Below are 57,671 nucleotides of genomic sequence, written 5' to 3' on the forward strand. Positions count from 1 at the left end.
CCTCACGTCCCCTCCCGCACGAAGCCACCCTCCTCACCGCCCCCGCCCTCGCCGCCGCCCCCCACCTGGCCGCCGCCATCCCCGCCGCCGCCCACCGCGTCCTCGACGCCCTCGTCCGCGACGGCGCCGCGCTCGGCTGGGTCGAGCCGCCGTCCGCCGCCGAGGTGGCCGCGCTCCTCGACGACGTATCCGCCGCCGCCCGCGCCGGCGACGCGGCGCTGCGTGCCGCGTATCTCGGCGACCGGCTGCTCGGCCTCGGCTACTGGCTCCGCTACGCCCGCCCCACCCACCGCCCCCACGCCGACCTGGAGAAGCTCGCGGTGGCCGCAGATGCGCACGGCCGCGGGGTGGGCCGGGCGCTGGCCGCCGCGCTGGTCGCTGACGCGCGGTCCGCCGGCATCGAGGTCCTGACCCTCGACGCCCGCGGCGACAACGACGCCGCCCTGCGCCTCTACGGCTCGCTGGGCTTCACGGAGTACGGCAGGCTCCCCGGTTTCGTGGCCGTCGGGGACCGCCGCTACGACAAGGTCTTCCACATGCTGGACCTCCGCCGTCCGCCGGAGAGCCGGGACGGCATCGCGCCCGGCCCTCCGACCAGCGACCACACCCGACCGGACCCCGGCGACCCGCGCCGCCCAAGATCCCGATAGCCCCTGCCCCGGGTGGGTGCGCGACAATGGGCCTATGAATACTCCGAGCAACGAGCGCCCCCCCGAGACCCCCCAGGTGGTGGTGGTCGGACCCGACGGCATGGCACGCGGGACCGTCGCGCCGGGCGACGGCGGCGCGGACGAGGAGGGCCGCGAGATCCCGCTGACCGACAAGGTCGAGCAGCCGGCGAAGGTCATGCGCATCGGCAGCATGATCAAGCAGTTGCTGGAGGAGGTGCGGGCCGCGCCCCTGGACGAGGCGAGCCGGGCCCGGCTGAAGGAGATCCACTCCAGTTCCGTGAAGGAGCTGGAGGACGGCCTCGCGCCCGACCTGATCGACGAGCTGGAGCGGCTGACGCTGCCGTTCACCGACGAGACCGTGCCCACGGAGGCGGAGCTGCGTATCGCGCAGGCGCAGTTGGTCGGCTGGCTCGAAGGGCTCTTCCACGGCATCCAGACGACGCTGTTCGCGCAGCAGATGGCCGCGCGGGCGCAGCTTGAGCAGATGCGCCGGGCGCTGCCCGCCGGCAGCCTCGGCGGCGAGGAGCCGGGCGAGATGGGCCCGGAGCACGGCCGCACCGGCGGCCCGTACCTCTGACGCGGATACCTCCGGGATCCCCACGGCACCGGGCCGGTTCGTCCTACGGTACGAACCGGCCCGCGGTCCTGCGGGGGGCGGGGACCCCTACTGCGCGTACCCCGTCGCGATGACCAGCTCCAGTTTGTCCTTCGACGGGTCGAAGTAGTCGTCGTACTCGTCGAAGTTCTGCTCCAGCACGGTGTCCTTGCCCCACAGCTCGTCGGGCTCCTCGTCCACCTCGTACGACCACTGCGCCGCGCGCAGGCACTCGCGCACCGACTGGTAGTCCTTGAAGGTGAAGTCCGGCACCCGGACCAGCTTCTCGTTCTGGGGGTCGGTCATCGGCTCCGTGCAGCGGGTCTTCTCGATCGTGCGGGACCGGTCCGGCGGGATCATGCCGCCCTCGCCCTTGCCGCCGTCGGTGCCCTCGCCGCCGCTGTCGTCCCCGTCGTCGGTCCCGGGGTCGGCGGTCGGGTCGGAGTCCGGGTCCTGCTGGGTCTGGCCGCCGGTCGGCTTGGCCTCCGGTTCGCCGTCGTCGCCGCCGTTGAGCACGAGGACGATGGCGGTGGCCGCGATCACCGCGATGGCGATGACGACGGTCAGTCCGATGACCGCGACGTTCCTGTTCCCCCTGGCGCCGCCCGCACCGCCCCCGCCGTGCCCGGCCTGCGGGCTGAGCGAGTACGGCTGGGGCGTCTGGTACCCCCCGTGCTGCTGCGACTGCTGCTGCTGGGGCGGGCCGAAGCCCTGCTGCTGCATCGGCTGGTACGGGGTGGGGGCGCCCGGGGGCGGCGACTGGTACGGGTTGACCGGCGGGAACACCGCCGAGCCGACGCCCGCGCCCGAGTCGCGCGCGTGCCCACCGGCGATGACGGACGGCATTGCGCCCGGCGGCGTCATACCGCCGGCCCGGCGCACCTCCTCGCGCATCTCCTCGGCGCCGGCGAACCTGTCGTCGGGGTTCTTCGCCAGCGCCCGCGCCACCAGTGCGTCGACCACCTGCGGCACCGTGACGTTGATCGACGACGGCGCCGGCGGCGGCTCCTGCACGTGCGCGTACGCGATGGCCAGCGGCGAGTCCGCGTCGAACGGCAGCCGGCCGGTGAGCAGCTCGAAGAGCATCACGCCGACCGAGTACAGGTCGGAGCGGGCGTCGACGCCGCGGCCCAGGGCCTGCTCGGGGGAGAGGTACTGCGGGGTGCCGACGACCATGCCCGTCTGCGTCATCGACGTGACGCCGGATTGCACGGCGCGGGCGATACCGAAGTCCATCACCTTGACCTGGTCGCGGCGCGTCATCATGACGTTCCCCGGCTTGATGTCGCGGTGCACCAGCCCCATCTCGTGGCTGGCGTCGAGCGCGGCCAGCACGTCCGAGACGATCCGCAGCGCCTTCTCCGTCGGCATCGCGCCGAACCGCGCCACGTCCTCGTCGAGCACCGAGCGCAGCGGGCGGCCCTCGACGTACTCCATGACGATGTACGGCACGGGCCCGCCGCCGTCGCCCCCGAAGCGGTCCTCGCCGGTGTCGAAGACGGAGACGACGTTCTGGTGCGACAGCCGGGCGACGGCCTGGGCCTCGCGGCGGAAGCGCTCGCGGAAGGAGTCCTCGCGGCCCAGCTCGGTGTGGAGCGTCTTCACCGCGACCTGGCGGTCGAGCACGGTGTCGTGGGCGAGGTGGACGGAGGCCATGCCGCCCGTGCCCAGCAGGTCGAGGAGCCGGTAGCGGCCGCCCCCGACGGATCGGCCGGTGTAGTCGTCCTGGCCGCCGTACTCGGTCATGCTGGATCTCCCCCGGGTGCCTGCTTGATGCTGAAAGTCTGCCTCAGGCTCAGGAGAGGTCAAGCGGGTTGCCCGTTCCGTGACCACCTGCCCCCTTGCGGCGTCCCTTTGCACCCCCTTTACCCACCGCGCACCGCCGCCCCGCCCGCCCCTCGCCCCGCGCACCCCTCCCCACCACCGGGCCTGTCCGGGATTTGCGTACGGACCCCCGGACCCGGTTGCATGTTCCGTTCAGCGGGATCCGGTGTGTCAGGGGCAGGAGGTAGCGTGCCCCGTAACCGGAACAGACGACGGAACACGACGAGACGACGCCGAGACCGAACCACCGCGAGGAACTGATGTCACAGACGGAGCCCCCCGAGGAGCCGTCGGCGAACGGGCCGGGCCGCGGCGGTATGGCTGACTCTCCGGAGAACTGGGGGGTCGGCGGGCTCGTCGGAGACGGGCGCTACCGGCTGACCCGCCGCCTCGGCCGCGGCGGTATGGCCGAGGTCTTCGCCGCGGAGGACGTGCGCCTCGGCCGCGAGGTCGCGGTCAAGCTGCTGCGCAGCGATCTGGCCGAGGACCCGGTCTCCAAGGCCCGCTTCACGCGCGAGGCGCAGTCGGTCGCGGGCCTGAACCACCACGCGGTCGTCGCGGTGTACGACTCGGGTGAGGACCAGGTCGCCGGCAGCACCGTGCCGTACATCGTCATGGAGCTGGTCGAGGGCCGGACGATCAAGGAGCTGCTGACCGGCGCCGAGATCCCGCCGCCCGACCAGGCGCTGCTGATCATCTCGGGTGTGCTGGAGGCGCTGGCCTACAGCCACCAGCACAGCATCGTCCACCGCGACATCAAGCCCGCGAACGTCATCATCACCACCACCGGCGCGGTGAAGGTGATGGACTTCGGCATCGCCCGCGCGCTGCACGGCGCGGCCTCCACCATGACCCAGACCGGCATGGTCATGGGCACGCCGCAGTATCTGTCGCCCGAGCAGGCGCTCGGCCGGGCCGTCGACACCCGCTCCGACCTCTACGCGGTCGGCTGCCTGCTGTACGAGCTGCTGACCGGCCGCCCGCCGTTCGTCGGCGAGACCCCGCTGGCCGTGGTCTACCAGCACGCGCAGGACAACGCCGTGCCGCCCTCCCAGATCAGCGCGGACGCGCCGCCGGAGCTGGACGGCCTGGTGATGCGCGCGCTGGCCAAGGAGCCCGAGGACCGCTTCCAGACCGCCGACGAGATGCTGGGCCTCCTGCAGTACGCGCTGCGCATGCTGCGCGACGTCGGCCCGCACACCGGCACGTGGGACACCGGCGCCGTCGCCGTCGGCGGTACGCCGCCGATGGGCACCCCGGCCGTCGGCGCCACCGCGGCCACCGCGGCGCTCGCCTCCGCGGGCGGCGACACCCCGCAGCGGCTGCTGCGGACCAGCGGTCCCGACGACGGCGGCTTCGAGCCCGGCCCGCGCCGGGCGGGCCGGGGACGCGGCAGGATGTGGGCGATCGCGGCGCTGGCGGTGATCGCCATAGTGCTGGGCGTGGCCTTCGCGCTGAGCGGCGGTGACGGCGACGACAAGAAGCAGGCGCCGCCGTCGCCGACGAAGCAGGAGCCGACTCCGACGAAGGACGAGGAGAAGGAGGAGGACTCGCCCTCGCCCACGGAGGAAGAGCCGACGTACCACGACGACGAGCCGACGTGGGAGGAGACCTCCGAGCCCCCGCCGAGCACCTCGCCGACGGACTCCCCGACCGGCACCGGCAGCCCCACCGGCTCGCCCAGCGAGCCGACCGACGACGTCGGCGGCAGCACGAGCGAGGGCAGCGGCGGCACGACCGACGGCGGCGGCAGCACGACGGGCGAGACCACCGGGGAGACGACCGGTGAGACCACGGGCGAGACCACCGGGGAGACGACGGGCGAGGTCGAGGGCGGCGAGATCGGGGGCGAGGTCGTCGAGGGCCAGGCGAACGGCGGCGCCGCCGGCACCGAGGGCTGAGGGGAGGGGGCCTACCCCTCCCGGTCCCGGTCGCCGCTTCCGCCCCGTTCCGCCTGCCGGCGGGCGACGTACGCCGCCGCCTGCGACCGGCGCTCCATGTTCAGCTTCGACAGCAGGCTGGACACGTAGTTCTTGATCGTCTTCTCCGCCAGGTGCAGCCGCTCGCCGATGGCCCGGTTCGTCAGCCCCTCGCCGATCAGGTCGAGGATCCGGCGCTCCTGGTCCGTCAGCCCGGCCAGCCGCTCGTCCTCCCGCCCGCGCCCGCCGTCGCGCAGCCGCTCCAGCACCCGCGCCGTCGCCACCGGGTCGAGCAGCGACTTGCCGGCGGCCACGTCGCGTACGGCGGTCAGCAGCTCGTTGCCGCGGATGGCCTTCAGCACGTACCCGGACGCGCCCGCCATGATCGCGTCGAAGAGGGCCTCGTCGTCGGCGAACGAGGTGAGCATGAGGCACTTGATGCTCTCGTCCCGGGAGCGGATCTCCCGGCAGACCTCGACGCCGCTGCCGTCGGGCAGCCGGACGTCCAGCACGGCCACGTCGGGCCGTACCGCGGGGATGCGGACGAGCGCGTCGGCGGCGGTGCCGGCCTCGCCGACGACCTCGATGTCCGGTTCGGCCTGAAGCATCTCGTGTACCCCCCGACGGACCACTTCGTGGTCATCGAGTAGGAATACGGTGATTTTCGCATCTATGGCCACTGTCCCAGTCTCACATACTGGGTCTTCCCGCGCTCAGGGCCGCCGGGATAACGTGCCAGTGTTCCGGCAGCCTGCGAGGCTGTGACCAGTGGACCTGATGCCGACGAGGCGAGCCGGCTCCTGCGTTACTAGGAAATCAAAGCAAAACCGCAGGTCAGGACCGCTTCGCGAAGCAGCGGACCACTGTGTAACGTGCCTGCCAGTGGGAAGGATGCCGGGCGCCTGTCACCCCCGACCCCCATCGGTGCACCCACCCCGTGCACGTATGGGAATCGGGTGAGCCGCCCTCCGCTGCCGCGGGGGACCGAAGGCCACCGGCGATCCCGGGGGCCGGAGAGACGTCAGGAGAGACCGTGACCGAGAGCACTGCCGCGCGCGACCCGCGCCGCAGCAGCAAGCGCACCAGCGGGAGCGACGGCGGGAGCGCCGCCGCGACGGCGGCGCCCGAGACGCCCGCGGCGCCCGCGAAGAAGGCAGCGGCCAGGAAGACGCCGGCCAAGAAGGCGACCGCGAACGCCAAGCCGCCCGCGAAGAAGGCCGCCGCCAAGAAGACCGCGGCGAAGAAGACCGCGGCGAAGAAGACGGCGCCCGCGAGGAAGACGGCCGAGGCCGCCGCCAAGCCGGCGAAGTCCGCCAACGCGGCACCCGCCGGGGCCGTGCCGCCCGGCGACGGCTCCGCCGACGCCCTCGAACTGGTCCAGCTCCTCACCCCCGAGGGCGAGCGCGTCGAGCACCCCGAGTACGCCGTCGACCCGAGCCCCGAGGAGCTGCGCGGCCTCTACCGCGACATGGTCCTCACCCGCCGCTTCGACGCCGAGGCCGTCACCCTCCAGCGCCAGGGCGAGCTGGGTCTGTGGCCCTCGCTGCTCGGCCAGGAGGCCGCCCAGGTCGGCTCCGGCCGGGCGACCCGCGAGGACGACTACGTCTTCCCCACGTACCGCGAGCACGGCGTCGCCTGGTGCCGCGGCGTGGACCCGACGCTCCTGCTCGGCATGTTCCGCGGCGTGAACAACGGCGGCTGGGACCCGAACAGCAACAACTTCCACCTCTACACGATCGTCATCGGCTCCCAGACGCTGCACGCCACCGGCTACGCCATGGGCGTCGCCAAGGACGGCGCCGACTCCGCCGTCGTGGCGTACTTCGGCGACGGTGCCTCCAGCCAGGGCGACGTCGCCGAGGCGTTCACCTTCGCCGCCGTCTACAACGCGCCGGTCGTCTTCTTCTGCCAGAACAACCAGTGGGCCATCTCCGAGCCCACCGAGCGCCAGAGCCGCGTCCCGCTCTACCGCCGCGCCGCCGGCTACGGCTTCCCCGGCGTCCGCGTCGACGGCAACGACGTGCTCGCCGTGCTCGCCGTCACCCGCAAGGCGCTGGAGCACGCCCGCTCCGGCCAGGGCCCGATGCTGGTCGAGGCGTACACGTACCGCATGGGCGCCCACACCACCTCCGACGACCCCACCCGCTACCGCCGCGACGACGAGCGCGCCGCCTGGGAGGCCAAGGACCCGATCCTGCGGCTGCGCACCCTGCTGGAGCGGGAACACCTCGCCGACGAGGCGTTCTTCGCCGAGCTCGACGAGGAGAGCGACGCGCTGGCCAAGCGGGTGCGCGAGGCCATCAGGACCATGGCGGACCCGGACCCGATGGCCATCTTCGAGAACATCTACGCCGACGGGCACGCCGTCGTGGACGAGGAGCGCACGCAGTACGCGGCGTACCAGGCGTCCTTCGCGGACGAGGCGGGCGCCGCCGCCGGGAAGGGGCACTGAGCATGGCGGTCGAGAAGATGGCACTGGCCAAGGCGATCAACGCATCGCTGCGCACGGCCATGGAGGACGACGCCAAGGTGCTCGTCATCGGCGAGGACGTCGGCAAGCTGGGCGGCGTCTTCCGCGTCACCGACGGGCTGCAGAAGGACTTCGGCGAGGACCGGGTCATCGACTCGCCGCTGGCCGAGTCCGGCATCGTCGGCACCGCGATCGGGCTGGCGCTGCGGGGCTACCGGCCGGTGGTGGAGATCCAGTTCGACGGGTTCGTCTTCCCCGCGTACGACCAGATCGTCACGCAGCTCGCGAAGATGCACGCGCGGGCGCTGGGCACGGTCAAGCTGCCGGTCGTCATCCGGATTCCCTACGGCGGCGGCATCGGCGCGGTCGAGCACCACAGCGAGTCGCCCGAGGCGCTGTTCGCGCACGTGGCGGGGCTGAAGTGCATCTCGCCCTCGACGCCCGCGGACGCGTACTGGATGCTCCAGCAGGCCATCCACAGCGACGACCCGGTGATCTTCTTCGAGCCCAAGCGGCGCTACTGGGACAAGGGCGAGGTCAACACCTCCGCGATCCCCGGCCCGCTGCACGAGGCGCGGATCGCCCGGGAGGGCACGGACCTCACGCTCGCCGCGTACGGGCCGATGGTGAAGACGTGTCTGGAGGTCGCCGCGGCGGCGGCGGAGGAGGGCACGTCGCTGGAGGTCGTGGACCTGCGGTCGATGTCGCCCATCGACTTCGACACCGTGCAGCGCTCGGTGGAGAAGACGGGCAGGCTGGTCGTCGTGCACGAGGCCCCGGTGTTCTACGGCTCCGGCGGGGAGATCGCCGCGCGCATCACGGAGCGGTGCTTCTACCATCTGGAGGCCCCGGTGCTGCGCGTCGGCGGGTTCCACGCGCCGTACCCGCCGGCGAGGCTGGAGGAGGAGTACCTCCCCAACCTCGACCGGGTGCTCGATGCCGTCGACCGCGCGCTTGCGTACTGAACAGGGAGCGTGTCCGTGACCATGAGCAACACCGCGCGCCTCCGCGAGTTCAGGCTGCCCGACGTGGGCGAGGGCCTGACGGAGGCGGAGATCCTCAAGTGGTACGTCCAGCCCGGCGACACCGTGCACGACGGCATGGTGGTGTGCGAGGTGGAGACGGCGAAGGCGGCGGTCGAGCTGCCGATCCCGTACGACGGGGTGGTGCAGGAGATCCGCTTCGCCGAGGGCGACACGGTCGACGTCGGAACGGCGATCATCGCCGTCGACACGGAACCCGGGGCCGGCCCCGGACCCGGGGGGACCGAGGCCCCGGCCGACCGGACCGCTCCCGCGGGCGGGGAGGCCGCGGTGCCTGAGACCGGAACGGAGGGCGCGGCCGGGACCTCGCATGACCCGCGCGCCGGCGGCTCCGGCGCGCCCGGCGGCGGGGCGGGCGCCAAGCGCGAGCCGGTGCTCGTGGGCTACGGCGTGGCGCAGAGCTCGACGAAGCGCCGTCCGCGCAAGCCGCAGCCCGCCGCCGAGACGGCAGCGGCCTCGGCGGCGATCCAGGCCGAGCTGAACGGCCGGGCCGCGCCACCGCAGGCGCCGCAGGCGCCCGCCGGTACCGGCGCCCCCGCTGCGTCCGGCGGCCCCGCCGCCGCAGCCGGCACCGCGGACGTGCCGGAAGCACGCGCCGCCGCGGCACCCGCCGCGCCCGCCGCTGGTGGTCGCGTGCTCGCCAAGCCGCCCGTGCGCAAGCTCGCCAGGGACCTCGGCGTCGACCTGACCGCCGTCGTGCCCACCGGCGACGGCGGCGTCATCACCCGCGACGACGTCCACGCCGCCGCGGCCCCGGCACCTGCCGCGCCCGCGCAGCCCGCACCGGCCGCCCGGCCCACCGCACAGCCGGCCCCCGCCGCCGAGCCGGCCTCCACCGCCCGCGAGACCCGCATCCCCATCAAGGGCGTCCGCAAGGCCACCGCGCAGGCGATGGTCACCAGCGCCTTCACCGCGCCGCACGTCACGGAGTTCGTCACCGTCGACGTCACCCGCACGATGAAGCTCGTACGGGAGCTGAAGGAGGACCCCGATCTCGCCGGGCTGCGGATCAACCCGCTGCTGCTCGTCGCCAAGGCCCTGCTGCTGGCGATCCGGCGCAACCCCGAGGTCAACTCCGCCTGGGACGAGGACCGTCAGGAGATCGTCCGCAGGCACTACGTGAACCTCGGCATCGCCGCCGCCACCCCGCGCGGTCTGATCGTGCCGAACATCAAGGACGCGCACGCCAGATCGCTCCCCGAGCTGGCCACCGAGCTGGCCGGCCTGGTGAGCACCGCCCGCGAGGGCAGGACGACGCCGGAGGCGATGCAGAACGGCTCGGTGACGATCACCAACGTCGGCGTCTTCGGCATCGACACCGGCACGCCGATCCTCAACCCCGGCGAACCGGCGATCCTCGCCTTCGGCGCGATCAGGCTGCAGCCGTGGGTGCACAACGGCAAGGTCAAGCCGCGGCACGTGACGACGCTCGCGCTCTCCTTCGACCACCGGCTGGTCGACGGGGAGCTGGGCTCGAAGGTGCTCGCGGACGTCGCGGCGGTCCTGGAACGGCCGAAGCGGCTGCTCACCTGGGGCTGACCCCGCGGTACGCCCACGCCCCCGGCCCCGTCAGACGGGCGCCGGGGGCGTTCGCGTGCGTACGTACCCGTGAACTCCCGTCCGTATCGCGGACGGCGGCGGCGTACGCATACGTGTGGTATCTATGCTGTGCGCATGCCCCCGAGCCCCGCCGCCCCCGCCAAGCCCGCGCCCGCCGCCGACCGCGTCTACACCCACGTCAAGCAAGGCGTGCTGGAACGGCGTTACGAGGGCGGCACGATGCTCACCGAGGGCGAGCTGGCCGACGCCGTCGGCGTCTCCCGGACACCCGTGCGCGAGGCGCTGCTGCGGCTGCAGGCCGAGGGACTGCTGGAGCTGTACCCGAAGAAGGGTGCGTTCGTCCTGCCCGTCTCGGCGCAGGAGATCGCCGACGTCGTCGAGACCCGGATGCTCGTCGAGGAGCACGCCGCCCGCCGGTCCGTACCCGCGCCCGCCGCGCTGCTCACCCGGCTCGAAGAGCTGCTGGAGGAGCAGCGCCGGCACGTCGAGGCCGACGACCGCGCCGCCGCGTCCGTCACCGACCGCTGCTTCCACGCCGAGATCGTCCGCAACGCGGGCAACGCCATCCTCGTCCGTCTCTACGACCAACTCCGCGACCGCCAGCTCCGCATGGGCGTCGCGCTCATGAACGCCCAGCCCGACCGCATGCACCGCTCGCTCGCCGAGCACGCCGACATCCTCCAGGCGCTGCGCAGCGGCAGCGCCGACACGGCCGCCGCCGCGGTGCACGGCCACGTCGCCTCCGTACGGGACCTGTTGCGCGGGGACCTGCGGTGACCGCCGTGCGCGCGGGGGGCGCCGCCAGTGCCCGCGGCCTGCCCGGCGACCCGCCCGGCGGACTTCAGGCCGCCGCCGTCTGGAGCCTCGGCGTCGCCGTCTACTTCGTCGCCGTCACGTACCGTACGAGCCTGGGCGTCGCCGGCATCGACGCCGCCGAGCGCTTCGACGTCGGCGCCTCCGCCCTGTCGGGCTTCTCCATACTCCAGCTCGTCGTCTACGCCGGGATGCAGATCCCCGTCGGCCTGCTCGTCGACCGGCTCGGCACCCGCCGGGTGCTGGCGATGGGCATCGTGCTGTACACGGCGGGGCAGTTCGGCTTCGCGCTCTCCGACACGTACGGCGCCGCCCTCGCCTCCCGCGCGCTCCTCGGCTGCGGCGACGCGATGACGTTCATCAGCATCCTGCGGCTGGGCGCGCGCTGGTTCCCCGCCCGCCGCGGGCCGCTGATAGCGCAGCTCGCGGGGCTCGTCGGAATGGCGGGCAACCTGGTCTCGACGCTCGTACTCGCCCGCATGCTCCAGGAGTTCGGCTGGACCCCGACCTTCGCGGGCAGCGCGGTGGCCGGCGCGGTCATGTTCGTCCTGGTCCTGCTCTTCCTGCGCGACCAGCCCCGCGACTACGTCTCGCCGCCCCCCGAGGACCACCACGACGGCGGCATCCGCGCGCAGATAACCGGCGCCTGGCGCGAGCCGGGCACCCGGCTGGGCTTCTGGGTGCACTTCACCACCCAGTTCCCGGCGATGGTCTTCCTGCTGCTGTGGGGGCTGCCGTTCCTCGTCGAGGCCCAGGGCGCGAGCCGCGCGGAGGCCGGCCAGCTCCTGACGGTGCTGGTGCTGTCCACCATGGCGGTCGGCCTCGTCTACGGCCACCTCGTCGCCCGGCACCACGCGGCGCGGCTGCCGCTGGCGCTGGGCACGGTGGCGGCGACGGCGCTGGTGTGGGGCACGGTGCTGAGCTGGCCGGGGGCGCACGCGCCGGGCTGGCTGCTGGTGGTGCTGTGCTGCGTGCTGGGCGCGTGCGGGCCCGCGTCGATGATCGGCTTCGACTTCGCCCGCCCGGCGAACCCGCCGGAGCGGCTGGGCACGGCGTCCGGCATCGTCAACATGGGCGGCTTCACCGCGTCGATCACCACCCTGCTGGCCGTGGGCCTGCTGCTGGACGCGACCGGCGACCGCTACGGCATCGCCTTCGCGAGCATCTTCGTCCTGCAGATCCTGGGCACGACGCAGATCCTGCGCCTGCGCGGGCGAGCCCACCGGCGTGAACGCGAACGCCTGGTCGCCAGCCGCGTCTCGGCCGTCCACGTACCCGCGTAAGGCGGGCCCGGCCGGTCGGTCACGGGTCCGCGGCTAGTCCGTCGCGACCTCCGTGGCCACTTCGGGGGTCTGGTTGGGCTGCGGGGCGGGCTTGGTCATCGGGCCGGGCTCGTGGAAGCCCGCCGGGCCCGAGGTCGCGTCGGGGATGGACTCCGGGGGAGCGCCGTTCTCGACCATGGAGCCGAGGCCCACCACCGCCGCCACGTCCGGGCGTTCGGCGATGTGGACGGGCAGCCCCACCGACGTGCGCAGCATCGTCTCCAGACCCGGCATCGTCGCGCTCTCGCCCGCCAGCACGATCCCGCGGTCCCCGATGTCCGCCACCAGATCCGGCGGGCAGCGCCGCAGCACCGAGCGGATCCCGTCCAGCACCGCCAGCATCGGCACGCCCGCGGCCTGTCCCACCGCCGCCGGGTCGACCTGGACCGTACGCGGACGGCCCGAGACCACGTCGCGGCCCAGCACCTCCAGCGTCGCCGCGCCCTGCGCGCCGGCGAGCGACAGCTCGCGGTGCACCTGGCTGACGGTGTGGCTGCGCAGCATCACCTCGTGGTTGATGCGCAGGTGCTCCACCAGCGCCCGGTCCACCGCCTGCCCGCCCACCGGCACCTTCTCGGCGGCGACCACGTTCCCCAGCGACAGCACCGCGATCTGGGTCATCGCCGCACCGCACACCACGATCATCGTGCCCTCCGCCGCCGGCACCGGCAGCCCGCAGCCCACCGCCGTGGCGATGAGGGTGTCGACGAGGACGACCCGCCTGGCGCCCAGCCCCGCCAGCGTGTCGATCATCGCCCGCTGCGTCAGCGGCTCGGCGTCGTGCGGGGTGCACGCCGCCGCCCGTAGCGAGGGGTGGAAGCGCCAGGATCTGCGGACCTTGGCGTGGATGAGGTGGCGCAGCATGCGCTGGGCCATCTCGATGTCGGTGATGCCGTTCGGCCCCACGGGCCGGGCGACCTGGATGTGGTCGGGGGTGCGTCCGGTCATCGCGTCGGCCTGCCCGCCGACGGCCACCAGGGCGCCGGTGCGGGTGTTGATGGCGACGGCGCTCGGCTCGTCCACGACGAGGCCGATGCCCTTGAGATAGACGCGGGTGCGGGAGGCCCCGATGTCGACGGCGACGCTGCAGCGGAGAAGCTGTTCCTGGCTGATGCTCACATGATCAGCCTGGGGTGGCCGGGCGCGGGTCGCCCGCCGGGCTGTGCCGGTCGGATGAGGGCTGCCCCCTTACGAGTGAGGCGGCAGCGTCACCCGGGCCCGTACGGGCGCTTGCGGGGCGCCGTCGTACGGACCGCGGGCCGTGCGGCGCGCCGTCAGTCCGTCACCGTGAAGTGCCGCAGGACCGACTCCGCCAGCTTCGCGTCGCCCTCCACCTTCACCCGGTCGGCCGCCGCGGCCGCCCGCAGCCGGCCCGTCGCCAGCCACAGGTACGTCTCCCAGTCCGTCGTCAGCGTGACCGTCGGCCCGAGCGAGACGCTGCCGTCGACGGACCCCCGGCCGTCCTCCCCGACCCGTACCGTCCGCATGAACTCCACCGGGCCCGTCACGTCCACGACCACGATCGACCCCGGCCGCGCCGCCGCGTCGTCGGCGACCACCTTCGGCAGCCGCGCCAGCAGCTCGTCGCGCGCGAGGTGCGCGCCGGGGGAGTCGATGTTCCCCGGCTTGCCGAGCGCGCGGCGGATGTCCTGCTCGTGCACCCATATGTCGAAGGCCCGGTAGTGCGTCAGCTCCGCGAGCGTCATCTCGCTGCCGAACGCCCCGCGCATCCTGGCGTCCGGTGCCCGCTTCTCGTCGCGGAGCTGGCGCCGGCGGCGGATCAGCGTGTATTCGAGGTCGGCCGTCATCTCCGGCGCGGTGTGGTGGCGCCGCGTGTCGACCTGCACCTCGACGTAGCGCGCCTTCTCGCCCGTGATGTGCATGAGGTCGGCCGGCAGGTTGTGGATCGGCCGGGGGTCGCCGAGTGCCTCGCACTCGGCGCCGATGATGTGGGAGACGACATCCCGTACGGACCACCCCGGCAGGCCGCTTCGACCGCTCCACTCCCCCTCGGAGAGCGGTGCCACGAGTTCGGAAATGGCCTCGGCCGAGTGGGCCCAGGCATCGATGGACGGCTGGAGGCTGGAGTGGACGGTCACACTACCCCTTACGGGATCGTTCGCGAGATGCACGGCAGGCCCTAAGTTACGCTGCGCGCGGGTGCCCCGGCAGTGCTTTCGGGCGACGATTATGCGGTAAGGCAGACGACTTGGGCTTCGAGGTGGTGGTAAGGTGCGCGCTTCTCTGATCCAGATTCGGGTGGATCCGGAGGAAACCGTGGAAAGCCGACGGGACCGTGCGGCGGCGCTCGTACGTGCCGAGGCGGGCTCCGCGCTGGTGGTGCTCCCGGAGCTGTGGCACGTGGGCGCGTTCGCCTTCGACGACTTCGCGGCCGCGGCGGAGCCCCTCGACGGGCCCACGGCGGCGGCGATGGCGGCGGCGGCCCGGGACGCGGGCGTGTGGCTGCACGCGGGGTCGCTCGTGGAGCGGGACGCCGCGGGGACGCTGTTCAACACGAGCCTGCTCTTCGCGCCGGACGGCGCGCCGGCGGGCACGTACCGCAAGATCCACCGCTTCGGCTTCGACCGCGGCGAGGCGGTCCTCATGGGCGCAGGCGACGAGGTCGTCACCGCGGTCCTCCCCGACACCGTCCTAGGCCTCGCCACCTGCTACGACCTGCGCTTCCCCGAGCTGTTCCGGGCCCTGACCGACAAGGGCGCGCAGACCTTCGTCATCCCGGCGGGCTGGCCCGCGCAGCGCCGCGCGCACTGGCGGCTGCTGGCGCAGGCGCGGGCGGTGGAGAACCAGGCGTACGTCCTGGCCTGCAGCACGGCGGGGACGACGGGCGGGGTCGACCAGGCGGGGCACAGCATGATCGTGGACCCGTGGGGCGAGATCCTGGCGGAGGCCGGCGAGGACGAGGAAGTCCTGCGGGCGGAGCTGGATCCGGCGCGGGTGCCGCGGACGCGGGAGGACTTCCCCGCGCTACGGGACCGGGTGCTGGGGCGGCCGTAGGGCCGGGGCCACGCCGGGCCCCGGCGCCCGGCGTGGGCCGTGGGGAATGGGTGCGCCCGGGGTGTGGTTGGCTCTGCTCATGGCGAAACGTGCCCGGGTGCGGGCTCCCGAGCCGGTCGGCAGGGGCGGCTGGCTGAACACCGGCGGGGTGGAGCTGAGCCTCGCCGCGCTGCGCGGCCGCATCGTGATCCTGGACTTCTGGACGTTCTGCTGCATCAACTGCCTGCACGTCCTGGACGAGCTGCGCGAGCTGGAGGAGAAGCACCGGGACACGGTGGTCGTCGTCGGCGTGCACTCGCCGAAGTTCGTGCACGAGGCCGAGCACGCGGCGGTCGTGGACGCCGTCGAGCGCTACGGGGTGCACCACCCGGTGCTCGACGACCCGGAGCTGGCGACGTGGAAGCAGTACGCGGTACGGGCGTGGCCGACGCTGGTGGTGATCGACCCGGAGGGGTACGTCGTCGCGCAGCACGCCGGTGAGGGGCACGTCCACGCCATCGGGCGGCTGGTCGCGGAGCTGGAGGACGAGCACGCGGCGAAGGGCACGCTGCGGCGGGGGGACGGTCCGTACATCGCGCCCGAGCCGGTCGCGACGCACCTGCGGTTCCCCGGGAAGGCGCTGCGGCTGCCGTCGGGCAACCTGCTCGTCTCGGACACGACGCGGCACCGGCTGGTGGAGCTGGAGCCGGACGGCGAGACGGTGGTGCGAGCGATCGGGAGCGGGGAGCGGGGGTTCGCGGACGGCGCGGCGCCGCGCTTCAACGAGCCACAGGGGCTGGCGCTGCTGCCGTCGGGGGCGGTGGCGGTGGCGGACACCGTGAACCACGCGGTCAGGGCCGTCGACCTCGGTGGCGGGTCGGTGACGACGCTGGCGGGGACCGGGCGGCAGTGGTGGCAGGGCACGCCGACGTCGGGACGAGGGCGTGAGGTCGACCTGTCGTCGCCGTGGGACGTGGCGTGGTTCGAGGGCCGGCTGTGGATCGCGATGGCGGGGGTCCACCAACTGTGGACGTACGACCCGGAGACCGACACGGTGCGGGCGGCGGCCGGCACGACGAACGAGGGGCTGCTCGACGGGCCCGCGGACGAGGCGTGGTTCGCGCAGCCCTCGGGTCTGGCGGCGACGGACGGCCGGCTGTGGATCGCGGACTCGGAGACGTCGGCGCTGCGATGGCTGGAGTCTGGCGGCGGTCCGGGGCGGCCGTCCCGGGTGCACACGGCGGTCGGCACCGGGCTCTTCGACTTCGGCCACCGCGACGGTCCGGGCGACGGGGCGCTGCTGCAGCACCCGTTGGGCGTCACGGCGCTGCCGGACGGCTCGGTGGCGGTCTCGGACACGTACAACCACGCCCTGCGCCGCTACGACCCGGCCACCGGCACCGTGACCACGCTGGCGACGGACCTGCGGGAGCCCTCGGACGCGGTGGTCGACGGCGACGAGATCGTGGTCGTCGAGTCCGCCCGCCACCGCCTGACCCGCCTGCGGCTCCCGGAGGCGGCGGTCAGCGTCCCCCCGGTCGCCCACCGCACGCAGCGCGCGGCGACGGACGTGGCCCCCGGCACCCTGTCGCTCGACATCGTCTTCCGCCCCCCGCCCGGCCAGAAACTCGACACCCGCTACGGCCCGGCCACCCGCCTGCTGGTGAGCGCCACCCCGCCGTCCCTCCTGACGACGGGCGAGGGCGCGGGCACGGACCTGACCCGCGAGGTGTCCCTGTCCCCGGACGGCCCGACGGAGGGCGTACTGCACGTCTCGGCAGTGGCGGCAAGCTGCGACGACGACCCGTCGGTGGAGTACCCGGCGTGCCACGTACACCAACAGGACTGGGGCGTCCCGATCCGCATCACGCAGTCGGGCGCGAGGCGCCTGCCCCTGATCCTGGCGGGTCTGGACGAGGAGCCCGCCTCCTAGTCGGCCGGGATGCCGAACCAGCGGAGGTGGACCGGGCGGGCGCCCGGGGCGGCGTCTTCCGGGGTGTGGCGGTACTTGGCCAGGAGTTCCAGGTAGTCGTCGTGGAAGGCGTCGAGCTGCTCCTTCGTCAGGTGGCTCATCCCGCGTGACCCGCGCAGCCAGCCCTCCTCGGAGTCGTCGCCCTCTCCCCCCTGCCCCGCCAGGAACCGCCGGGCCAGCTCCAGGTCCTCCGCCCCGCGCAGCCGGTCCAGTTCCGCGATGACCGCCCGCTCCCCCGCCGTGACGTCGTCCATCGGCGGGCGCCGGATGTCCAGCCCCGGTACGCCCCGCCACCAGCGCTCGCGGCCCGCCGACCGCTCCGGGATGTCCTCGATGAGGCCGCCGCGCTCCAGCATGCGCAGGTGGTAGCTGAGCGTCCCGGTGTTCTCGTCCAGCGCCGCCGCCAGCGTCGTCGATGTCGCCGGGCCGTGCACCGAGAGGTGGCGCAGGATGCGCAGCCGCAGCGGGTGCGCGAGCGCCTTGAGCGCCTCCGGGCTGCTGACCGTGTGCCGCTCGTCCGTCATGGCCCGCAGTTTATCCACAGGTTCCTCTGCAGAGCTTTCTTTGCAGAGAAATCTCTGTAATGCTGCGGGCATGACGAAGAACTGGAACCGCAGGTCGTACGGGACGGGCGCAGCCCGCTTGGCGGCCACCGCGCTCACCGCCCTGCTCGCCGTCCTCACCGCCGGCGCCGCCCCCGCCTCCGCGGAAAGCGCCGTCGCCGACCCCGCCCCGCCCGGGCCCGCGTTCGACTTCGGCGCCTGCCCGGCGGCGGACGAGCTGCCCGCGGGCGCCGATCCCGGGACCTGGCGCTGCGAGGTGATGCACGCGACGGGGCGGCTGCGCGTCGGGGGTGTGGACGAGCCCATCGACCGGCCGATGACGCTGACGTTCGCGGAAGGCCGGGTGGACGGCGCGTTTGCGCAGGTGTTCGGCGAGATGACCGCCGAGCCGGTACGGGTCGGGGGGACGCCGCTGACGCTCACCCCGCGGTACGGGGGCTTCAGCGACTTCGAAGCCGACGACGTCCGCCGCGGCGAGCTGGACCTGACCCTCGCGGTCGGCGGCCCGCTGCTGCCGGAGGGCTGCTCCATAGGCGGGGCGGCCACGGAGCCGATCCACCTCGTGCTGAAGGACACCCGCCCCACGGAGGTGATATCCGAGGACCCGCTGATGGTCTCCTTCGCCGCCGCGGACACGGAGTTCACCGCTCCGCGCACCGAAGGCTGCGGACGCCTGGGCGGCCGGATCCTGGACCGGGTGCTCGACCTGCCGGCCCCGGCGGGGGAGAACCGGCTCGAACTCGACGCCACGGTGGCCATCAGGCCGTACGCGTGACGCCGTGCGGGCGATGCCCCGTGCCGAAGCCGCTCAGGCCACGGCCGCCCGCATGCCCAGGCCCACGCCCATGGCTACGAAAGGAGGCCCACGGGGCTCACTCCGTCAGGAACGCCGCCAGCGCGCCGGCCAGCAGGTGCGGGTCCTCCGCGCCGCACAGCTCCCGCGCCGAGTGCATCGAGAGGATGGCCACCCCGATGTCCACGGTCGTGATCCCGTGGCGGGCCGCCGTGAGGGGGCCGATGGTCGTGCCGCAGGGCATCGCGTTGTTGGAGACGAACGTCTGCCACGGCACCCCGGCCCGCTCGCAGGCGGTGGCGAGGATCCCGCGGCCGGCGCCGTCCGTGGCGTAGCGCTGGTTGACGTTGACCTTGAGGATCGGGCCCCCGTTCGGCATCGGGTGGTGGCCGGGCTCGTGGCGCTCGGGGTAGTTCGGGTGCACGGCGTGGCCGGTGTCGGAGGAGAGGCAGACGGAGCCGGCCAGCGCGCGGGCGGTGTCGTCGTACGAGCCGCCGCGGGCGGCGACGGTGCGGCGCAGGACGGTGCCGAGGAGGGGCCCCTCCGCGCCGGTGTCGGACTGGCTGCCGGTCTCCTCGTGGTCGAAGGCGGCCAGCACGGGGATCGTGGTCGGCGGGGTGCCGGCCGTCGCGGCGGCGGCGAGGGCGGCGACGCCGGCGTGTACGGAGAGGAGGTTGTCCATGCGCGGGCCCGCGAGCAGTTCGCGGTCGCGGCCGAGGTAGGCCGGCGGCTCGACGCTGTGGACCATCAGGTCCCAGCCGATGACGTCGCCCGGTGCGACCCCGGCCTCCGCGGCCAGGAACTCGACGAGGTCGCCCTCGTGTACGGGGCCGAGGCCCCAGATCGGCGTCGAGTGGCGCTGCTTGTCGAGCTTGAGGCCCTCGGAGACCACGCCCCGGTCGAGGTGGATGGCGAGCTGCGGTACGCGCAGCAGCGGCCGGTCGACGTTGACCAGCCGCACCTCGGCGCCGCCCGGCCCGTGCGCACCCGTACCCGAGCCGTCCGCGCCCGAACGGTCCGCGCCCGCACCGTCCCCGTCGCCCGCGCCGGCGCGCGTCGCGCCGGGCCGCAGCGTCAGCCTGCCGGCCAGCCCCAGGTCCCGGTCCAGCCAGCTGTTGAGCAGCGGCCCGCCGTAGACCTCCACCGCGATCTGCCGCCACCCGTGCCCGCCGGTGTCCGGCACCGGCTTGACCCGCAGGTTGGGCGAGTCCGTGTGGGCGCCGACGATGTGGAACGGCGTCTCGGGGGCGCTGCCTTCCGGCACGTACCAGGCGATGAGCGCGCCGCCGCGCAGCACGTAGCGGCCGCCGGCCGTCGCGTCCCAGGCGTCGGTCTCCCGGAGCTGGGTGAACCCGGCCTTTTCCAGCCGCCGGGCGGCCTCAGCCACGGCGTGGTACGGCGTGGGGGAGGCGGTGAGGTAACCGGCGAGGTCATCGGTGTGGCTGCGGTCGAACCGGGGCGGGGAAACAGACGTCATGGGCAAAGCCTAAGACGTGAGTGAGAAGCGGAATCGAGCCATTGCCTTTGCTGAATCGTTGTCCTACGTTCTTCCGGGTGCGCGTCGCCTGTTGCCAGTGAGGCACCGGCCGTCCGCACGGGGGGAGTGACGGGCAGGCACGGTGCGAGGAAGGGTGGCAGAGGCGCCATGGGAGTCGTGAACACGGGTATCAAGCGCAGAGCTCGCCTGCTGGGCGAGGCGCTCCGGCCGCCGCGGCAGCTGACGGGCCCGGTCCCGGGCGCGGAGGCGGCCCAGGTGGCGCCCGGCGCCGCGACGCCGCAGAAGACGCCGGAGGAGGCCGGGCCGAAGGGCCCGCGCCCGCCCAAGAAGACGGTCGCGCTGGACTACGGGGTGGACCCCATGCCCCGGCAGGTCGAGGCGCCGGTCTTCGTGCTCGCGCCGGTACGCTCCGGCTCCACCCTGCTGCGCATGCTGCTCAACAGCCACTCCCGCATACGCGCCCCGCACGAGCTGCACCTGCGCACCCTCGGCGTGGAGCTGACCCCCGGCTTCTCCGACCAGTCCATGCACGAACTGGGCCTGGACAAGGTGGAGCTGGAGCACGTGCTCTGGGACCGGGTGCTCCACCTGGAGCTGGAGCGCAGCGGCAAGGACATCGTCGTCGACAAGACCCCGGGCAACGTGTGGGCCTGGGAGCGGCTGACGCACGCCTGGCCGAAGGCGAAGTTCCTGTTCCTGCTGCGCCATCCCGAGGGCGTCGTCAGCTCGCTGGACAACCGCAAGTCCAACACCTCCACCCGCGCCCAGAACGAGGCGAACGCGCTGAAGTACTTCGAGCCGCTGGAGCGGGCCCGATCCGCGCTCGACGGCCACACCCTCACGTACGAGGACCTGACCTCCGACCCGGAGCGGGTCATGCGCGAGGTGTGCGCGTACCTGGAGGTGGAGTTCGAGGAGTCGATGCTGGCGTACGGCGAGCAGGACCACGGCCGGCTCCGGCCCAACCTCGGCGACCGCAGCGACAACATCAAGTCCGGCCGGATCCAGGCGGCCCGCTCCTTCGAGGAGGGGACCGCCGAGCTGTCGCCGAAGCTGGCGGAGTACGCCGCCGCCTGGGGCTACCGGGACTGACCCCGCCCCCTGCGAGCCCTCCGGGGGTCCGGATCCGGCGCCTTCGTCGTCGTCAAAAGGCGCCGTATCCGGACCCGGGCCCGGATACGACGCCCGTCTCAGCGCGTGGGCCCCTGCTTCCCGGCCCGTACGCCACCGGCCTTCCGCCGGCCCGTCCCGTGCCTCAGAACGCGGCCTCGTCCAGCTCCATCAGCGACTGGTCCGTGCTCTCCGCCAGCGACCGCTGCACGCCGACCCCCGGCAGCACGTTGCGCGCGAAGAAATTCGCCGCCGCGATCTTCCCCTGGTAGAACGCCACGTCCCTCGGCGCCGCCGCCGGCAGCTTCTCCGCGGCCACCGCGGCGCCCTTGAGCAGCAGGTAGGCGATCACGACGTCGCCGGAGGCGAGCAGCAGGCGGGTGGTGTTGAGCCCCACCTTGTAGAGGGACTTCACGTCCTTCTCGGTGGCCGCGAGGTCGGCCAGCATCACCCCGACGATGGCCTCCAGGTCCACCGCCGCCCTGGCCAGCTCGTCCCGCGCGGCGGCCAGTTGCTCCCCGCCGACCGCCTCGGCCAGGAACTTCTTGATCTCCTCGGCCAGCGAGGTGAGCGCCTGTCCCTGGTTGCGGACGATCTTCCGGAAGAAGTAGTCCTGCCCCTGGATGGCGGTGGTGCCCTCGTAGAGCGTGTCGATCTTCGCGTCGCGGATGTACTGCTCGATCGGGTACTCCTGCAGATAGCCGGAGCCGCCGAAGGTCTGCAGCGACTGGGCGAGCTGCTCGTACGACTTCTCCGACCCGTACCCCTTGACGATGGGCAGCAGCAGGTCGTTCAGCGCGTGCTGCGCCGAGGTGTCCTCACCCGCGGCCTCCCGGACCTGGATGGTGTCCTGCACGGAGGCGGTGTAGAGGACGAGGGCGCGCATGCCCTCGGCGTACGCCTTCTGCGTCATCAGCGAGCGGCGCACGTCCGGGTGGTGCGTGATGGTCACGCGCGGCGCGGTCTTGTCGGTGAACTGCGCCAGGTCCGGGCCCTGGACGCGCTCCTTCGCGTACTCCAGCGCGTTGAGGTAGCCGGTCGAGAGGGTGGCGATGGCCTTCGTGCCGACCATCATCCGCGCAAACTCGATGATCTTGAACATCTGGCGGATGCCGTCGTGCTTGCCGCCGAGCAGCCAGCCCTTCGCCGGGGTCCCCGCGGGAGAGGAGGTGCCGAAGGTCAGCTCGCAGGTGTTGGAGACCTTCAGGCCCATCTTGTGCTCGACGTTCGTGGCGTAGACGCCGTTGCGCTCGCCCAGCTCGCCGGTCTCCCAGTCGAAGTCGTACTTGGGCACGACGAACAGGCTCAGCCCCTTCGTGCCGGGCCCGGCGCCCTCCGGGCGGGCCAGCACGAAGTGCACGATGTTCTCCGACAGGTCGTGCTCGCCGGAGGTGATGAAGCGCTTCACGCCCTCGATGTGCCACGTGCCGTCGGGCTGCTCCAGCGCCTTCGCGCGCCCGGCGCCCACGTCGGAGCCGGCGTCCGGCTCGGTGAGCACCATCGTCGAGCCCCAGCGCCGCTCCACCATCAGCCGCGCGGCCTTGCGCTGCTCCTCGGTGCCCTCGTCGTAGAGCACGCCGGCGAAGGCCGGCCCCGAGGCGTACATCCACACGGCGGGGTTCGCGCCGAGCACCATCTCGGCGTACGCCCAGATCAGCGACGACGGCGTCGCCGTGCCGCCGATCTCCTCGGGCAGGCCCAGGCGCCACCACTCGGCGTCCATGTAGGTCTCGTACGACTTCCTGAAGGCCGCCGGGACGGGGGCGGTGCCGGTCTCCGGGTCGAAGACCGGCGGGTTGCGGTCGCCGTCGGTGAAGGACTCGGCCAGGTCGTTCTCGGCCAGCCGGGCGATCTCCGTGAGCACGCTTCGCGCGGTCTCGGTGTCCATGTCCTCGAAGGGGCCCGTGCCGTAGACGTCGCCGCGGCCCAGCACCTCGAAGAGGTTGAACTCGATGTCCCGGAGGTTCGACTTGTAGTGGCCCATGCGCAGGCTCCGTATCAGGCATAAGGGATCAGCGACCACCCATGATGCTACCCGCCAGTAATAAAACGCAACCCTCCTCTTGTCACATCACTCCGACTGGCGGAGTCCCCACCCGCACCCCCGCGACGCGGCTAGGCTTGAATGCATGTACGGCTACGACCAGTCCGCCGGTTACGGCGCCCCGCAGGGCCACCCCCAGGCGCCCCCGCCGGGGCACCCCCAGGGGCACCAGTACGCCGCGCCCCCCGGGCCGTACGACCAGCCCGCCCCCGGCTACGCCGAGCAGCCCCTCTACCCCGAGCCGTCCCAGCCCGCCCCGCCGTCGCTCGCGGACGCGGTCAAGGCGTTCACCGGCGGGGCCATCGGCTCCGAGGACTTCCAGCAGATCTTCGCCACCTCCAAGATCTACTGCCCCCGCGGCGACAACCCCGGCTTCCTCGCCCTGCACAACACCCAGCAGCCGGTGATCCCGCTCTTCAGTTCGCTGAAGGAGCTGCGCCGGTACGCGGGCCGGGAGTCGAAGTACTTCACGGTCACCGGCGCGGAGGTCATCGACCTGCTGCCCACGGGGTACGGCTTCGTGCTCGACATCGAGGGTGATCACCGGATGGTCGTGGACGCGAAGGCGGTCGAGGAGATGGTCGACTTCGCGATGCGCCGCATGTACGGGTGAACCCGCGCCCCCGGTCCTCCGTCGCAGAGGCGAACGGCTGTGCAGCCGTCGCCCCGGCGCCGCCCACCGAGATCGCCCCGATGGCGGCCACGCCACCGACGCGGCCAGCGCAGACGTCTACCCGCTGACTGCGACGGTGTGCACACGCAGCGGTCCCAGCACCACCGGACCCCTTGCGTCACCCGGTCTGTGGTGCAATGGCAGAAAATGTCCGGGTAGCTGACTACCATGGCGAGCACAGCGCGCCTGGGATGTGCGATTCCGTCCATGGTCCTCGCGTGTACGCGCTGGTGGAGGCGAAGCAGCGATGCACTCCGAGTCCGGGCGGGGTGGCAGACCCGGCGAGACGCCCGGCGCGGCGATAGACGATGACCTGCGACTGAGATGGGTGGCCGGTCTGCCCGCCGACGCCGACGTGACCAAGGTCTTGGGGCTGGCTCTGCCGCATGCGGTCGCCGGAGCGGTCGGCCTGGGCGGACTGGTCCACCTGGCCGGTCGTGAGCCGGGCACGCTCGACCTGGCCGCGGTCATCGGCCTGCCCCCGGACCTGACCGGAGCGTGGGACCATCTCAGCGACGCGGCCACGCCCGGGCTCGCCCCGGCCCGCGCGATCGCCACCGGGCGTCCTGTCTGGTCACAGGTTTCGCCCCCCACCCCGGACAGAACGCAGGGACACCCGCGGGGTGTGCTCTCCGTGCCTCTCAGGGCCGGCGGCGACGTGATCGGCGCCCTGTCCGTCCTGGCCGGCCGTGAGCCGCCGCGGGACCGCGTCCACTACCTGGGCCAGGTGGCCGCCCTGGTCGGGGACCGGCTGGCCGGTGCCCGGCGCTGGCGCAGCAGCGGAACTCATCAGTGGTGGGAGATCGGCACCGACGAGATCCCCGCCGAGCGCCGGCTGATGCGCACGGTGCGGGCCGGCCGCTGGTCCTGGGACCTGAGCACGGGACTGCTCGAACCTGACGAGGTCGCAGAATCGCTACTCGTCAAGGCCGGAATCGATCCGGATGACTGGGATCGCCATATCCAAACGTGGCTGGCTCACGTCTACCCCGCCGACCGGGGTCAGGTTGAGCAGGAGATCGCGCGTTCCCGGCGTGAGGACTCGGCATATGTGGTGGAGCACCGCGTGCAGGACTCCGCCGGTCGGCTCTCGTGGCTGATGGTCTGCGCCTGGTGGGAGCACGACGACACCGGGCAGCTCGTCCGCATGGCCGGCTACGTCTGGGACATCACGGAACGCCGCAGCTCGGAGGCGTGGCTGGCCGGACTGACCGACTCCTACCCGCTGCCCACCTACGTGATCGCCGCTGACGACCACGTGACCTGGTGCAACGCGGTCGCACGCGAGGTGGCGGCCCTGCGGCAGGTCGAGATCGTGGGCCGTGTCCCGTGGGAGGTGTTTCCCGAGCTTCGCGAACAGGGAGTGCCGGACGTCCTGGCCGCTGCCCGGGCCGCTCCGGGCCGCCCCGCCAGCAAGACGGTGACTTCCTGGGAGCCGTTCCGCGGCGATTCCGGCGGGCTCGGGCACTACGAGGTAAACGCCGTCGGCATCACCGACTATGTGGTCGTCACGCTGACCGATGTGACGGACAAGGCGGAGGCCGCCGAGGCGGCGGCCGAGCGCCGCGACCGCCTGACCGGCCTCAACGCGGCGTTGATCCAGGCGCGCACTCCGCGGCACGTCGTGGACGCCGTCCTCACCCATGTGGTGCCCCTGCTCTCCGCCGACAGCGCGTTGATCCATGACCTGACCGGGCCGGAACCGCAGGTCGCCGGCTCGCGCGGATGTTCGCCGGAGTTCCTGCGCCAGGTCGCCACGCTCAGTTGGCAGGAGCGCATGGAGGCCGGCGCCGTCGCCTCCGCGCAGATCCAGTTCGTGAAGTCCGTCGGAGAGCTCGCCGAGCGGTGGCCGCACCTGGTGCCGCTCGCCCGCATGGGCCGAGGCCAGGCGTGGGCGATCGTGCCGCTGGTGACGGCTGACGCGCAGGTCGGCAGTGTGGTCCTGGGCTGGCACGCCCCCCGCGTCTTCGACGGGGAGGCGGAGGCCCTGCTGGGCACGGTCGCGGTGGCCGTCGCGGCAGCCTTCGCGCGGGCCGCTGAATTCCGGGAAGCCCAGCAGCGGGCCGAGCGGTTGCAACGCGAGCTGATGCCGGGCCGGCTGCCCGCGCTCACCGCGGCGTCCGCGGCCGCGCAGTACCGCACCGCCAGTACGGCGGGCATCGGCGGCGACTGGTACGACGCCATCGCCCTGCCCGGCGGCCGCACCCTGGCCGTCGTCGGTGACGTCGTCGGCGACGGTATCGACGAGCCGGTCGTGATGGGCATCCTCCGCCAGGCCATTGCGGCCATCGCGGCCATGGATCTCGTGCCCGACGAGTTGCTCGCCTACGCCAACGACGTCACGCTGAGGCTGGGGAGCGTGCGGGCCACGGTCCTGCTCGCTTTGTACGACCCGACAACCGGCGTCCTGTGCCTGACCAGCTCCGGACACCCGCCTCCGCTGATGATGGCGCCCGGCCGGCCGCCGGCCGTTCTGGACATGCCCATCGGCAAGCCGTTGGGGCTGCCGCACGTGCCACCGGAGGTGGCCGAGGTCACCGTGCCCGACGGGACGCTTCTCACCCTGTACACGGATGGGCTGCTCGGTCTGGACGACCCGGATCCGGCACGGCTGGCGGAGGTGATCACCCGCCATGCCGTCTCGACCCCCCTGCCGTCGGACCCGGCCCGGCGCGCGCCGTGGCTGGATGACCTGTGCCACTCCGCGATGGCCACGCTGCTCCCCGAGACCCGTCCGGATGACGCCGCCCTGCTGGCGCTGACGCTCGGCCGTATCCCGGCCGACCACATCGCCACGTGGGACATGCCGTGCATCCCGGAGTCCGCTCCGACCGCCCGCGCAACGGTCAACGACCGACTGCAGCTCTGGGGCCTGGACGCCCTGGTCTGGCCCGCCGACCAAGTGGTCAGCGAATTGGTCGGCAACGCGGTCCGCCACGCCGTCGGCATCGGTGTCGGCGCGGCTCACGCCGGCGTCGGCGACATCCGCGTACGGCTCCTTCGCCTCGCGGATCAGTTGGTGATCGAGGTGTACGACGGGTCCAAGGCGGCACCCTACGTCCGCCACCCCTCGTACGATCAGGAGTTCGGTCGTGGGCTGCCGATCGTGTCGGTCCTGGCGCACCGCTGGGGCACCCGCCGCGTCGGCACGGACGAACCGGACGACGCCGACCCCACGACGCCGGGCAAATGCGTCTGGGCGGCGTTGTCCCTGACAGAGGAACGTGACGATCACGTTCTCCTGTGAACGGCACGGCCTGCCCCGCGGCCGGTACCTGCCGGGCCCGTCCACAGGATGCGGACGGGCGATGATCCGCCGCGCACCGCGGCGATGCGTCACTCCACCGGATCGCCGTCCGGCGAGATGCCGGCGAGCTTGTCCGGGTTGGTGACGATGTAGACGTCCGACACCTGGTCGCCTTCCGGGGTGAGGTCCATCACCATGACGACGTACGGCGAGTCTCCGCGGAAGACCACCGCCGCGGCGTCCCCGCCCACGGTGCGGTACTCCACGTCCACGTCCTCCCGGTGGGCGCGGTGCGTGCCGTAGTGCGCCAGCATCTGCGCAGCCCGGTCGCGGCCGTGGACGGGGCGCAGGCCCGCCCCGCGTACCTTGCCGCCGCCGTCGGTCCACACGGTCACCTCCGGGGCAAGGATCTGCATGAGCTGATCCACGTCGCCGCCCAGAGCCGCCTCGACGAAGCGTTCGGTGACCTCTTGCCGCACGCGCGGGTGCGTGTCGTAGCGTGGCCGGCGGGCATGGACGTGCGAGCGCGCCCGGCGGGCGATCTGCCGTACGGCGGCCGGGCTGCGTTCGATGGCCTCGGCGATCTCGGTGTGGGCGTAGCCGAACACCTCGTTCAGGACGAACACCGCACGCTCCAGCGGGGTGAGCGTCTCCAGTACCACCAGCAGGGCCATCGACACCGACTCGGTGCGCAGGGCCTGCTCGGCGCCGTCCGCGGCCTGGGACGCCGCCGCTTCCACGGCCGGGTCCAGCAGCGGCTCGGGCAGCCACGGCCCGACGTAGGTCTCGCGTCGCCGCCGGATACTCTCCTGGCGCGACAGGGCCTGGTTGACCGCGATGCGAACGAGGTAGGCGCGCGGGTTGGTGATCTCGTCGTCCTCGGCGCGCCGCACCCTGCGGGCCCACGACAGCCATGTCTCCTGCAGCACGTCCTCGGTGTCGGCGACGCTGCCGAGCATGTTGTAGACGATCGAGAACAGCAGCTCGCGATGGTCGGTGAACTGGCGGGTCGACCCTGTCGGCAGGCCGCCCCCGGTGCCGGGTGACCGGTTCTCCGGCCCGCTCTGCGCTCTCTTCCGGGACATGCGTCGCCTCCCTTCGCTCGTACTCCCCCCAGAGGTCAGGCGCCGCCCAGAACGTGACATCCCATGGGCAAGTGTGACATGGGTCTCACCCGGTCACCGCCGCGTCACGCCCACCGGTCGGCCGGCCCTCCCAGACCGCAGAGCCGTGCGCCACAAGGGTCACGGCACGGGGTACTGGAGGAACGGTGCTGAGAAAGTGGCGCGGCAACCCGTGGGCGATCCTGACAACGCTCTCCCTCGGGTTCTTCATGACGCTCATCGACCTGACGATCGTCAACATCGCGATTCCCGACATGGTCGAGGACTTGGACGCCTCACTGGATGAGGTGCTGTGGGTGGTCAACGCCTACACGCTGGCCCTGGCCGTACTGATGATCACAGCCGGGCGGCTCGGCGACCTGCGCGGCAAACGAAATCTGTTCGCCGCCGGCGTGGCGTTCTTCACGCTGGCCAGCCTGGCCTGCGGGCTCGCTCAGGACCCGGCGCAGCTGATCGCGTTCCGCGCGGTCCAGGGCGTGGGTGCGGCGATGCTCATGCCGCAGACACTGTCGATCATCGCCGACGTGTTCCCGGCCGACAAGCGTGGCGTGGCCATGGGCATCTGGGGCGCGGTCGCCGGCGTGTCCGGCGCACTGGGGCCGATCCTGGGCGGCGCGCTGATCAGCGAGCTCGACTGGCGCTGGATCTTTCTGGTCAACCTGCCGCTGGGGGCGCTGGTGCTGTTCCTCGCGGTGGCGCTCATCCCGGACACGCGGCGCGCCGAGCGGCACCGCCTCGGCCTGCCCGGCGTGGCACTCGCCTCGGCCGCCCTGCTCTGTCTCGCCTTCGCCCTGATCGAGGGCGAGCGCTACGACTGGAACGGCTGGATCGTGGCGCTGCTGGGCGCGTCCGCCGCGCTGCTGGTGGCCTTCCTGGCCTACGAGCGCGGGCGGCAGGACGACGAGCCGCTGGTGCCGTTCTCACTGTTCAAGGACCGCAACTTCGCCCTCGTCAACTTCGTCGGCATCGCGGTGTCGTTCGGCATCGTCGGCATGCTGCTGCCGCTGACCATCTATCTGCAGTCGGTGCTCGGCTTCAGCCCGCTCAAAGCCGGTCTCGTGCTGCTGCCGATGGCGCTCGGCTCGATCGTCACCGCCGGGCCCGCGGGCGCCTTCGCCGACCGGATCGGTGGCAAGTACATCCTCATGACCGGGCTGCTGGCCTGGGGTGCCGGGCTGTTCTGGGTGGTGTCCGCGGCCGAGCCCGGCGCGAGCTGGACGACGGTGGCGCCGGGACTGGGACTCATCGGGCTGGGGGCGGGATGCACGTTCGCGCCCATGGCCACCGAGGTGATGCGCAACGTGCCCGCCGGGCTGACGGGCGCCGCCTCCGGGCTGAACAACTCGCTGCGGCAGGTGGGCTCCGTGCTGGCCGGCGCCGTGATCGGTGCTGTGCTGCAGACGCAGATCGCCGCCTCCCTGACCGATGAGGCGCGTCGGCAGGCCACTGCGCTGCCCGAGGACTACCGGGACGACTTCGTCGCCGGCTTCGCCGACTCCGGATCGGCGGGTGGGGATGTCGGAGCCACGCAGAACGCCGCCGCCGACCTGCCGGCCGACATCCCGGACGCGGTGGCGACACGGATGCAGGAGCTGGGCGGGCAGGTCTTCGGCCAGGGCTTCGTGGATGCGATGGGGCCGACGATCGGCGTCTCGGTCGCGGTGCTGGCAGCGGGGGCGGTGGCCTGCCTCGCCGTCAAGCGCCACGTCGGTCCGTCCCCGGCCGGCCACGGGCTACCCGCCGCAGACGACATTCCCGGCGCCGAGGCGGCCACCGACACGGGCGCCGCAACAGGATCCGGGCCCGTGGCCGCCGCCGACCACGCCTGAGAAGGGGAAGGAAGCCACCGCCGTGGCCGGCGGGGTGCGCCCGCGCACCGACTTCACCGTGCACGCCGCGCACGCCGCGCACGCCAGCCTTCCGCCGCGATCCGAACCGGCTGAAGGCGGCCGTGCCCGCCCTGCTCCCGTCGGCCGCGAGACGCGGGTCACATCCGCTGCCCAGGCGTCACGCCGGGATATCCGGCCCGCCTCTCAGATACAAGCCCGTACGACGGGACGACCCGAACGACCGAGGAACACCGTGAACCGAGAACAGCCAGCCGCCGGTCCCGCAGACTCCGCGGACACCACCGGCGCCCTCTCCCCTACGGCCCGCCGCACCTTCGTCGCCGGCGCGGCCGTGCTGGGCGGCACGGCCCTGCTGGGCGGCGCGCCGGGGGCGTCGGCCACCGGGCAGCGAGGGCCGGGCCCCGTTGCCGTCCGAGCCGTGCTGCGTACACCCGACGAACAGTTCGAGGGCCTGACCGACTACCCCTTCCGCCCGAACTACGTCACCATCGACGCGAACGACGGCGCCGGCAGCCGGCTGCGCGTCCATTACGTGGACGAGCGGCCCGCCGATCCGGCCGCCGCCTCCGGGGAGACCGTCCTGCTCCTCCACGGCAACCCCTCCTGGAGCTACCTCTACCGGCACGTCATCCCGCCGCTGGTCGCCGCGGGACACCGCTGCGTGGCGGTCGACCTGGTCGGCTTCGGCAAATCCGACAAGCTCGCGAACCGCTTCGCCTACACCTACGACAGCCACCTCGACTGGCTGCGCCACATCGTCTTCGACCGACTCGGCCTGCGCGACGTGACCATGGTCTGCCACGACTGGGGCGGCCTGCTCGGCCTGCTCCTGCTCGCGGCACACCCGAATCGCTTCCGCCGCGTGGTCGCCTCGAACACGGGGCTGGAGGAGGGCGGCAAGGACCTCGGACCGGGCTGGCAGTACCTGGCCACCTGGCTGCAGTACACCCAGCGCACCGAGCACTTCAAGCCCGGCGACGTCGTCCAGGACTTCACCGCCACAGACCTCACCCCTGAGATCACGGCGGCCTACGACGCGCCGTTCCCCACCGACCCGCACCTCCACGGCGTGCGCCGCTGGGCGGTGCTCATCCCCGTCACCGCCGACGACGAGGCCAACCCGGTGATCCGCGACGCGTGGCGGAGGCTGGAGAAGCTGCGTATCCCCTTCATGTGCCTGTTCGGCGAGCTGGACCACGTCACCCGGGGCGACCACACGGCGCTCAGCAGCCGTATCCCCGGCGCGCGGGGGATGCCCCACACCGTCCTGGCAGGCGCCGCCCACTTCCTCCAGGAGGACCAGGCGCCGCAGTTCGCCGCCGCCGTGGACGACTTCATCCGCTACACGGCCAAGCACAACGGGTAGCCGGCCGCCGTGCGGCGTGGGTGGGACGACGCGCTCCCGCCCACGCCGGTACCGGCACCCTGCCGGCCCGGTTCGCGGTGCCGGCCGTAGCGCCGGAGCACTGGCCGGACAGCGGCGTCGACGGCTTCCGGATCGCCCTTCGGCGCCGCGCCCCGGGCGAGCGGGTGAGGGTGGCCGAGGCAGCCGTGCAGACGGTGGGAGCACCGGTCACCCGGGTGTTCTCCGCCCGCCGAGCACGCCTGTTCCCGCCGCCCGGCCGTACCGCGTCAGAGGGCCGGACGGTCCTCCTCGTGGAACTCGCACCAGATCTCCTTGCCGTCACCCCGGGGTTCCGTCCCCCACTCGCCCGACAGCTCCTGGAGCAGGAACAGCCCGCGCCCCGACGAGGACATTTCGCCCGGGTGGCGGAGGTGGGGGAGGCCGGTGTCCGCGTCGGAGACGGTGACGCGGAGGGTGCGGTTGCCGTGGGGGCCGTCGACGTCGGCGCTGATGTCGGCGTCGCTGTCGGTGTGCAGGAGGACGTTGGCGATCAGTTCGGAGAGGACCAGTTCCGCGGAGTCGACCTGCGCGGGGGTGGACCAGTCGTAGAGCATCGCGCGCAGTTCGTGGCGGGCGTCCGCGGTGCGCTGCTGTTCCGCCTGGGGGACGGTGAGGTGCATGTGGCGGCCGGTGACGGGGGCGGCGCCCGGTTCGCCCTCGCGCGGCGGCTGGTCGCGGCGGAGGAGGACGAGCGCGATGTCGTCCTCGCGGCGCTCCACGTGCGGGCCGGGGGCGGCGTGGGAGCCGGGGCCGCTGACGGCGTCGATGAGCGCGTCCGCCAGCGTCTCCAGGTCGTCGCCCACGTGCCCGGCGTAGGCCCGGCGCAGCCGGTCGCGGCCGGTCTCCAGATCGTGGCCGCCGGTCTCGATGAGCCCGTCGCTGCACAGCAGCATCAGCTCCCCCGGCTCCATGACCAGCCGGGTGACGGGATAGTCCGGCTCCTCGACGACACCGAGGGGCAGACCGCCCTCGGTGGGGCGGACGAGGAGGGTGCTGTCGCCGATGCCCATGGCCGGGTCGAGGTGGCCGGCGCGGGCGATGTAGAGGGTGCCGGTGGCCGGGTCGGCCTTGATGTAGAGGCAGGTGGCGAAGCGGGGGTCGGCGTCGTCGGGCGGGGAGTCGCCTTCGAGGCCCTCGCGCTGGTTGAGCTGGGTGAGGAAGTGCGAGGCGCGGGTGAGTACGGCGTCGGGGTGGTGGCCCTCCGAGGCGTACGCGCGGATGGCGATGCGCAACTGGCTCATCAGCCCGGCGGCGCGTACGTCGTGGCCTTGGACGTCGCCGATGACCACGGCCGTCCTGCCGCCCGGCAGCGTGATCACGTCGTACCAGTCGCCGCCGATCTCCAGCCCGCCGCCGGTCGGCACGTAGCGCGCGGCGACGGTCATGCCCGGCGTCGGCGGCACCTCCTCCGGCATCAGGCTGCGCTGCAGCCCGGCGGACAGCTCGCGCTCGGACTCGTGGACGTGGGCGCGGGACAGCGCCTGCGCCAGCATGCGCGCGATCGTGGTGAGCACGGAGCGCTCGTCGGGCGTGAAGGGCGCGGGGTGGGAGAAGGCCGCCAGCCACACGCCGATGACCCGGCCGGCCACGATCAGCGGTACGTACGCCCACGAGCGCCGGCCCAGCCGGCCGGCGAGCCGCCACGCCTCGGGGAAGCGGCGGCGGTACTCCTCGCGGTCGGCGATGTAGATGGCGCGGCCGGTGCGGACCGCGACGGCGCCGGGGTAGTCGGAGTCGAGGGGGATGTCGGTGAAGGGCTCTTCGTCCTCGGGGCGGTAGCCGTGCTGGCCGATGAAGGTGAGGTAGGTGCCCTCGACACCGAAGACCGCCATGCCGTCGGGCGAGAAACCGGGCATCGACAGGGACGCGGCGACACGCAGCACCTGGTCGGTGCCGCGGGACTCGGCGAGCGCGCGGCCGGCGTCGAGCAGGAACGCCTCGCGGGACAGCCGCCAGTCGCTGGTCAGCGGCGACGGCGGGGAGGTGCCGGCGCCGGCGCCGGGCTGGGGGTACCGCCCGGGTGCGGAGCGCTCCGGGGGAGGCTCGACGACCTCCTGCACGGTGCCGGACATGACCACGTCGCCGGACTCGGGAGCGGGAGCAGTGTCGGTGGCGGGGCCGCCGCCCGTGCCCGCGTCCGGTGCGGCGCCGGGCGCCCGGTCCGTGCCGTGTCCCCCCTCCGCCGGCTCACCGCCGCGGAACGGCCGCATCCGGGTCCGTACGACCCGCAGCTCCGTCCCCCGCTCGTCCACGATCCGCAGCGTCGCCTCCGCCACGGTGCCCTCCGTGCGGGCCAGGTCCATCGCCCCGGCCAGCTCGACGTAGTCGACCCCGTGGCAGCGGCCCCGTACGTTGGCCGCCGTCGTCTCCGTCGGCCGTGCGGGCAGCCCGACGAGCCGGGCGGCCTCGGCGTCCATGGTCACGGTGCCGGAGGCGGTGTCCCAGCTCCACACCCCGGTGCCGACGGCAGCCAGGACCTCCTCGGTGCGCATTGCCCTATTTTAGGGTGATTGGCCGCGTGCGGCCGGGGAGGACGGGGGCGGTAGTCTTGGCGGGCTGAACACCCTCATGGCCGAATCGGTGCCCTCCCGGCACCACATCTCCGGCCGTGAGCGCAGGCCGAAGACGACGAGTCCGACGAACTGGATGGATGATGCACCGGTACCGGTCCCACACCTGTGGTGAGCTGCGCGCGAGCGACGTCGGCAGCGACGTCCGCCTGTCCGGCTGGCTGCACAATAGGCGCGACCTGGGCGGCATCCTCTTCATCGATCTGCGCGACCACCACGGCATCGTCCAGCTCGTCGCCCGCCCCGGCACCCCCGCGAACGAGGCGCTGGCGCACCTCACCAAGGAGACCGTCGTCCGTATCGACGGCGCGGTCGTCTCCCGCGGCGCGGACAACGTCAACCCCGAGCTGCCCACCGGCGAGATCGAGATCGAGGTCGGCGCCGTCGAGGTGCTCGGCGCCGCCGAGCAGATCCCGTTCACGATCAACGCCGAGGACGGCGTCGGCGAGGAGCGCCGGCTCGAATACCGCTTCCTCGACCTGCGCCGCGAGCGCATGCACCGCAACATCATGCTGCGTACCGCCGTCGTCACGGCCATCCGGCAGAAGATGACGGCCCTCGGCTTCAACGAGCTGACCACCCCGATCCTCTCGGCCACCTCCCCCGAGGGCGCCCGCGACTTCCTGGTCCCCTCCCGGCTGCACCCCGGCACGTTCTACGCGCTGCCGCAGGCCCCGCAGCAGTTCAAGCAGCTGCTGATGATGGCCGGGTTCGACCGCTACTTCCAGATCGCGCCCTGCTTCCGCGACGAGGACGCCCGCGCCGACCGCTCGCCCGGCGAGTTCTACCAGCTCGACATGGAGATGAGCTTCGTCGAGCAGGAGGACGTCTTCGCCGTCATCGAGAAGGTGATGACGGAGCTGTTCGAGGAGTTCGGCAACGGCCGGCACGTCACGTCGCCGTTCCCGCGGGTCCCGTACCGCGAGGCGATGGTCAAGTACGGGTCGGACAAGCCGGATCTGCGGGCGGAGCTGGAGCTGTCGGACGTCACGGACGTCTTCGCGGTCAGCGAGTTCAAGGCGTTCGCGGGCAAGCACGTACGGGCCCTGCCGGTGCCGGCCGTGCAGGACCGGCCGCGCAAGTTCTTCGACGCGCTCGGCGACTTCGCCGTCGAGCAGGGCGCCAAGGGCCTGGCCTGGGTGCGGGTCGGCGAGGAGGGCGCGCTGACGGGCCCGATCGCGAAGTTCCTCACCGAGGAGAACGTGCGGGTGCTCACCGAGCGCCTGGGCCTGGAAGCCGGGCACGCGGTGTTCTTCGGCGCCGGCGAGACCGACGAGGTCTCCAAGATCATGGGCGCGGTGCGCGTGGAGGCCGCGAAGCGCGCCGGGCGGTTCGCCGAGGACGTCTACCGGTTCTGCTGGATCGTCGACTTCCCGATGTTCGAGAAGGACGAGGACACGGGCGGGATCGAGTTCTCGCACAACCCGTTCTCGATGCCGCAGGGCGGCATCGAGGCGCTGGAGAGCAAGGACCCGCTGGACATCCTCGCGTACCAGTACGACATCGTCTGCAACGGCGTCGAGCTGTCCTCCGGCGCGATCCGGAACCATGAGCCGGAGGTCATGTACAAGGCCTTCGGCATCGCGGGGTACAGCAAGGACGAGGTGGAGCGCGAGTTCGGCGGCATGCTGCGGGCGTTCCGCTTCGGCGCCCCGCCGCACGGCGGGATCGCGCCCGGCATCGACCGCATCGTGATGCTGCTGGCCGACGAGCCGAACATCCGCGAGACGATCGCCTTCCCCCTCAACGGCAACGCGCAGGACCTGCTGATGGGCGCGCCCAGCGAGGTCGACGAGGCCCGTCTGCGCGAGCTGCACATCGAGCTGCGCAAGCCCCAGCCCAAGTAGGCAGCGCACGTAAAGAGCAGGCTTCCACACCGACGTACGGGCCGGGGCGCCCGGCGGGCCCCCGGCCCGTGGTGGTGCCAGGTACACCCCGGAGCCGGGTGGGCATCCCATGGGGCGAACGGACGCGAATTCCTAGGTTGATGTCATCGACATCGCAGAGGGGAACCGTCCCATGTGGGCCATGGCCATCCGTACGCTCCGCCACAGAACCGCCGCGCTCTCGGCGACCTTCCTGGCGCTCTTCCTGGGCACCGTCATCGTGATGACGTGCGGGGGTCTGCTGGAGACCGGCATACGCAACAACGCGCCGGCGCAGCGCCTCGCGGGCGCCGACCTCGTGGTCACCGGCGACCGCGACCTGCCCCGCGGCGACGAGACCGCCGTCCTCCCCGAGCGCCCCGCGCTGGACGACTCCCTGACCGCGGCCGTACGGAACGTCCCCGGCGTCGAGCGCGCCGTCCCCGAGCGGGTCTTCGAGGCCGCCGTACTCGGTTCCGCAAACGCCCCCGACGCGCAGGCCCACGGCTGGTCCTCCGCGGCCGTCACCCCGTACGAGCTGACCGCCGGCCGGGCCCCGGCGGGCCCCCGCGACGTGGTGCTGGACGAGGCGACGGCGAGGGCGTACGGCGTGCGCCCCGGCGACGAGGTGCGCGTCGCCGCGCAGGGCGGCGCCGAGGCGTACCGCCTGACCGGCGTGGTCCGCACCGCGCACGCCGTCGACCGCGGCGCCGTGTTCTTCACCGACGACCACGCCCGTGCGCTCTCCCCCGCCGTCGCCGACATCGCCGTCACCGCCGCGGCAGGCACCGACCACGGCGAGCTGAAGGACCGCCTCGGCGAGGTCGTCGCGGACCGCACCGCGCAGGCGCAGACCCCGGCGAAGGTCGTCTCCGGCGACGACCGCGGCGCCGTCGAGTACCCCGAGGTGCTGACCCGCAAGGAGGACCTGATCGCGCTGGCCGGCGCCTTCGGCGGGATGGCCACCCTCGTCGCGGTCTTCGTCGTCTCCGGCACCGTCGCGCTGTCCGTCGAGCGCCGCCGCCGCGAGTTCGCCCTGCTCCGCACCGTCGGCGCCACCCCGCGCCAGTTGCGCCGGCTGCTGCTCGCCGAGACGCTGATGGTCGCGCTGGTCGCCGGCGTGGCGGGCCGGTTCGCCGGACCGCCCGCGGGGGAGCGGCTGTTCGAGGAGTTCACCGGCAGCGGCATGGTGTCGGGGGCCGTCACGTACGAGCAGGGCTGGATCCCCGCGGTCGCCGCGGCCGGCGCGCTGCTGCTGACCTCGCTGCTCGGCGGCTTCCTCGGCGGCCGGCGCGGGGTGAAGGTCACGGCCGTCGAGGCGATGGCGGAGTCGACGGTACGGACCCGCTGGGCGACCCCGACGCGGATCGTGGCGGCCCTGCTCTTCCTCGCCGGCGCGGTCGCGCTGGCCATCTTGACCTGGGTGCTCTTCGACGGCCCGATCGCGGCCAGCACCGCCGGGCCCACCGTGCTGTGCACGGCCATCGCCCTCGCGCTCCTCGGCCCCGGCCTGACGAAGCTGTGCACCGTGCTGATCTCGGGACCGGTCAGGGCCGTCACCGGCGCCAGCGGAGAACTCGCCGTCGTCACCGCCCGGACCCGCGCCGTCCGGATGGCGGGCGTCGTCACCCCCGTGATGCTGGCCGTCGCCATGGCCACCGCGAACCTGTACCTGCAGACCACGCAGACCGACGCCTCCCGCGAGGCGTACGCGCAGAACCTGCGCGCAGACGCCGTCGTCGACTCCGCCTCCGGCACCCTCGACCCGGCGCTCACCGCGGACGTCCGCGCCACCGAGGGCGTCGCCGCGGCCGGCGCGTACGTGACCAGCACCGGCTGGATCGACGGCGTCGGCGACGAGGACGGCGTACCGCTGCAGGGCATCGACGCCCGCGGCGCCGCCCGCACCACCGCCCTGGACCCGGTCGAGGCTGGGGGTACCGCCCATGCCCGCAGGGCTATGGGGGAGGTCGCCGACCTCACCGGGCGGACGATCGCCCTGCCCGCCGGTGCGGCGGACGGCCGGAGCGTCGGCGACACCGTCGAGGTGCGCTTCGGCGACGGCGCCGCCGTCGATCTGCGGATCGCCGTGCTCTTCGAGGGCCGCGCCGGATACGACACCGCGTTCGTGCCCGCCGGCCTTCTCGCCGGGCACACCGACGGGGCGCTGCCGCAGCAGATCCTCGTACGCGCCGAGGACGGCACGAGCGCGGCGGCACTGACGGCGAGCCTGGAGAAGACCCTCGCGGACCACCCCGGCACCGCCGTCGCCGACCGCGACGCGCTGATCGAGGCCAACATCAAGGACACCGAGACCCAGGCGTGGGTCAACTACCTGATGGTCGGCATGATCGTCGCGTACACGGCGATCTCCGTGGTCAACAACCTGGTGCTCTCCGTCTCCGGCCGCCGCCGCGAGTTCGGGCTGCAGCGGCTGGCCGGCGCCACCCGCCGGCAGGTGCTGCGGATGCTGACGATCGAGGCGCTGATCGTCGCCGGGATCGGCGTGGCCCTCGGCACGGCGGCCGCGGCCACCGCGCTGGTGCCGTTCAGCCACGCCGCGGCGGACAGCATGGTCCCCACCGGACCGCTGTCCATCTACGCCGCGGTGGTCGCCGGTGCCGTGGCCCTCGCCCTGACCGCCACGCTGGTGCCGGGCTGGGCGGCGCTCCAGGCGCGCCCCGCGGAGGCGGCGCTGGCGGAGGAGTGAGCGGGCGGGCCCGCCCCGGGTGCGGGGCGGGCCCTGGTGTCTTGCGGAGGCACCGCCAGGCAGCACCGCAAGACGGCTCGGCCGGCCGGGGTCCCGGGGGACTCCGGCCGGAGTCCTCGGCTCAGCCGAAGCGGCCGGACACGTAGTCCTCGGTCGCCTGCACCGACGGGTTGGAGAAGATCTTGTCGGTGTCGTCGATCTCGATGAGCCGGCCCGGCTCGCCGACGGCGGCCAGGTTGAAGAACGCGGTACGGTCCGAGACGCGCGCCGCCTGCTGCATGTTGTGCGTGACGATCACGATGGTGAACCGCGTCTTCAGATCCCCGATGAGGTCCTCGATGGCGAGGGTCGAGATCGGGTCGAGGGCGGAGCAGGGCTCGTCCATGAGGAGCACCTGCGGTTCGACGGCGATGGCGCGGGCGATGCACAGGCGCTGCTGCTGGCCGCCGGACAGGCCCGAACCGGGACGGCCCAGGCGGTCCTTGACCTCGTTCCACAGGTTCGCGCCGCGCAGGGACTTCTCCACGACGTCGTCCAGCTCGGACTTCTTGTAGCGGGCGTTGAGCTTCAGGCCCGCGGCCACGTTCTCGTACACGCTCATGGTCGGGAACGGATTGGGCCGCTGGAAGACCATGCCGACCACGCGCCGTACGGAGACGGGGTCGACGCCGGTGCCGTAGAGGTTCTCGTCGTCCAGCATCACCTTCCCCTCCACGCGCGCGCCCGGTATGACCTCGTGCATGCGGTTGATGGTCCGCAGGAAGGTGGACTTGCCGCAGCCGGACGGGCCGATGAAGGCCGTCACGGACTTGGGCTCGACGGCCATCGAGATGTCCTCGATCGCCTTGAAGTCGCCGTAGTAGGCGGTGAGGCCGCTGATGTCGATGCGCTTGGCCATGTCAGATCACTTCTCCTATGGCCGTCAGTGGCCGGTTTTCGGGGCCTTCCAGCGGGCTATGCCGCGGGCCAGCAGGTTGAGGATCATCACGAAGACGATGAGGACCAGGGCGGCGGCCCAGGCGCGGTCGAACGACGCCGAGGTGCCCGCCCCCCACTGCTGGTAGATGTACAGCGGCAGGGACGCCTGGCCGCCGTCGAAGGGGTTGTTGTTGATCGCGGGGCTGCCGAAGACGAGCAGCAGCACGGGGGCCGTCTCGCCGGTGATGCGGGCGACGGCCAGCATGACGCCGGTGGTGATGCCGCCGAGGGAGGTGGGCAGGACGACCTTCAGGATCGTCTTCCACTTCGGTACGCCCAGGGCGTACGACGCCTCGCGCAGCTCGTTGGGGACGAGCTTCAGCATCTCCTCGGTGGAGCGGACCACCACGGGCATCATCAGGATCGCCAGGGCCAGCGCACCGGCGAAGCCGGAGTAGCCGAAGTCCAGGATCATGATCCACAGGCTGAGGACGAACAGGCCGGCGACGATGGACGGGATGCCCGTCATGACGTCGACGAAGAACGTCACCGCCTTCGCCAGCGCCCCGCGGCCGTACTCCACCAGGTACACGGCGGTCAGCAGCCCGATCGGGGTGGCGATCAGCGTGGCGATCAGCACCTGCTCGACGGTGCCCATCAGCGCGTGGTAGACGCCGCCGCCGGGCGCGACGTTGACCACGCCGCTCATCGAGTGGGTGAGGAAGTAGCCGTCGGTGACCTTGATGCCCTTGCTGACGGTCTCCCAGATCAGCGACGCCAGCGGGACGACGGCCAGCAGGAACGCCACCCACACCAGGGAGGTCGCCAGCCGGTCCTTCGCCTGCCGGCCGCCCTCGACGACCGTCGAGATGACGTACTGGCCGACGACGAAGAGGATCGCCGCGATCAGGCCCCACTGGATCCGGCTGCCCAGGCCGCCGAGCACGCCGATGAGCACGGCCACGCCGGTGGCGCCCGCGGCGATGGCCGCCGGTGCCCAGCGCGGCAGCCGTGGCTGCTGGATGCCGAGCCGGTCGACCGGCCGCTTGTCGGCGATGGTCTGCGCGCTCATGCGTTGGCCCCCGAGTACTCCTTGCGGCGCGCGATGATCAGCCGGGCGGCGCCGTTGACCAGCAGCGTGATGACGAACAGGACCAGGCCGGAGGCGATCAGCGCGTCCCGTCCGAACTCCCCGGACTCGCCGAACGACGCGGCGATGTTCTGCGCGAACGTGCCGCCGCCCGCCTGGAGGATCTCCGCCGACAGCAGCGCCGACGGGGACAGGACCGTGGCCACCGCCATGGTCTCCCCGAGCGCCCGGCCGAGGCCCAGCATCGAGGCGGAGATGACGCCGGAGCGCCCGAAGGGCAGCACCGTCATGCGGATGACCTCCCAGCGCGTGGCGCCCAGCGCCAGCGCGGCCTCCTCCTGGAGGCGGGGGGTCTGGGCGAAGACCTCGCGGCTGACGTTGGTGATGATCGGCAGGATCATCACGGCCAGCAGGATGCCCGCGGTCATCAGCGAGCGCGGCGCGGTGCCGTCGAAGGACAGCACGACGGTCCAGCCGAAGTAGCGGTCCAGCCACTCGTACGTGCCGACCAGGTGCGGCACCAGGAACAGGGCGCCCCACAGGCCGTAGACGATGGACGGGACGGCGGCCAGCAGGTCGATGACGTACGCGAGGGGCGCCGCCAGCTTCCGCGGCGCGTAGTGGGTGATGAACAGCGCGATGCCCACGGCGATCGGCACGGCGATGACCATCGCGACGACCGAGGAGACGACCGTACCGAAGGCCAGGACGGCGATGCCGAACTTCGGCGGGATGGAGTTGGCGTCCCACTCGAAGGTGGTGAGGAAGTTGCCCTCGTTGTCCGCGAGGGCGATGGACGCGCGGTACGCGAGGAACGCGGCGATCGCGGCCATGATCAGCAGCAGCGTGATCCCGGACCCCTTCGACAGGCCGGAGAAGACCTTGTCGCCGCGGCGGGAGCCGCCCTTGCCGTCCGACAGCAGGACCTGTGACGGCGGTGGGGCGGGGGTTTCTCTGTCGGTGGGTGGAGCAGTCATACGTGAATCTCCGGTCTGGTGTGGGGCGACGGCGCGGTCAGCGCCCGCGTCCCGGCGGCGGTGCACCGGATGGCCCCCCGCCGGCCCGGCGAAGTGGTTCGCCGGCCGGCGGGAGGGCTGATCAGGACAGGCTGTCGACGGTCTTGGCGACCTCGGCCGCCATCTCCGCGGGCAGCGGGGCGTAGCCGATGTCGACGATCGACTGCTGGCCGGCCTCGCCGGCGGTGTAGGCGAGGAAGGACTTCACCGCGTCCAGGGACTCCGGCTTGTTGCCCTTGTCGCACGCGATCTCGTACGTCACGAGGGTGATCGGGTACGCGCCGTCTTCCTTGGTGGCGTAGTCCAGCTCCAGCGCCATGTCGGGCGCCTCGCCGACCCGCTCGCCGACGGCGATCGCCTGGGAGGCGTTCTCCACGGTGGCCTCGACGGGCTCCGCGGCACCGGTGTCCAGCTTGACGGTGCTCAGCTCGTTGGACTCGGCGTGCGAGATCTCCATGTACGAGATGGCGCCGTCGGTCTGCTTCACCTGCGAGGACACCCCGGCCGAGCCGGTGGCGGCCTGGCCGCCCTCGATCGGCCACTTCTTGTCGGCCTCGTCCGGCCAGGCGTCCTTCACGACCGTGTTGAGGTACGCGGTGAAGTTCTCGGTGGTGCCCGACTCGTCGGAGCGGTGCACGGGCTGGATCTTGGTGTCCGGCAGCTCGGCGTCGGGGTTCAGCTTGGCGATGGCCTCGTCGTTCCACTGCTTGATCTCGCCGTTGAAGACGTTCGCCAGCGTCTCGGCGTCGAGCACCAGCTCGTCCACGCCCTCCAGGTGGTACGCGATGGCGACCGGGCCGCCGACCATCGGCAGGTTGATGCCCTGCCCGCCGGAGCAGACCTCCTTGGACTTCTCCACCTCCTCCGGCTCCAGCGCGGAGTCGGAGCCGGCGAAGGCGGTCTGGCCGTTGAGGAACTCCTCGATGCCGGCGCCGGAGCCGACCGGCTTGTAGTTCACCGTCACGTCGGGGCAGGCGGCCTGGTAGTCGGCCGCCCACTGCTGCACGGCGTTGTCCTGGGCGCTGGAGCCCGAGGCGAGCAGCTCACCGCTGCCGCCGCACTCGATGTCGCCGCCGGCGGCGGCGGAGCTCTTGTCGCCGCCCTTGGCCTTGTCGTCGCCGGAGTCCGAATTGTCGTCCGAGCCGCACGCCGAGAGGACGAGGGCGCTGGAGAGGGCGAGTATGCCTGCCGCGGTGCGGTACCGGATCTTGCTCTGAGACTTCACTGGGGACTTTCCTTCCTGAGGCCGCACTTCCAGGAGCGGCTTGATAACAAATCGAGACAAAAGCAGTCGTGGGGTCTAGGGGAGGTCCGCGGTCGGCGGCACGAAGCGGTAGCCGACGTTGCGGACGGTGAGGATGATCCGTGGATCGTGAGGGTTGTCCCCGATGCGGTCGCGCAGCCGACGGATGTGCACGGCGATCGTGTTGGACTTCGGTGCGCTGCCACCCCACAGCTCGGCGCTGATCTGGTCTCGGGTGACGACCTTCTCGGCATTGGCCACCAGCAGGTGCAGCAGCTTGAACTCGCGAAGCGGAAGCTGCACCAGCCGGCCGTCGACGCGGGCCTCGAAGGTGGCGGGGTTGACGCTGTACGGGCCTGAGGCGACCGTCTGGTCCACGTCGTACGTCGCCGGGCTGGCGACGCCGAGCATCTTCAGGACCTCGTACGGCCGGTAGGGCCGGGCGACGCAGGCGCTGGCCCCCGCGGTGAGCGCCTCCACGGCGTCCTCCGCGTCGTCGGGGCCGACGCCGATGATGACCGGCGTGGCGCTCCGCCGCCGCAGCACCTCCACCACCCGGGCGCCGGGCACGAGCGGCAGCTTGGCGCTGACCAGCAGAGCGTCGGGGGACTGCAGGCCGACCTGGAGCAGCGCCTCCGCCCCGTCGGAGCAGAAGACGACCTTCACCTGATGGCCAGCCAGGTGCTCCGCAAGATCGTGCGCCACCTGTTCGTCCGGATCGGCGAGCAGCAGGACATGCCCGTGTCGCTGGCCGGGTATCGCCGGTGTGTCCATCGGTCGGTCACCACCCCCTTCGTCGCCTCTCATCGAAATCGGTGTCAGCGGACTCGGCCGGTGGTGGCGGTTAACTGAAGGTGAACATCGGAACAGGGGTGCGTGATGCCGTTATCGGCCCGTTATGAACGGCGTGATCCACGACACCTTCCGCCCCTCTGACCGTGTCGCGGCTCACCTTTCCGACCGCCTGGAGGACCACGTGGAGGACCGCCGTACGGGCACGTGGCCGGGGCACCTCACAGCCCGCCCGAGCCGCCCGCGTCCCCGCCGGTGTCGCCCGCGCCGCCCGACCGGTCGCTGTGCTCCTTCAGCCGCGCCAGATCGCGCTCCAGCTCGCTCTCCTGCACCTCGCTGAGCGGGATGTAGCCGGCCTCCGAGGCGAAGTCCGTGTGGCTGTCCACGTAGAACTCGACGAACGTCTCGACCTCGGGGCGCTCCAGCGCCTTCGCCGAGGGGTAGATGAACAGCGGCCGGGCCAGCGGCTTGTACGAGCCGTCCTGGACCGACGCCGTGCTGGGCGCGACGCAGCCGTCGCCGGCGTCGATCTCCAGCGCGCGCAGCTTGTCGCGGTTCTCGTCGAAGTAGGTGAAGCCGAAGTAGCCGAGGCCGCCGGAGTCCTCCGCGACGCCCTTGACGAGGGTGTTGTCGTCACTGCTCGGGGTGAAGTCGGCGCGCGACGCCTTCTCCTCGCCGTTGATCGCCTCGGTGAAGTAGTCGAACGTGCCCGAGTCGGTGTCCGGGCCGTAGAGCTGCAGCGGCTCGTCCGGGAAGGCGGGGTCGACCTCCTGCCAGCTCGTCAGCGCGGAGCCGGGCTCCCAGATGCGCTTGAGCTGGTCGGTGGTGATGCAGTCGATCCAGTCGTTGCCGCGCGGGACGACGACGGTGAGTGCGTCGTTGGCGATGGTCAGCTCGCGGTACGGCACGTCCCAGTTGGCGCAGGTCTCCTTCTCGAAGTCGTTGATCGGGCGGGAGGCGTCGGAGACGTCCGTTTCGCCCGCGCAGAACCTGTCGAAGCCGCCGCCGGTGCCGGACGCCTCGACCGTGACCCGTACCCCCGGCTCCTGCCGGCCGAAGCGCTCGCCGGCCAGCTTCGTCAGCGGCTCCACCGTGCTGGAGCCGTCGATCAGGACCGTCCCGGCCAGCCGCTCGGGCTTGTCCTCATCGGTGCTCGCCTCGCTCTCGCCGCCGCAGGACACGAGGGAGGCGAGGGCGGCCGGGGCGAGGAGGAGGGCGCCCAGGCGGGCGGCGGTGCGCTTCGTCTGCATCGGGCTCACGGGCTGTCACAACTCTCCGCTGATCGATTCGGACATAACTCGGGTCCTGTATCGAAGTGGCGGCAGTCGGCCGTGCGGGGCGGCTTCGGTGAGCAAGGGATGAACAGTGGACGACCAGACATGATGCCGTTATGCGGCTGTGATGAAAGCGCGATCACGGAGCGAACGTGCAGGCGGGAGGGGGTGCGCGGCATGCTCCCGCCCCGCGCGCGGGCGATGCGCGCGACCCGCTAGATCGGATCTAGCGGGCGCGTGCCGGTTTCTGGCGCCTGAAGGGTGAAGGCCCGGGGCGCACCGCCCGGGGTGGCCCGGGACCGGGAGGTGTCCGATGCGGAACGGCGAGTCCGGCGTACGCGAGATGCCCGGCCCCGTGGACGCGGCCGGCCCCTCGGGTGCGTCCGGCGAGTCCGCCCGGCTGCGGATAGCGTGCATCCTCGGCGGCCAGGAGGAGCCCGACTGCCGCCCCCCTGCCGTCGCGCACTGGCTCGACGAGCTGGCCGGCGAGCGCGGCGACATGGCCCTGCGCGTGCTGGACCTCGCCGACTTCGACCTCCCGCTGCGCTACCCCGCGCACCCGACCGAGCAGATGTCCTCGTTCACCGCCGAGCTGGCGTGGGCGGAGGGGTTCGTCGTGGTCACCCCCGAGTGCAACCGCAGCTTCCCCGCCCAGCTCAAGCACGCCATCGACATCGGCTACGACGAGTGGCACGCGAAGCCGGTCGGCTTCGTCTCGTACGGCTTCGGCTGCGACGGCGTACGCGCCGTGGAGCACCTGAGGTCGGTCTTCACCGAGCTGCACACGGTCACCGTGCGGGACTCGGTCGGAATCGACCTGCGCTTCACCGATGAGAAATTCCCGGCCGGCGGGTCCCTCTATTCGGACGGGCTGGTACGCGCCGCCGGCGCCTTGCTGGACCAGCTCACCTGGTGGGGTCTCGCGCTGAGAGAGGCCCGCGCGGCGCGGCCGTACGTGGCGTAGCAAAAGCCGCATATATCACTGATGTTGGAGAATCTGGAGAAGAAGCACATGACTCACGACTCGTCCGGCCTGGCGATCGAAACGTCAGGACTTGTGAAGGTGTTCGGCGAGACCCGCGCGGTGGACGGCGTCGACCTCGCCGTCCCCCGCGGCACCGTCTACGGCGTCCTCGGCCCCAACGGCGCCGGGAAGACCACCACCGTGAAGATGCTCGCCACTCTGCTGCGCCCCGACGGCGGCGAGGCCCGGATCTTCGGCAAGGACGTCGTCCGCGACGCCAACGCCGTACGTTCCCGGGTCAGCCTCACCGGCCAGTACGCCTCCGTGGACGAGGACCTGACCGGCACCGAGAACCTGGTGCTGCTCGGCCGCCTCCTCGGGCACAGGCCCGCGGCCGCGCGGGTGCGCGCCGCGCAGTTGCTGGAGGCGTTCGGCCTGAGCGAGGCGGCGGCCAAGCAGGTGAAGAACTACTCGGGCGGCATGCGGCGGCGCATCGACATCGCCGCGTCCATCCTCAACACCCCCGACCTGCTCTTCCTCGACGAGCCGACCACCGGCCTCGACCCGCGCAGCCGCAACCAGGTCTGGGACATCGTCCGCGCGGTCGTCGCCCAGGGCACCACCGTCCTGCTCACCACCCAGTACCTGGACGAGGCGGACCAGCTCGCCTCCCGGATCGCGGTCATCGACCACGGCAAGGTCATCGCCGAGGGCACCAAGGGCGAGCTGAAGGCGTCCGTCGGCGCCGGTTCCGTCCACCTCCGGCTGCGCGACGCCGCGCAGCGCGCGGAGGCGGTCGCCCTGCTGGAGAGCGCGCTCGCCGGCGCCCAGGTGCAACTGGAGCCCGACCCCGTCGCGCTGACCGCCCGCGTCGGCAGTGGTGACAACGGCAAGGGGGCCGCCGCCCAGGCCGCCGCCGCGCTGGCCGAGCTGGCCCGCGCGGACATCACCGTCGACAACTTCTCGCTGGGCCAGCCCAGCCTGGACGAGGTCTTCCTCGCCCTCACCGACCGCCCGGCCGGTGCCGAGACCCAGGAGGCAGCAGCATGAGCACCGCGACCGAGACCCAGACCACGGCCAAGTCCCAGGCCGATGCCGAGGACCTCGCGCCGGTCACCACCGAGAGCCTGGCGGAGCTGCTGGTCTCCAAGGAACGGCCACCAACGCCGAGTCCGTGGTCGGCCTCCGTGACGTTCGGCTGGCGCGCCGTGCTGAAGATCAAGCACGTGCCGGAGCAGCTCTTCGACGTCACCGCCTTCCCGATCATGATGGTGCTGATGTACACGTACCTCTTCGGGGGTGCGCTGGCCGGCTCCACCTCGGACTACCTGCAGTACCTGCTGCCGGGCATCCTGGTGATGAGCATCGTCATGATCACGATGTACACGGGCGTCTCCGTCAACACCGACATCGAGAAGGGCGTCTTCGACCGCTTCCGCTCGCTGCCGATCTGGCGCCCCGCGGTGATGGTCGGCTACCTGCTGGGCGACATGCTGCGCTACCTCATAGCGTCGGTGGTGATGGTCGGGGTCGGCCTCATCATGGGCTTCCGCCCGGACGGCGGCGTGGTGGGAGTCCTCGCGGGGGTGGCGCTGCTGATCGTCTTCTCGTTCGCGTTCTCGTGGATCTGGACGATGTTCGGCCTGCTGCTCCGCACGGAGAAGTCGGTCATGGGCGTCAGCATGATGGTCCTGTTCCCGACGACGTTCCTCAGCGACATCTTCGTCGACCCGTCGACGATGCCGGGCTGGCTCCAGGCGTTCGTCAACAACAACCCGGTGACGCACCTCGCGTCCGCGGTCCGCGAGCTGATGCACGGCGAGTGGCCGGGCTCGGACATCGCGTGGACGCTGGGCTGGGCGGGCGTGATCGTGGCGGTCTTCGGCCCGATCACGATGCGCCTGTACGCCAGGAAGTAACGCGACGCGGAGCACGACCGGGCCCGCCCCCTTCCCGACCGGAAGGGGGCGGGCCCGGTCATGTCCGCCTCCTCGTCTGCTAAGTTCGGCCGCATGTTCCTCCTCCGTGCATAGGAGCGGTGCCGCCGCGCCCGTCGGGCGTGGCCGTATGCCGCCCATGCACACCTCGGAGCGCTCTTGCGCCGCGCTCCCTTCACCGAGGAACGTCACCATGTCTGCGCCGTCATACGCGGCTGTGCTGCGCATCCCCCATGCCTCCCGCACCTTCGGTGCCGCCCTGCTGGGGCGGCTGTCGTACGGGATGGTCCCGCTGTCGCTGCTGCTCTCCGTCAAGGACGCCACCGGGTCGTACGCCGCGGCGGGGGCCGCCATGGCGTGCTTCGGGGCCACCAGCGTGACCCTGTCCCCGGTACGGGCCGGGTTCATCGACCGGCACGGCCCGCGGCGGGCGCTGCCGCCGATGGCCGCCGCGTACGCGGTGCTGCTGGCGGCGCTGGGCCTCGTCACCGCGGGCGGCGGCGCGGGCGCCGCGGGGCTGACCGCGCTGGCGGCGGCGGCCGGGGCGTCGACGCCGCCGCTGGGTCCCGTGATGCGGGTGCTGTGGAGCGACCTGGTGCCGCCGGGGCTGCTGCCGCGCGCGTACAGCCTGGACTCGGTCGCCGAGGAACTGCTGCTGGTGACGGGGCCGTTGCTGGTGGGCGCGATCGTGACCGTGGCGCCGGCGACCGTGGGCCTGGGGGTGGGCGCGGGCCTGATCCTCGGCGGCACGCTGGCACTGGTCACGTCGCCGGCGGCGGGCGCCGGGAAGGGTTCCCGCGCCACGACGGGCAGGGCAGCGGGCCCCACTCCGGGAGTCCTGCGCGGAAACCGTCCGATGAAGCAGGCGGTCATCGGGGTGGCCGGGGTGGGGGTGTGCCTGGGGGCGCTGCACCTGCTCGTCGTCGCCTTCGCCGACGAGCACGACGCCGCGGGCCTGGTGCCCTGGATCCTCGCCGCGATGTCCGCGGGCAGCGCCGTCGGCGGGCTCGCCTACGGGGCCGTCGCCTGGCGCGCACCCGGCACCCGCCGGCTGCCGGTGCTGGCGGGCGCGTTGGGCCTGCTGCTCGCCGCCACGGGCCTGGCCCCGCACCCGTACGTCCTCCTCGGCTGCGCCGCCCTGTTCGGGGTCTTCGTGGCACCGGGCATCACGACGGCGTACCTGATCGCGGAGGAGTCGGCTGCCCCCGACTCCCGTACGAAGGCGGGCGCCTGGGTCAACACCGCCCTCAACGCCGGCTCCTCCACGGCCACCGCCGCCACGGGCCTCCTGATCGACAACGCGCCCCTCCCCCTGTGCTATGCCCTGGCCGCCCTCCCGGCGGTCCTGGCGGCAGCCGCCCTCGCCCTCGCCGGCCCTCAGCCCCGGCTCGCGCCCGCCAAGTCACGTCGCCTCGGCCGCGCGGCGGTGGAGGCGGGTCGCCGAGATGAGGAAGAAGACGCCGCCCAGCGTCGCGTAGCCGGCGAGGGAGGTGAGTGAGTCCGCCCCGTCGGCCGTCATGAGGAAACGGGCACCCGCGAGGGTGGAGATTCCACCGCTGAGGATCATCGCCCACTGGCCACCGAGCCGGTAGCGCGAGAGTGCGACGGCCAACTGGACGATGCCCGCGGTGATCGCCCAGGCACCCCACACCCGCAGGACGTCCGGGATGTCCGAGGCGACGGCGGCAGCCAGTCCTACGGCGGTGAGCAGACTCAGGGCCATGTTGACGCGAAGCAGGGCTCGCGGTCGGGCACCCGGGGTGCGGAAGTCGACCACGGCTGCCACGACGTCGAAGACCGGATAGATCACCAAGAGGGCGACACTCGCCGGGTTGAGGGTCGAAGCGGTGAGTGCGACCAGGACCGCCCAGATCACGGCGAACCCGAAGCGGACGTAGTACAGGTTCCGCAGCCGGTCGGTCGCGCCGGCGGTGTCTTTCGCGATGCCGGTACGGCCGGTCTCGATGGAGCTCGACATCTTGTCTCTCCCCTGGTTGGAAGCAAGGAACGATCCCGACCCTACGAGATAGAACGGTCGGTACACCTGAGCGTGAAGCACCCTCTGTTCTCTTGTCAAGACCGACCGTTCTATCTGCTAATCTCGAAGGAGCGTCTCAGGAGGCGGAATCCCGGGAGGGAAGCGGATGTCGGAAGCACGGACCCGGCTGCTCGACACGGCCAGCGGGCTGTTCTACGCCGAAGGTCTGCACGCCGTCGGGGTCGACCGCATCATCGCCGAGGCCCAGGTCACCCGCGCCACGCTCTACAGGCACTTCCGGAGCAAGGACGACCTCCTCGTCGCCTACCTGACGCAGGTCGACGAGGCGATCCGGGCACGTGTGAACGCCGCACGTGACCAGGGTGCCTCTCCCGAGGAGGCCATCCGGATCATCGGCCGGGGGATCGCCGACGACATCCGGCGCGACGGCTTCCGGGGATGCGCGTTCCTCAACGCCGCCGCCGAGTACCCCGATCCGGACCATCCGGTCCACCAAGCGGTCCTCACGCACCGGCGGTGGTTCCTGGACACCGTCACCGGACTCTTCACCGACACCGGAAAACCCGACGCGGAGCCCGCCGGCCGGCACTTCGTCATGATGCGGGACGGCGCCATGGCCGCGGGCTGCCTGACCGATCCGGAAACCGTCGGTGAGACATTCCTGCGCGGGGTCGAGGGGCTCCTCACGTACCGCAGCTCTCTGTAGGCCGCGGTTCTCCGTCAGCCGGCTCCGATCGGGAACGACTGCCCAGCTACCTGCCCCGGCGGGGGCCGCGACGGGGGCAGTGGTGGGCGGCGTAGAGGAGGGTCTGGATGGCCGGGCCCGCTTCGGCGGGGTCGGTGAGGGGAGTGGCGAAGGGCAGGCGGGTGTCGTGGTGGATGCGGGGGTGTTCCAGGCGGAGCGTCAGGCCGTGGCGGTCCAGCGCCAGGGGGTGGACCCGGACCACGCCGTGCAGCGCGGACGGGCTGAGCAGCCGGGTCAGGGCGTCGACCGCGTTGCGGTGGGAGTCCGCCAGGTGCAGCAGCATCGCCGACTCCTGGACCGCCAGCGGGTCGGGCGCGGCCGCGGCCAGTTCGTCCAGGTCCACGACCGCCGCCCCGGGGTCCTCCGTGCCGGCTCCCGCCGTGACCACCAGCGCCTCCGCCGGGTCGAAGCCCAGCACCAGCCGGTCCGCCTCCGGCTGCGCCCGCTCCGGCGCCAGCCATCCGGTGAGCATCACCCGGGCCCGTACCCGGTCCCGTACCTCCACCGGCGCGATGTCCGTCAGGTGCAGCCGCACCGGCAGGTCGCCCGTCGGGGCGCAGACCACCCGGGCCGCGAGCGCGCTGTCCGCGGGCGGGCGCAGTCGCAGCAGCGGCCCGCCGGGGCCGGGGGCCGCGGTGTGCAGGCCCACCAGGTCGCAGCGGAAGCCGTCGGTCTCCAGCGTCAGCGAGCCGGCGGTCGCCAGGATCGTGCGTACCCGCTCGGCGGGCGTCGGGGCGGCCGGGCCGGCGCCGGCGCCCGGGCCTGTGCCGGTGTCGGTGCCTGTGTCGAGGCCCGTGTCGGTGTGCGGGCGTACGTCCTCGGGGAAAGCCATGCCGCTCCTCAGCCGAGCTTGTCGGCGTTCTCGATGGCGTCGGCCAGCCGCTCCAGCACGGGCGCGAACCCGCGGTAGCTGTAGCGCTCCTCCATCGACCAGGGCGTCGTCTGCCCGGCCTCGACGGCCGGGAGCCGGTTCCAGGTGGGCTTCTCGGCGAGCGCCGCGGGCGTCATGGCCTGCGTGCGGTTGTCGACCATGATCAGGTCGGCGTGGTACTTGTCGGTGTTCTCCCAGCTCAGGAACTCCCAGAAGCCGAACTCGTCGGACTTCTTCCCCGCCACCACGTCCACCCCGAGGTCCCGGAAGTAGTGCAGGTCGGTGTACGAGCCGGGGACGGCGACGTACATGTTGTCCTGGTCGCCGGTCATCGCCAGCACCTTGATGCCGCGTTTCGCCTTCGCGACCGAACGCAGCCGGTCCTCGGCGTCCTTGAAGCGCTTCTTGTCGGCCGCGGCCCGCTCACCGGTGGTGTCGCCGCCGAGCGCCTTCGCCAGTTCCTCGTACCGCCGCAGCGGCTCCCTGAGGCTCGTGTGCGCGCCCTTGATGCCGATCGCGGGGGCGAGCGCGAAGATCTTCTTCCGGCTCTCCTCCGGGACGAACCACAGGTCGGGCGGCGGGAACATGTTGCTGATCAGCAACTCCGGGCCGAGCGAGGCGTACTTCTCGACGTTGAACTCGCCCCACGCCTCGCCCAGGCTCTCCAGCCCGGCCGGATCCAGCTCGCCCGCCTGCGGGTTGGGCCTGCCGTCGATCGGCTCGCTCGGGCCGAAGATCGCGGTGCAGGTCACGCCGTAGTCGTACAGCGCGGCGGCGGAGCTGACGAACGCGACGAGCTTCTCCGGGTGGCGGTCGGTCGCGGCCTTCTCGCCGCGGTCGTCGGTGAAGGACCAGCCGCCGCCGGAGCCGCCGCTCGCCGTGTCGCCGCCGCAGGCGGCGAGGAGCGCGCCGAGGCCGAGTGCGCCGGCCGAGGTGAGCAGGGTGCGGCGGGAGAGCGGGGTGGCGGGTGCGGTGGTGGGCAAGGCTGGGTTCCCCTCGGTCGATCGACTTAGGTGAGGCTAACCTAATATGCTCGACCGGGGAACCCGGGCCCGCGGCCCCGCGGCACGCCGACACGTGCGCGCGGAGCCGCCGACCCGTCGAACCGGAGGTTCTGCTACGGGACCGAAGGGTGTATCGGGGTCACCTGCTGGAGAAGCTTCAGGCCCCGATGCGCCCGCCCCCGGTGCGCCAGACGTTGACGACCGCCGGGCGGTTCGGCTTGCCGGGGCCGTCGGGCCACGCGGAGCCCGGGTTCTCGTACGACGCGCCGTCGACCTCGCCCGGGTGCTGCACCGCCACCAGCACGCGGTCCTCCTGTACGACGGGGCCGCAGGTCTCCGCGCCCGTCGGCATGCTGAGGAACTGCTTCACCTGGCCCTCGTAGCGGCCCGTGGTCGCCACGCCGAACAGCCCGTCGTGGTTGCCCAGCGCGTTGCCGTCGGTGGAGATCCACAGGTTGCCGTACGGGTCGAACGCCACGTTGTCCGGGCAGGAGAGGGGGCTGACCTTGTCCTTCGGGAAGCCCGCGAAGTACGTCGAGGGGTCCGACGGGTCGCCGCAGACCAGGAACAGCCGCCAGTCGAAACCGGTCGACGCCGGGTCGTCGCGCTTCTCGGTCAGCTCCAGGATGTGCCCGTGCTTGTTGGCGTTGCGCGGGTTGGCCTCGTCGGCCTTGGCGTTGGTGCCGGTGCCGCGGTTGGTGTTGTTCGTCAGCGCGACGTACACCTTGCCGCTGTTCGGGCTGGGCTCCACGTCCTCCGGGCGGTCCATCTTCGTCGCGCCGGCCTTGTCGGCGGCGAGGCGCGTGAAGACGTAGACCTCCTCGGCGGTCATGCCGGGGACGAAGCTGCGGTCGCCGCTGGCCAGCTTGATCCACTCGCCGGAGCCGTCGAACTCGCCGTCCGCCGGCAGCTTGCCGCTGCCGTCGATCTCGGCGGCCGGGCTGTCGCCGGTGAGCTTGGCGACGTACAGCGTGCCCTCGTCGAGCAGCGTCATGTTGTGGGCGCGCGCCCAGCGGCTGTCGCCGCGCACCATGCGCTTGTCGGAGACGAACTTGTAGAGGTAGTCGAAGCGCTCGTCGTCACCGGAGTACGCGACCGCGCGGCCGTCGCGCGTCAGCCGGATGCTGGCGCCCTCGTGCTTGAAGCGGCCGAGCGCGGTGTGCTTGACGGGGGTCGAGTCCGGGTCGTACGGGTCGATCTCCACGACCCAGCCGAAGCGGTGCGACTCCTGCGGCTCCTTGACGACGTCGAAGCGGTCGTCGAACTGCTCCCACTTGCGCTGCGAGGCGCCGCCGGCGAGGCCGTAGCGCGCGAGGCGCTGCTTGGCGACGGGGTCGGTGACGGAGCCGGCGTTGGCGAAGTACTGGTTGAAGTTCTCCTCGCCGGAGAGCACCGTGCCCCACGGGGTGGTGCCGCCGGCGCAGTTGTTGAGGGTGCCGAGCACGCGCCGCCCGGTGGCGTCCGCGGAGGTCTTGAGCAGGTCGCTGCCGGCGGCCGGGCCGCGCAGCTCGAACTCGGTGGTGGCGGTGATCCGGCGGTTCAGCGGGTGCCGCGACACGGCGCGGAGGCTGCCGCCGTCCTTGCCCCGGCCGTGCTCCTCCTGGACGGCCACGACGGACATGCCGTGTGCGGCCCAGCCGATCTCGGCCTGCTCGCGGGTGACGTTCTCCGGGTCGTACCCGGGGAACATGAGCTGCTCGTCGGTGTACTCGTGGTTGGCCACCAGCAGTTGCCGGTCGCGCTCGCCGCGCAGCGGCAGCAGGGTGAGGAAGTCGTTGTTGTAGCCGAACTGGCCGGCCTGGGCGGCGGCCGTCTGGCGGGCCGGGTCGAAGGCGGGGGCGCCGCGCAGGACGGGGTCGCCCCAGGCGATGACGACGTTCTGCTCGTAGCCGTCGGCGACGGTGACGGTGTCGTCGGTGTTGGGCGCGACCGCGTCGAAGCGCAGGCCGCGGGCGGCGTCGCCGCCGTTGCCCGGCCCGCGGCCGAAGGTGCCGGCCGGCGAGGTCGGCGCGGCCGTCGCCGGGGCGGCCCCGACGATCCCCGCGCCGGCCGCCACCACGGTCACCGCGGCACCGGCGCGCAGCGCCCCGCGGCGGGAGACGGCGCGGGCGACGATGTCGCCGGCGTACTCGTTGTCGCTGGTGTTCGGAACCTCGTGGAAGCAGGCGTCGCCACAGCGGTAGCGACAGGTCATGGCCGAGCGCCCGCCCGGGTGCGGCGAGCCGATGAGCGGCAGAAGTCTGCGCACGATCCCCTCCGGATTCTGTGAGTTCGCGCCGGACGCTAGGCGCGTAGTCCCGCCGGGGAGCGAAGCGGACCTGAACTCCAGGTGAACCCGCGCCGGGGGGCATATGCGCGGCGTACGAGGAGCGGTTGGTCACCGTACGTAATCGGATGAGTGCGGTGGTCCGCGGCCGTTAGGATTTCGACCATGGCGGCCACTGGAGAAGAGCAGCAGGGGACGAAGGCGTTCTACGTCTCGACCCCCATCTACTACGTGAACGACGCTCCGCACCTGGGCCACGCCTATACGACCGTCGCAGGCGACGTGCTCACCCGCTGGCACCGCCAGCGCGGTGAGAAGGTGTGGTACCTCACCGGCACGGACGAGCACGGTCAGAAGATCATGCGCACCGCGGAGGCGCACGGCGTCACCCCGCAGGAGTGGTGCGACAAGCTCGTGGAGGAGGCGTGGAAGCCCCTCTGGGAGCACCTGGAGATCGCGAACGACGACTTCATCCGCACCACGGAGAAGCGGCACACGGACCGGGTGCAGGAGTTCGTCCAGGACCTGTACGACAAGGGTGAGATCTACCAGGGCGGCTACGAGGGTCCGTACTGCGTCGGCTGCGAGGAGTACAAGACCCCCGGCGAGCTGCTCGACGGCGAGGGAGAGTACGCGGGCCTGAAGCTCTGCCCGATCCACAAGACGCCGGTGGAGATGCTGAAGGAGGAGAACTACTTCTTCAAGCTCTCCGAGTACGGCCCCAAGCTGCTGGAGTTCTACGAGGCCAACCCCGGCTTCGTCCAGCCCGAGTCGGCCCGTAACGAGGTCGTCAACTTCGTCCGGCAGGGCCTCAACGACCTGTCGATCTCCCGCTCCACCTTCGACTGGGGCGTGCGGGTGCCGTGGGACGACAAGCACGTGATCTACGTGTGGATCGACGCCCTGCTCAACTACGCGACCGCCGTGGGCTACGGCGCGGACGAGGCGAAGTTCGCGGGCACCTGGCCGGCGGACGTCCACCTCGTCGGCAAGGACATCCTCCGCTTCCACGCGGTGATCTGGCCCGCGATGCTGATGGCCAACGGGCTTCCGCTGCCGGGCAAGGTCTTCGCCAACGGCTGGCTGATGGTCGGCGGCGAGAAGATGTCGAAGTCCAACCTGACCGGCATCAAGCCGCAGGACCTCACGGACCACTTCGGCGTCGACGCGTACCGCTGGTACTTCCTGCGGGCCATCCAGTACGGCCAGGACGGCTCGTTCTCCTGGGAGGACTTCACCCACCGCTACACCAGCGAACTGGCCAACGACTTCGGCAACCTGGCGTCCCGCGTGGGTGCGATGACCGTCAAGTACTTCGACGGCGGCCTCCCCGCGGCCCCCGCCGCGGGCGCCGCGGAGCAGGTGATCGTCGACGGCCTGGCGCACGCGGCGGCGGAGGCGGACCGGCGGATCGGCGACGAACTGGACTTCGCCGGCGGCATCGCGGCGGTCTTCGACTTCATCAAGAAGGTCAACCTGTACCTGACGGAGCAGGAGCCCTGGAAGGTCGCGAAGGACCCGTCCGACGAGGCCCGGGCCCGGCTGGCGACGATCCTCTACACGGCCGCGGAGGCCCTCCGCGCGGTGGCGGTCCTCCTGCACCCGGTGATGCCGCGGACCTCCCAGGAGCTCTGGGCCTCCCTGGGCGCGGAGCCGGCCCTCGGCCCGCTGGCGGACCAGCGGATCGCGGAGGCCGCCGAGTGGGGCCGCCTCCCGGCGGGCGCGCGGGTGACCAAGGGCGCGATCCTGTTCCCGCGGCTGGAAGAGCCGAAGCAGTCCTGAGCGGTACGGGCCCGCCGCCCCGCCGGGCGCCGGGCCCGGCCGTGATCACCCACCGGGGATACGCGGCGCCTCGCCGTTGAGGTAGCGGCCCGGGGGGGTGCCGACGGTCCGCCGGAACGCCGCGAGGAAGGCGCTCGGCGTCGCGTAGCCCACGGTGTGCGCGACCCGGGAGACGGGCTGGCCCTCGGCGAGGAGCGGCAGGGCGGCCCGCAGCCGCACATGGGTGCGCCAGCGGTCGAAGTTCATGCCGGTGTCGTGGACGAAGAGCCGGGTCAGGGTGCGCCGGCTCACCCCGGCGTCCCGCGCGTGGGCCTCCAGACTCCTGGGGTCCGCGGGGTCGGCGAGCAGCGCGTCGGCGACGGCGCGTACGCGGTCGTCGGAGGGACTCGGGACGTCGATGGGGGTGGCCGGCAGCGGGCGCAGGAGATCCAGGACGACCGCCTCGGCCCGCAGCCGCGCGTCGTCGGGAAGGCTCTCGTCGCCGAGGTGGACGAAGAGGTGGGCCAGTAGCCCGTCGACGCCGACCGGCGTGGGTTCCGTCCAGTCCAGCCCGCATCTGTCCGGCGCGAAGTAGAGGCTGCACAGCACCGCGTCGCGGGTCGCCCCGGTCCGGTGGACGACCCCCGCGGGCAGCCACAGCGCCCGGGTGCGCGGCAGGACCCAGTACGCATCGCCGACGGCGACGCCGAGCACACCGCGCCGCGCCCAGGCCAACTGGTGCTGCGGGTGGCTGTGCGGGACGAACCACTGGCCGGACGCCAGCGGGAAGGTCCCGACGACGATGGCGCCCACGCCGACCGGGACGGCCCCGAAGACGGCATCGGTCATGTCTCCCAGCCTATGTCCCCAACGCGACATGACATGGCCCTGTAGCGCATCGCGGCCGTCTCGGCGGGTGTCTAGCGTCGTCGTATGCCGATCACATCTCCGCGCCACGGGCGCCACCGCAGTGGGTACCGTCCGTCCCAGAGCACGGGACGCCCGGCATGACGGCGGTGTCGACCGCGGTCGGCGCCCAGGCCCTCGGACGCCGCGGACCGGCCCTGGTCGTCCTGTGCTTCGTGCAGTTCATGCTCGTCGTGGACGACAACGTGGTGAGCGTCGCGCTCCCCAGCATGCGCGACGACCTCGGCTT

45 protein-coding genes (1 of these 45 running past the window's edge) are annotated in these 57,671 nt (G+C 72.4%); 25 read left to right on the forward strand and 20 right to left on the reverse strand.

Features of this window, described 5'->3' with window-relative positions:
- Window positions 1-65 precede the first annotated feature (65 nt).
- Together ABGA99_RS28720 and ABGA99_RS28725 are read left to right on the forward strand one after the other, a co-directional pair.
- A complete protein-coding gene (locus tag ABGA99_RS28720; protein WP_347583779.1) occupies window positions 66-650 on the forward strand; it encodes a GNAT family N-acetyltransferase in 585 nt (194 codons plus the stop codon).
- A 34-nt stretch (window positions 651-684) separates the two neighbouring features.
- Window positions 685-1,248 carry a bacterial proteasome activator family protein gene (locus ABGA99_RS28725; protein WP_347578004.1) on the forward strand — a complete coding sequence of 188 codons (564 nt, stop codon included), beginning with the start codon at window positions 685-687 and terminating at the stop codon, window positions 1,246-1,248.
- 87 nt (window positions 1,249-1,335) lie between these two features.
- Here ABGA99_RS28725 and ABGA99_RS28730 read toward each other — a convergent pair whose 3' ends face one another.
- Entirely contained in the window at window positions 1,336-3,012 is a 1,677-nt protein-coding gene (locus tag ABGA99_RS28730; RefSeq protein ID WP_347583740.1) for a protein kinase, read from the reverse strand.
- A 338-nt stretch (window positions 3,013-3,350) separates the two neighbouring features.
- On the opposite strand from ABGA99_RS28730, the gene ABGA99_RS28735 reads away from it, so the two are divergent.
- Window positions 3,351-4,991 (forward strand): protein kinase, encoded by a 1,641-nt coding sequence (locus tag ABGA99_RS28735; RefSeq protein ID WP_347578006.1) that lies wholly within the window; start codon window positions 3,351-3,353, stop codon window positions 4,989-4,991.
- An 11-nt stretch (window positions 4,992-5,002) separates the two neighbouring features.
- Here ABGA99_RS28735 and ABGA99_RS28740 read toward each other — a convergent pair whose 3' ends face one another.
- Window positions 5,003-5,689 carry a response regulator transcription factor gene (locus ABGA99_RS28740; RefSeq protein ID WP_347578007.1) on the reverse strand — a complete coding sequence of 229 codons (687 nt, stop codon included), beginning with the start codon at window positions 5,687-5,689 and terminating at the stop codon, window positions 5,003-5,005.
- Window positions 5,690-6,042: 353 nt separating this feature from the next.
- On the opposite strand from ABGA99_RS28740, the gene pdhA reads away from it, so the two are divergent.
- The 5 genes from pdhA (at window position 6,043) to ABGA99_RS28765 (ending at window position 12,178) form a co-directional block, all read left to right on the forward strand.
- Entirely contained in the window at window positions 6,043-7,461 is a 1,419-nt protein-coding gene (gene pdhA, locus ABGA99_RS28745) for a pyruvate dehydrogenase (acetyl-transferring) E1 component subunit alpha (protein WP_347583741.1), read from the forward strand.
- Between the two features lie 2 nt (window positions 7,462-7,463).
- Window positions 7,464-8,444 carry an alpha-ketoacid dehydrogenase subunit beta gene (locus ABGA99_RS28750; RefSeq protein WP_347578009.1) on the forward strand — a complete coding sequence of 327 codons (981 nt, stop codon included), beginning with the start codon at window positions 7,464-7,466 and terminating at the stop codon, window positions 8,442-8,444.
- Window positions 8,445-8,465: 21 nt separating this feature from the next.
- Complete coding sequence (locus ABGA99_RS28755) at window positions 8,466-10,061, forward strand: dihydrolipoamide acetyltransferase family protein (protein ID WP_347583780.1); 1,596 nt, start codon at window positions 8,466-8,468, stop codon at window positions 10,059-10,061.
- A gap of 135 nt (window positions 10,062-10,196) precedes the next feature.
- Window positions 10,197-10,859 carry a GntR family transcriptional regulator gene (locus ABGA99_RS28760; RefSeq protein WP_347578010.1) on the forward strand — a complete coding sequence of 221 codons (663 nt, stop codon included), beginning with the start codon at window positions 10,197-10,199 and terminating at the stop codon, window positions 10,857-10,859.
- The gene (locus ABGA99_RS28765) at window positions 10,856-12,178 is read left to right on the forward strand and encodes an MFS transporter (protein ID WP_347583742.1); all 1,323 of its coding nucleotides are present in this window, start codon (window positions 10,856-10,858) and stop codon (window positions 12,176-12,178) included. Before ABGA99_RS28760 ends, ABGA99_RS28765 begins: the two co-directional genes overlap by 4 nt.
- 33 nt (window positions 12,179-12,211) lie before the next feature.
- On the opposite strand, the gene ABGA99_RS28770 is transcribed toward ABGA99_RS28765, so the two are convergent.
- A complete protein-coding gene (locus ABGA99_RS28770; RefSeq protein WP_347578012.1) occupies window positions 12,212-13,336 on the reverse strand; it encodes a rod shape-determining protein in 1,125 nt (374 codons plus the stop codon).
- 155 nt (window positions 13,337-13,491) lie between these two features.
- Window positions 13,492-14,316 carry a maleylpyruvate isomerase family mycothiol-dependent enzyme gene (locus ABGA99_RS28775; RefSeq protein WP_347583743.1) on the reverse strand — a complete coding sequence of 275 codons (825 nt, stop codon included), beginning with the start codon at window positions 14,314-14,316 and terminating at the stop codon, window positions 13,492-13,494.
- Window positions 14,317-14,449: 133 nt separating this feature from the next.
- On the opposite strand from ABGA99_RS28775, the gene ABGA99_RS28780 reads away from it, so the two are divergent.
- A complete protein-coding gene (locus ABGA99_RS28780; RefSeq protein ID WP_347578014.1) occupies window positions 14,450-15,232 on the forward strand; it encodes a carbon-nitrogen family hydrolase in 783 nt (260 codons plus the stop codon).
- 79 nt (window positions 15,233-15,311) lie between these two features.
- Window positions 15,312-17,144 (forward strand): NHL domain-containing thioredoxin family protein, encoded by a 1,833-nt coding sequence (locus ABGA99_RS28785; RefSeq protein WP_347583744.1) that lies wholly within the window; start codon window positions 15,312-15,314, stop codon window positions 17,142-17,144.
- On the opposite strand, the gene ABGA99_RS28790 is transcribed toward ABGA99_RS28785, so the two are convergent.
- Complete coding sequence (locus tag ABGA99_RS28790; protein ID WP_347578016.1) at window positions 17,141-17,707, reverse strand: helix-turn-helix domain-containing protein; 567 nt, start codon at window positions 17,705-17,707, stop codon at window positions 17,141-17,143. The two genes, ABGA99_RS28785 and ABGA99_RS28790, sit on opposite strands and share 4 nt — an antisense overlap.
- Before the next feature lie 70 nt (window positions 17,708-17,777).
- Between ABGA99_RS28790 and ABGA99_RS28795 the strand changes: the two genes are divergently transcribed.
- Entirely contained in the window at window positions 17,778-18,521 is a 744-nt protein-coding gene (locus ABGA99_RS28795; protein ID WP_347578017.1) for a hypothetical protein, read from the forward strand.
- A 97-nt stretch (window positions 18,522-18,618) separates the two neighbouring features.
- Here the strand turns inward: ABGA99_RS28795 and ABGA99_RS28800 are convergent, their stop codons facing one another.
- Window positions 18,619-20,016, reverse strand: coding sequence for a M18 family aminopeptidase (locus ABGA99_RS28800; protein WP_347583745.1), 1,398 nt, complete (start codon window positions 20,014-20,016; stop codon window positions 18,619-18,621).
- 168 nt (window positions 20,017-20,184) lie between these two features.
- Here ABGA99_RS28800 and ABGA99_RS28805 point away from each other — a divergent pair, with 168 nt between their 5' ends.
- On the forward strand, window positions 20,185-21,129 hold the full coding sequence (locus tag ABGA99_RS28805) for a sulfotransferase (protein WP_347583746.1): 945 nt from the start codon (window positions 20,185-20,187) through the stop codon (window positions 21,127-21,129).
- A 163-nt stretch (window positions 21,130-21,292) separates the two neighbouring features.
- On the opposite strand, the gene ABGA99_RS28810 is transcribed toward ABGA99_RS28805, so the two are convergent.
- A complete protein-coding gene (locus tag ABGA99_RS28810) occupies window positions 21,293-23,131 on the reverse strand; it encodes an acyl-CoA dehydrogenase (RefSeq protein WP_347578020.1) in 1,839 nt (612 codons plus the stop codon).
- A gap of 145 nt (window positions 23,132-23,276) precedes the next feature.
- On the opposite strand from ABGA99_RS28810, the gene ABGA99_RS28815 reads away from it, so the two are divergent.
- Window positions 23,277-23,804 (forward strand): SseB family protein, encoded by a 528-nt coding sequence (locus ABGA99_RS28815; RefSeq protein WP_347578021.1) that lies wholly within the window; start codon window positions 23,277-23,279, stop codon window positions 23,802-23,804.
- A gap of 307 nt (window positions 23,805-24,111) precedes the next feature.
- Window positions 24,112-27,111, forward strand: a complete 3,000-nt coding sequence (locus tag ABGA99_RS28820) for a SpoIIE family protein phosphatase (protein ID WP_347583747.1) — start codon at window positions 24,112-24,114, stop codon at window positions 27,109-27,111.
- A gap of 89 nt (window positions 27,112-27,200) precedes the next feature.
- Here ABGA99_RS28820 and sigJ read toward each other — a convergent pair whose 3' ends face one another.
- Window positions 27,201-28,196, reverse strand: a complete 996-nt coding sequence (gene sigJ / locus ABGA99_RS28825; RefSeq protein WP_347578023.1) for an RNA polymerase sigma factor SigJ — start codon at window positions 28,194-28,196, stop codon at window positions 27,201-27,203.
- A gap of 185 nt (window positions 28,197-28,381) precedes the next feature.
- On the opposite strand from sigJ, the gene ABGA99_RS28830 reads away from it, so the two are divergent.
- Together ABGA99_RS28830 and ABGA99_RS28835 are read left to right on the forward strand one after the other, a co-directional pair.
- Window positions 28,382-30,064, forward strand: coding sequence for an MFS transporter (locus tag ABGA99_RS28830; protein ID WP_347583748.1), 1,683 nt, complete (start codon window positions 28,382-28,384; stop codon window positions 30,062-30,064).
- 253 nt (window positions 30,065-30,317) lie between these two features.
- Entirely contained in the window at window positions 30,318-31,451 is a 1,134-nt protein-coding gene (locus ABGA99_RS28835; RefSeq protein WP_347583749.1) for a haloalkane dehalogenase, read from the forward strand.
- A 266-nt stretch (window positions 31,452-31,717) separates the two neighbouring features.
- On the opposite strand, the gene ABGA99_RS28840 is transcribed toward ABGA99_RS28835, so the two are convergent.
- Window positions 31,718-33,982 (reverse strand): SpoIIE family protein phosphatase, encoded by a 2,265-nt coding sequence (locus ABGA99_RS28840; protein WP_347583750.1) that lies wholly within the window; start codon window positions 33,980-33,982, stop codon window positions 31,718-31,720.
- Window positions 33,983-34,143: 161 nt separating this feature from the next.
- Here ABGA99_RS28840 and aspS point away from each other — a divergent pair, with 161 nt between their 5' ends.
- Window positions 34,144-35,907 carry an aspartate--tRNA ligase gene (aspS, locus tag ABGA99_RS28845; protein WP_347578219.1) on the forward strand — a complete coding sequence of 588 codons (1,764 nt, stop codon included), beginning with the start codon at window positions 34,144-34,146 and terminating at the stop codon, window positions 35,905-35,907.
- A gap of 181 nt (window positions 35,908-36,088) precedes the next feature.
- A complete protein-coding gene (locus ABGA99_RS28850) occupies window positions 36,089-38,635 on the forward strand; it encodes an FtsX-like permease family protein (protein WP_347583751.1) in 2,547 nt (848 codons plus the stop codon).
- A 121-nt stretch (window positions 38,636-38,756) separates the two neighbouring features.
- Here ABGA99_RS28850 and pstB read toward each other — a convergent pair whose 3' ends face one another.
- The 6 genes from pstB to ABGA99_RS28880 all read right to left on the reverse strand — a co-directional run bounded on the left by pstB (window position 38,757) and on the right by ABGA99_RS28880 (window position 44,944).
- On the reverse strand, window positions 38,757-39,533 hold the full coding sequence (pstB, locus tag ABGA99_RS28855) for a phosphate ABC transporter ATP-binding protein PstB (RefSeq protein ID WP_347578028.1): 777 nt from the start codon (window positions 39,531-39,533) through the stop codon (window positions 38,757-38,759).
- A gap of 24 nt (window positions 39,534-39,557) precedes the next feature.
- Window positions 39,558-40,625 carry a phosphate ABC transporter permease PstA gene (gene pstA / locus ABGA99_RS28860; RefSeq protein WP_347583752.1) on the reverse strand — a complete coding sequence of 356 codons (1,068 nt, stop codon included), beginning with the start codon at window positions 40,623-40,625 and terminating at the stop codon, window positions 39,558-39,560.
- Window positions 40,622-41,620 carry a phosphate ABC transporter permease subunit PstC gene (gene pstC, locus ABGA99_RS28865; protein ID WP_347578030.1) on the reverse strand — a complete coding sequence of 333 codons (999 nt, stop codon included), beginning with the start codon at window positions 41,618-41,620 and terminating at the stop codon, window positions 40,622-40,624. The genes pstA and pstC overlap by 4 nt, the downstream gene beginning before the upstream one ends.
- Window positions 41,621-41,741: 121 nt before the next feature.
- Window positions 41,742-42,884: a phosphate ABC transporter substrate-binding protein PstS gene (gene pstS, locus ABGA99_RS28870; RefSeq protein WP_347583753.1), complete on the reverse strand. Its 1,143-nt coding sequence runs from the start codon at window positions 42,882-42,884 to the stop codon at window positions 41,742-41,744.
- Window positions 42,885-42,959: 75 nt separating this feature from the next.
- On the reverse strand, window positions 42,960-43,676 hold the full coding sequence (locus ABGA99_RS28875; RefSeq protein WP_347578032.1) for a response regulator transcription factor: 717 nt from the start codon (window positions 43,674-43,676) through the stop codon (window positions 42,960-42,962).
- Window positions 43,677-43,915: 239 nt separating this feature from the next.
- A complete protein-coding gene (locus tag ABGA99_RS28880; protein ID WP_347578033.1) occupies window positions 43,916-44,944 on the reverse strand; it encodes a PstS family phosphate ABC transporter substrate-binding protein in 1,029 nt (342 codons plus the stop codon).
- A 337-nt stretch (window positions 44,945-45,281) separates the two neighbouring features.
- Between ABGA99_RS28880 and ABGA99_RS28885 the strand changes: the two genes are divergently transcribed.
- The 4 genes from ABGA99_RS28885 to ABGA99_RS28900 all read left to right on the forward strand — a co-directional run bounded on the left by ABGA99_RS28885 (window position 45,282) and on the right by ABGA99_RS28900 (window position 49,367).
- The gene (locus tag ABGA99_RS28885) at window positions 45,282-45,932 is read left to right on the forward strand and encodes an NAD(P)H-dependent oxidoreductase (protein ID WP_347578034.1); all 651 of its coding nucleotides are present in this window, start codon (window positions 45,282-45,284) and stop codon (window positions 45,930-45,932) included.
- 48 nt (window positions 45,933-45,980) lie between these two features.
- The gene (locus ABGA99_RS28890; RefSeq protein WP_347578220.1) at window positions 45,981-46,982 is read left to right on the forward strand and encodes an ATP-binding cassette domain-containing protein; all 1,002 of its coding nucleotides are present in this window, start codon (window positions 45,981-45,983) and stop codon (window positions 46,980-46,982) included.
- Entirely contained in the window at window positions 46,979-47,851 is an 873-nt protein-coding gene (locus ABGA99_RS28895; protein ID WP_347578035.1) for an ABC transporter permease, read from the forward strand. Before ABGA99_RS28890 ends, ABGA99_RS28895 begins: the two co-directional genes overlap by 4 nt.
- Window positions 47,852-48,086: 235 nt before the next feature.
- The gene (locus tag ABGA99_RS28900) at window positions 48,087-49,367 is read left to right on the forward strand and encodes an MFS transporter (protein ID WP_347583781.1); all 1,281 of its coding nucleotides are present in this window, start codon (window positions 48,087-48,089) and stop codon (window positions 49,365-49,367) included.
- Here the strand turns inward: ABGA99_RS28900 and ABGA99_RS28905 are convergent.
- Window positions 49,272-49,847 (reverse strand): hypothetical protein, encoded by a 576-nt coding sequence (locus tag ABGA99_RS28905; protein WP_347583754.1) that lies wholly within the window; start codon window positions 49,845-49,847, stop codon window positions 49,272-49,274. The two genes, ABGA99_RS28900 and ABGA99_RS28905, sit on opposite strands and share 96 nt — an antisense overlap.
- A 166-nt stretch (window positions 49,848-50,013) precedes the next feature.
- Here ABGA99_RS28905 and ABGA99_RS28910 point away from each other — a divergent pair, with 166 nt between their 5' ends.
- Window positions 50,014-50,574, forward strand: coding sequence for a TetR/AcrR family transcriptional regulator (locus ABGA99_RS28910; RefSeq protein WP_347583755.1), 561 nt, complete (start codon window positions 50,014-50,016; stop codon window positions 50,572-50,574).
- A gap of 46 nt (window positions 50,575-50,620) precedes the next feature.
- Here ABGA99_RS28910 and ABGA99_RS28915 read toward each other — a convergent pair whose 3' ends face one another.
- The 3 genes from ABGA99_RS28915 to ABGA99_RS28925 form a co-directional block, all read right to left on the reverse strand.
- Window positions 50,621-51,445 (reverse strand): DUF2470 domain-containing protein, encoded by an 825-nt coding sequence (locus ABGA99_RS28915; RefSeq protein WP_347583756.1) that lies wholly within the window; start codon window positions 51,443-51,445, stop codon window positions 50,621-50,623.
- 8 nt (window positions 51,446-51,453) lie between these two features.
- The gene (locus ABGA99_RS28920; RefSeq protein ID WP_347578040.1) at window positions 51,454-52,467 is read right to left on the reverse strand and encodes an ABC transporter substrate-binding protein; all 1,014 of its coding nucleotides are present in this window, start codon (window positions 52,465-52,467) and stop codon (window positions 51,454-51,456) included.
- Window positions 52,468-52,645: 178 nt separating this feature from the next.
- A complete protein-coding gene (locus ABGA99_RS28925) occupies window positions 52,646-54,736 on the reverse strand; it encodes a PhoX family phosphatase (RefSeq protein WP_347578041.1) in 2,091 nt (696 codons plus the stop codon).
- A 183-nt stretch (window positions 54,737-54,919) separates the two neighbouring features.
- Between ABGA99_RS28925 and metG the strand changes: the two genes are divergently transcribed.
- Window positions 54,920-56,536, forward strand: a complete 1,617-nt coding sequence (metG, locus tag ABGA99_RS28930) for a methionine--tRNA ligase (RefSeq protein ID WP_347583757.1) — start codon at window positions 54,920-54,922, stop codon at window positions 56,534-56,536.
- 45 nt (window positions 56,537-56,581) lie between these two features.
- On the opposite strand, the gene ABGA99_RS28935 is transcribed toward metG, so the two are convergent.
- Window positions 56,582-57,364: a helix-turn-helix transcriptional regulator gene (locus tag ABGA99_RS28935; protein WP_347583758.1), complete on the reverse strand. Its 783-nt coding sequence runs from the start codon at window positions 57,362-57,364 to the stop codon at window positions 56,582-56,584.
- Window positions 57,365-57,522: 158 nt separating this feature from the next.
- On the opposite strand from ABGA99_RS28935, the gene ABGA99_RS28940 reads away from it, so the two are divergent.
- Window positions 57,523-57,671 carry the 5' portion of an MFS transporter gene (locus ABGA99_RS28940; protein WP_347583759.1) on the forward strand. Its footprint extends 1,276 nt past the window's final position, so only the first 149 of its 1,425 coding nucleotides appear in the window; its start codon is at window positions 57,523-57,525; the stop codon falls past the right edge of the window.

The sequence above is a fragment of the Streptomyces sp. B5E4 genome, from assembly GCF_039871555.1.
GTDB lineage: Bacteria > Actinomycetota > Actinomycetes > Streptomycetales > Streptomycetaceae > Streptomyces.

Coding starts and splice junctions, on each gene's coding strand:
- ABGA99_RS28785 (WP_347583744.1), top strand. CDS start 15,312: ATGGCGAAACGTGCCCGGGTGCGGGCTCCCGAGCCGGTCGGCAGGGGC.
- ABGA99_RS28805 (WP_347583746.1), top strand. CDS start 20,185: ATGGGAGTCGTGAACACGGGTATCAAGCGCAGAGCTCGCCTGCTGGGC.
- ABGA99_RS28815 (WP_347578021.1), top strand. CDS start 23,277: ATGTACGGCTACGACCAGTCCGCCGGTTACGGCGCCCCGCAGGGCCAC.
- ABGA99_RS28885 (WP_347578034.1), top strand. CDS start 45,282: ATGCGGAACGGCGAGTCCGGCGTACGCGAGATGCCCGGCCCCGTGGAC.
- pstA (WP_347583752.1), bottom strand. CDS start 40,625: ATGAGCGCGCAGACCATCGCCGACAAGCGGCCGGTCGACCGGCTCGGC.
- metG (WP_347583757.1), top strand. CDS start 54,920: ATGGCGGCCACTGGAGAAGAGCAGCAGGGGACGAAGGCGTTCTACGTC.
- pstB (WP_347578028.1), bottom strand. CDS start 39,533: ATGGCCAAGCGCATCGACATCAGCGGCCTCACCGCCTACTACGGCGAC.
- ABGA99_RS28915 (WP_347583756.1), bottom strand. CDS start 51,445: ATGGCTTTCCCCGAGGACGTACGCCCGCACACCGACACGGGCCTCGAC.
- ABGA99_RS28880 (WP_347578033.1), bottom strand. CDS start 44,944: ATGCAGACGAAGCGCACCGCCGCCCGCCTGGGCGCCCTCCTCCTCGCC.
- sigJ (WP_347578023.1), bottom strand. CDS start 28,196: ATGTCCCGGAAGAGAGCGCAGAGCGGGCCGGAGAACCGGTCACCCGGC.
- ABGA99_RS28795 (WP_347578017.1), top strand. CDS start 17,778: ATGACGAAGAACTGGAACCGCAGGTCGTACGGGACGGGCGCAGCCCGC.
- ABGA99_RS28905 (WP_347583754.1), bottom strand. CDS start 49,847: ATGTCGAGCTCCATCGAGACCGGCCGTACCGGCATCGCGAAAGACACC.
- ABGA99_RS28790 (WP_347578016.1), bottom strand. CDS start 17,707: ATGACGGACGAGCGGCACACGGTCAGCAGCCCGGAGGCGCTCAAGGCG.
- ABGA99_RS28850 (WP_347583751.1), top strand. CDS start 36,089: ATGGCCATCCGTACGCTCCGCCACAGAACCGCCGCGCTCTCGGCGACC.
- ABGA99_RS28760 (WP_347578010.1), top strand. CDS start 10,197: ATGCCCCCGAGCCCCGCCGCCCCCGCCAAGCCCGCGCCCGCCGCCGAC.
- ABGA99_RS28935 (WP_347583758.1), bottom strand. CDS start 57,364: ATGACCGATGCCGTCTTCGGGGCCGTCCCGGTCGGCGTGGGCGCCATC.
- ABGA99_RS28895 (WP_347578035.1), top strand. CDS start 46,979: ATGAGCACCGCGACCGAGACCCAGACCACGGCCAAGTCCCAGGCCGAT.
- ABGA99_RS28735 (WP_347578006.1), top strand. CDS start 3,351: ATGTCACAGACGGAGCCCCCCGAGGAGCCGTCGGCGAACGGGCCGGGC.
- pstC (WP_347578030.1), bottom strand. CDS start 41,620: ATGACTGCTCCACCCACCGACAGAGAAACCCCCGCCCCACCGCCGTCA.
- ABGA99_RS28750 (WP_347578009.1), top strand. CDS start 7,464: ATGGCGGTCGAGAAGATGGCACTGGCCAAGGCGATCAACGCATCGCTG.
- ABGA99_RS28840 (WP_347583750.1), bottom strand. CDS start 33,982: ATGCGCACCGAGGAGGTCCTGGCTGCCGTCGGCACCGGGGTGTGGAGC.
- ABGA99_RS28800 (WP_347583745.1), bottom strand. CDS start 20,016: ATGACGTCTGTTTCCCCGCCCCGGTTCGACCGCAGCCACACCGATGAC.
- ABGA99_RS28810 (WP_347578020.1), bottom strand. CDS start 23,131: ATGGGCCACTACAAGTCGAACCTCCGGGACATCGAGTTCAACCTCTTC.
- ABGA99_RS28730 (WP_347583740.1), bottom strand. CDS start 3,012: ATGACCGAGTACGGCGGCCAGGACGACTACACCGGCCGATCCGTCGGG.
- aspS (WP_347578219.1), top strand. CDS start 34,144: ATGCACCGGTACCGGTCCCACACCTGTGGTGAGCTGCGCGCGAGCGAC.
- ABGA99_RS28875 (WP_347578032.1), bottom strand. CDS start 43,676: ATGGACACACCGGCGATACCCGGCCAGCGACACGGGCATGTCCTGCTG.
- ABGA99_RS28890 (WP_347578220.1), top strand. CDS start 45,981: ATGACTCACGACTCGTCCGGCCTGGCGATCGAAACGTCAGGACTTGTG.
- ABGA99_RS28755 (WP_347583780.1), top strand. CDS start 8,466: ATGAGCAACACCGCGCGCCTCCGCGAGTTCAGGCTGCCCGACGTGGGC.
- ABGA99_RS28820 (WP_347583747.1), top strand. CDS start 24,112: ATGCACTCCGAGTCCGGGCGGGGTGGCAGACCCGGCGAGACGCCCGGC.
- ABGA99_RS28725 (WP_347578004.1), top strand. CDS start 685: ATGAATACTCCGAGCAACGAGCGCCCCCCCGAGACCCCCCAGGTGGTG.
- ABGA99_RS28910 (WP_347583755.1), top strand. CDS start 50,014: ATGTCGGAAGCACGGACCCGGCTGCTCGACACGGCCAGCGGGCTGTTC.